The organism is Citrobacter sp. RHBSTW-00671 (genome assembly GCF_014103415.1).
Classification (GTDB): domain Bacteria; phylum Pseudomonadota; class Gammaproteobacteria; order Enterobacterales; family Enterobacteriaceae; genus Citrobacter.
Map to the genome: position 1 here is coordinate 3,451,427 of NZ_JABXPR010000001.1, position 57,671 is coordinate 3,509,097.

58 protein-coding genes, 2 tRNA genes, 1 pseudogene and 1 riboswitch (2 of these 62 running past the window's edge) are annotated in these 57,671 nt (G+C 52.5%); of the genes and pseudogenes, 18 read left to right on the top strand and 43 right to left on the bottom strand.

Annotation, left to right across the window (positions count from 1 at the left end; genetic code table 11):
• The 3 genes in view from potB to potD are tightly spaced (at most 24 nt apart) and all read left to right on the top strand, a layout consistent with a single transcriptional unit that may run on beyond the window.
• Nucleotides 1–346, top strand: the 3' end of a protein-coding gene (potB, locus tag HV261_RS16615) for a spermidine/putrescine ABC transporter permease PotB (RefSeq protein ID WP_137382944.1). Its footprint begins 512 nt before the window's first position; only the last 346 of its 858 coding nucleotides appear in the window; its start codon lies beyond the left edge, outside the window; its stop codon occupies nt 344–346.
• Nucleotides 343–1,122: a spermidine/putrescine ABC transporter permease PotC gene (gene potC / locus HV261_RS16620; protein WP_003030794.1), complete on the top strand. Its 780-nt coding sequence runs from the start codon at nt 343–345 to the stop codon at nt 1,120–1,122. Before potB ends, potC begins: the two co-directional genes overlap by 4 nt.
• A 24-nt stretch (nt 1,123–1,146) precedes the next feature.
• Nucleotides 1,147–2,193 carry a spermidine/putrescine ABC transporter substrate-binding protein PotD gene (potD, locus tag HV261_RS16625; protein ID WP_202038887.1) on the top strand — a complete coding sequence of 349 codons (1,047 nt, stop codon included), beginning with the start codon at nt 1,147–1,149 and terminating at the stop codon, nt 2,191–2,193.
• A 99-nt stretch (nt 2,194–2,292) separates the two neighbouring features.
• Here the strand turns inward: potD and cobB are convergent, their stop codons facing one another.
• From cobB to lolC, 5 genes are all read right to left on the bottom strand, one after another.
• The gene (gene cobB, locus HV261_RS16630) at nt 2,293–3,114 is read right to left on the bottom strand and encodes a Sir2 family NAD+-dependent deacetylase (RefSeq protein ID WP_040231971.1); all 822 of its coding nucleotides are present in this window, start codon (nt 3,112–3,114) and stop codon (nt 2,293–2,295) included.
• Nucleotides 3,115–3,129: 15 nt separating this feature from the next.
• Nucleotides 3,130–4,041 (bottom strand): N-acetylglucosamine kinase, encoded by a 912-nt coding sequence (nagK, locus tag HV261_RS16635; RefSeq protein WP_202038888.1) that lies wholly within the window; start codon nt 4,039–4,041, stop codon nt 3,130–3,132.
• 145 nt (nt 4,042–4,186) lie between these two features.
• Nucleotides 4,187–5,431 carry a lipoprotein-releasing ABC transporter permease subunit LolE gene (gene lolE, locus HV261_RS16640; protein WP_202038889.1) on the bottom strand — a complete coding sequence of 415 codons (1,245 nt, stop codon included), beginning with the start codon at nt 5,429–5,431 and terminating at the stop codon, nt 4,187–4,189.
• Nucleotides 5,431–6,132 carry a lipoprotein-releasing ABC transporter ATP-binding protein LolD gene (lolD, locus tag HV261_RS16645; protein WP_003832278.1) on the bottom strand — a complete coding sequence of 234 codons (702 nt, stop codon included), beginning with the start codon at nt 6,130–6,132 and terminating at the stop codon, nt 5,431–5,433. The genes lolE and lolD overlap by 1 nt, the downstream gene beginning before the upstream one ends.
• Nucleotides 6,125–7,324 (bottom strand): lipoprotein-releasing ABC transporter permease subunit LolC, encoded by a 1,200-nt coding sequence (gene lolC / locus HV261_RS16650; RefSeq protein WP_202038890.1) that lies wholly within the window; start codon nt 7,322–7,324, stop codon nt 6,125–6,127. The genes lolD and lolC overlap by 8 nt, the downstream gene beginning before the upstream one ends.
• Before the next feature lie 260 nt (nt 7,325–7,584).
• Between lolC and HV261_RS16655 the strand changes: the two genes are divergently transcribed.
• The 3 genes from HV261_RS16655 to ldtC all read left to right on the top strand — a co-directional run bounded on the left by HV261_RS16655 (nt 7,585) and on the right by ldtC (nt 13,328).
• Complete coding sequence (locus HV261_RS16655) at nt 7,585–8,649, top strand: acyltransferase family protein (RefSeq protein WP_202039714.1); 1,065 nt, start codon at nt 7,585–7,587, stop codon at nt 8,647–8,649.
• Nucleotides 8,650–8,767: 118 nt separating this feature from the next.
• Entirely contained in the window at nt 8,768–12,214 is a 3,447-nt protein-coding gene (gene mfd / locus HV261_RS16660; protein WP_202038891.1) for a transcription-repair coupling factor, read from the top strand.
• A gap of 148 nt (nt 12,215–12,362) precedes the next feature.
• Complete coding sequence (gene ldtC, locus HV261_RS16665) at nt 12,363–13,328, top strand: L,D-transpeptidase LdtC (RefSeq protein ID WP_202038892.1); 966 nt, start codon at nt 12,363–12,365, stop codon at nt 13,326–13,328.
• A gap of 85 nt (nt 13,329–13,413) precedes the next feature.
• On the opposite strand, the gene bhsA is transcribed toward ldtC, so the two are convergent.
• A complete protein-coding gene (bhsA, locus tag HV261_RS16670; RefSeq protein ID WP_029139491.1) occupies nt 13,414–13,671 on the bottom strand; it encodes a multiple stress resistance protein BhsA in 258 nt (85 codons plus the stop codon).
• A gap of 243 nt (nt 13,672–13,914) precedes the next feature.
• Between bhsA and comR the strand changes: the two genes are divergently transcribed.
• Both comR and HV261_RS16680 read left to right on the top strand, forming a co-directional pair.
• Entirely contained in the window at nt 13,915–14,550 is a 636-nt protein-coding gene (gene comR, locus HV261_RS16675; protein ID WP_202038893.1) for a TetR family copper-responsive transcriptional repressor ComR, read from the top strand.
• A gap of 253 nt (nt 14,551–14,803) precedes the next feature.
• Nucleotides 14,804–16,984 (top strand): TonB-dependent siderophore receptor, encoded by a 2,181-nt coding sequence (locus HV261_RS16680; protein WP_202038894.1) that lies wholly within the window; start codon nt 14,804–14,806, stop codon nt 16,982–16,984.
• Between the two features lie 56 nt (nt 16,985–17,040).
• Here the strand turns inward: HV261_RS16680 and HV261_RS16685 are convergent, their stop codons facing one another.
• From HV261_RS16685 to hinT, 8 genes are all read right to left on the bottom strand, one after another.
• Complete coding sequence (locus HV261_RS16685) at nt 17,041–17,580, bottom strand: glycine zipper 2TM domain-containing protein (protein WP_048211960.1); 540 nt, start codon at nt 17,578–17,580, stop codon at nt 17,041–17,043.
• A gap of 168 nt (nt 17,581–17,748) precedes the next feature.
• A complete protein-coding gene (gene ndh / locus HV261_RS16690; RefSeq protein ID WP_048211961.1) occupies nt 17,749–19,053 on the bottom strand; it encodes an NADH-quinone dehydrogenase in 1,305 nt (434 codons plus the stop codon).
• A 969-nt stretch (nt 19,054–20,022) separates the two neighbouring features.
• Entirely contained in the window at nt 20,023–20,565 is a 543-nt protein-coding gene (gene ycfP, locus HV261_RS16695; RefSeq protein ID WP_003030817.1) for an alpha/beta hydrolase YcfP, read from the bottom strand.
• Nucleotides 20,566–20,586: 21 nt separating this feature from the next.
• Nucleotides 20,587–21,612 carry a beta-N-acetylhexosaminidase gene (gene nagZ, locus HV261_RS16700; protein ID WP_202038895.1) on the bottom strand — a complete coding sequence of 342 codons (1,026 nt, stop codon included), beginning with the start codon at nt 21,610–21,612 and terminating at the stop codon, nt 20,587–20,589.
• 10 nt (nt 21,613–21,622) lie between these two features.
• Nucleotides 21,623–22,447, bottom strand: coding sequence for a thiamine kinase (gene thiK, locus HV261_RS16705; RefSeq protein ID WP_202038896.1), 825 nt, complete (start codon nt 22,445–22,447; stop codon nt 21,623–21,625).
• A complete protein-coding gene (gene lpoB / locus HV261_RS16710; protein ID WP_202039715.1) occupies nt 22,428–23,060 on the bottom strand; it encodes a penicillin-binding protein activator LpoB in 633 nt (210 codons plus the stop codon). Before lpoB ends, thiK begins: the two co-directional genes overlap by 20 nt.
• A gap of 22 nt (nt 23,061–23,082) precedes the next feature.
• Nucleotides 23,083–23,457, bottom strand: a complete 375-nt coding sequence (locus tag HV261_RS16715; protein ID WP_202038897.1) for a YcfL family putative periplasmic lipoprotein — start codon at nt 23,455–23,457, stop codon at nt 23,083–23,085.
• A 2-nt stretch (nt 23,458–23,459) separates the two neighbouring features.
• A complete protein-coding gene (gene hinT, locus HV261_RS16720; RefSeq protein WP_005121105.1) occupies nt 23,460–23,819 on the bottom strand; it encodes a purine nucleoside phosphoramidase in 360 nt (119 codons plus the stop codon).
• 348 nt (nt 23,820–24,167) lie between these two features.
• Here hinT and fhuE point away from each other — a divergent pair, with 348 nt between their 5' ends.
• Entirely contained in the window at nt 24,168–26,354 is a 2,187-nt protein-coding gene (gene fhuE / locus HV261_RS16725) for a ferric-rhodotorulic acid/ferric-coprogen receptor FhuE (RefSeq protein ID WP_202038898.1), read from the top strand.
• A 111-nt stretch (nt 26,355–26,465) separates the two neighbouring features.
• Here fhuE and HV261_RS16730 read toward each other — a convergent pair.
• Nucleotides 26,466–26,541, bottom strand: a tRNA-Asn gene (locus HV261_RS16730).
• Between the two features lie 160 nt (nt 26,542–26,701).
• Here HV261_RS16730 and HV261_RS16735 point away from each other — a divergent pair.
• Together HV261_RS16735 and HV261_RS16740 are read left to right on the top strand one after the other, a co-directional pair.
• A complete protein-coding gene (locus tag HV261_RS16735; protein ID WP_202038899.1) occupies nt 26,702–28,189 on the top strand; it encodes an EmmdR/YeeO family multidrug/toxin efflux MATE transporter in 1,488 nt (495 codons plus the stop codon).
• Nucleotides 28,190–28,288: 99 nt separating this feature from the next.
• Nucleotides 28,289–28,364 (top strand) — tRNA-Asn (locus tag HV261_RS16740).
• 74 nt (nt 28,365–28,438) lie between these two features.
• Here HV261_RS16740 and HV261_RS16745 read toward each other — a convergent pair.
• The 5 genes and pseudogenes from HV261_RS16745 to HV261_RS16765 form a co-directional block, all read right to left on the bottom strand.
• A complete protein-coding gene (locus HV261_RS16745; protein WP_202038900.1) occupies nt 28,439–28,771 on the bottom strand; it encodes a type II toxin-antitoxin system PemK/MazF family toxin in 333 nt (110 codons plus the stop codon).
• Entirely contained in the window at nt 28,772–29,008 is a 237-nt protein-coding gene (locus tag HV261_RS16750) for an AbrB/MazE/SpoVT family DNA-binding domain-containing protein (RefSeq protein WP_202038901.1), read from the bottom strand.
• Nucleotides 29,008–29,070, bottom strand: a pseudogene (locus HV261_RS28005) (helix-turn-helix domain-containing protein); the annotation flags it as partial. The pseudogene HV261_RS28005 and the gene HV261_RS16750, both read right to left, overlap by 1 nt.
• 68 nt (nt 29,071–29,138) lie before the next feature.
• The gene (locus tag HV261_RS16760; RefSeq protein ID WP_137382341.1) at nt 29,139–29,348 is read right to left on the bottom strand and encodes a 2-hydroxymuconate tautomerase family protein; all 210 of its coding nucleotides are present in this window, start codon (nt 29,346–29,348) and stop codon (nt 29,139–29,141) included.
• A gap of 151 nt (nt 29,349–29,499) precedes the next feature.
• Complete coding sequence (locus HV261_RS16765; RefSeq protein ID WP_202038902.1) at nt 29,500–30,687, bottom strand: MFS transporter; 1,188 nt, start codon at nt 30,685–30,687, stop codon at nt 29,500–29,502.
• Between the two features lie 107 nt (nt 30,688–30,794).
• Here HV261_RS16765 and HV261_RS16770 point away from each other — a divergent pair, with 107 nt between their 5' ends.
• The 4 genes from HV261_RS16770 to HV261_RS16785 all read left to right on the top strand — a co-directional run bounded on the left by HV261_RS16770 (nt 30,795) and on the right by HV261_RS16785 (nt 35,312).
• Nucleotides 30,795–31,667 carry a LysR family transcriptional regulator gene (locus HV261_RS16770; RefSeq protein WP_202038903.1) on the top strand — a complete coding sequence of 291 codons (873 nt, stop codon included), beginning with the start codon at nt 30,795–30,797 and terminating at the stop codon, nt 31,665–31,667.
• Nucleotides 31,668–31,902: 235 nt separating this feature from the next.
• Complete coding sequence (locus HV261_RS16775; RefSeq protein WP_202038904.1) at nt 31,903–32,940, top strand: extracellular solute-binding protein; 1,038 nt, start codon at nt 31,903–31,905, stop codon at nt 32,938–32,940.
• Nucleotides 32,924–34,612, top strand: coding sequence for an ABC transporter permease (locus tag HV261_RS16780; protein ID WP_202038905.1), 1,689 nt, complete (start codon nt 32,924–32,926; stop codon nt 34,610–34,612). The genes HV261_RS16775 and HV261_RS16780 overlap by 17 nt, the downstream gene beginning before the upstream one ends.
• Before the next feature lie 10 nt (nt 34,613–34,622).
• On the top strand, nt 34,623–35,312 hold the full coding sequence (locus HV261_RS16785; RefSeq protein WP_202038906.1) for an ABC transporter ATP-binding protein: 690 nt from the start codon (nt 34,623–34,625) through the stop codon (nt 35,310–35,312).
• A 23-nt stretch (nt 35,313–35,335) separates the two neighbouring features.
• Here HV261_RS16785 and ldtA read toward each other — a convergent pair whose 3' ends face one another.
• The 23 genes from ldtA to pduF all read right to left on the bottom strand — a co-directional run bounded on the left by ldtA (nt 35,336) and on the right by pduF (nt 55,391).
• A complete protein-coding gene (gene ldtA, locus HV261_RS16790) occupies nt 35,336–36,262 on the bottom strand; it encodes a L,D-transpeptidase LdtA (protein ID WP_202038907.1) in 927 nt (308 codons plus the stop codon).
• 118 nt (nt 36,263–36,380) lie between these two features.
• Nucleotides 36,381–37,445 carry a nicotinate-nucleotide--dimethylbenzimidazole phosphoribosyltransferase gene (gene cobT, locus HV261_RS16795; RefSeq protein ID WP_202038908.1) on the bottom strand — a complete coding sequence of 355 codons (1,065 nt, stop codon included), beginning with the start codon at nt 37,443–37,445 and terminating at the stop codon, nt 36,381–36,383.
• Between the two features lie 24 nt (nt 37,446–37,469).
• Nucleotides 37,470–38,213, bottom strand: coding sequence for an adenosylcobinamide-GDP ribazoletransferase (cobS, locus tag HV261_RS16800; protein WP_202038909.1), 744 nt, complete (start codon nt 38,211–38,213; stop codon nt 37,470–37,472).
• Complete coding sequence (gene cobU, locus HV261_RS16805; RefSeq protein ID WP_202038910.1) at nt 38,210–38,755, bottom strand: bifunctional adenosylcobinamide kinase/adenosylcobinamide-phosphate guanylyltransferase; 546 nt, start codon at nt 38,753–38,755, stop codon at nt 38,210–38,212. Before cobU ends, cobS begins: the two co-directional genes overlap by 4 nt.
• Nucleotides 38,752–40,272 carry a cobyric acid synthase gene (locus tag HV261_RS16810; RefSeq protein ID WP_202038911.1) on the bottom strand — a complete coding sequence of 507 codons (1,521 nt, stop codon included), beginning with the start codon at nt 40,270–40,272 and terminating at the stop codon, nt 38,752–38,754. Before HV261_RS16810 ends, cobU begins: the two co-directional genes overlap by 4 nt.
• Nucleotides 40,269–41,084: an energy-coupling factor ABC transporter ATP-binding protein gene (locus HV261_RS16815; RefSeq protein ID WP_202038912.1), complete on the bottom strand. Its 816-nt coding sequence runs from the start codon at nt 41,082–41,084 to the stop codon at nt 40,269–40,271. The genes HV261_RS16810 and HV261_RS16815 overlap by 4 nt, the downstream gene beginning before the upstream one ends.
• Before the next feature lie 8 nt (nt 41,085–41,092).
• On the bottom strand, nt 41,093–41,770 hold the full coding sequence (locus HV261_RS16820; RefSeq protein ID WP_202038913.1) for an energy-coupling factor ABC transporter transmembrane protein: 678 nt from the start codon (nt 41,768–41,770) through the stop codon (nt 41,093–41,095).
• Nucleotides 41,757–42,038 (bottom strand): energy-coupling factor ABC transporter substrate-binding protein, encoded by a 282-nt coding sequence (locus HV261_RS16825; RefSeq protein WP_202038914.1) that lies wholly within the window; start codon nt 42,036–42,038, stop codon nt 41,757–41,759. The genes HV261_RS16820 and HV261_RS16825 overlap by 14 nt, the downstream gene beginning before the upstream one ends.
• 2 nt (nt 42,039–42,040) lie before the next feature.
• Nucleotides 42,041–42,778, bottom strand: coding sequence for a cobalt ECF transporter S component CbiM (cbiM, locus tag HV261_RS16830; protein ID WP_202038915.1), 738 nt, complete (start codon nt 42,776–42,778; stop codon nt 42,041–42,043).
• A complete protein-coding gene (locus HV261_RS16835) occupies nt 42,775–43,488 on the bottom strand; it encodes a cobalt-factor II C(20)-methyltransferase (protein WP_202038916.1) in 714 nt (237 codons plus the stop codon). Before HV261_RS16835 ends, cbiM begins: the two co-directional genes overlap by 4 nt.
• Nucleotides 43,485–44,279, bottom strand: coding sequence for a sirohydrochlorin cobaltochelatase (gene cbiK, locus HV261_RS16840; RefSeq protein ID WP_202038917.1), 795 nt, complete (start codon nt 44,277–44,279; stop codon nt 43,485–43,487). The genes HV261_RS16835 and cbiK overlap by 4 nt, the downstream gene beginning before the upstream one ends.
• A gap of 10 nt (nt 44,280–44,289) precedes the next feature.
• Nucleotides 44,290–45,075: a cobalt-precorrin-6A reductase gene (locus HV261_RS16845; protein WP_202038918.1), complete on the bottom strand. Its 786-nt coding sequence runs from the start codon at nt 45,073–45,075 to the stop codon at nt 44,290–44,292.
• Nucleotides 45,072–45,797, bottom strand: coding sequence for a precorrin-3B C(17)-methyltransferase (locus HV261_RS16850; protein WP_048211983.1), 726 nt, complete (start codon nt 45,795–45,797; stop codon nt 45,072–45,074). The genes HV261_RS16845 and HV261_RS16850 overlap by 4 nt, the downstream gene beginning before the upstream one ends.
• Nucleotides 45,797–46,852: a cobalt-precorrin 5A hydrolase gene (gene cbiG, locus HV261_RS16855; protein ID WP_202038919.1), complete on the bottom strand. Its 1,056-nt coding sequence runs from the start codon at nt 46,850–46,852 to the stop codon at nt 45,797–45,799. Before cbiG ends, HV261_RS16850 begins: the two co-directional genes overlap by 1 nt.
• Nucleotides 46,833–47,606, bottom strand: coding sequence for a cobalt-precorrin-4 methyltransferase (locus HV261_RS16860; protein ID WP_202038920.1), 774 nt, complete (start codon nt 47,604–47,606; stop codon nt 46,833–46,835). The genes cbiG and HV261_RS16860 overlap by 20 nt, the downstream gene beginning before the upstream one ends.
• The gene (locus HV261_RS16865; protein WP_137382360.1) at nt 47,599–48,168 is read right to left on the bottom strand and encodes a decarboxylating cobalt-precorrin-6B (C(15))-methyltransferase; all 570 of its coding nucleotides are present in this window, start codon (nt 48,166–48,168) and stop codon (nt 47,599–47,601) included. The genes HV261_RS16860 and HV261_RS16865 overlap by 8 nt, the downstream gene beginning before the upstream one ends.
• Entirely contained in the window at nt 48,158–48,763 is a 606-nt protein-coding gene (locus tag HV261_RS16870) for a cobalt-precorrin-7 (C(5))-methyltransferase (protein ID WP_202038921.1), read from the bottom strand. The genes HV261_RS16865 and HV261_RS16870 overlap by 11 nt, the downstream gene beginning before the upstream one ends.
• Complete coding sequence (gene cbiD, locus HV261_RS16875; protein WP_137382362.1) at nt 48,757–49,896, bottom strand: cobalt-precorrin-5B (C(1))-methyltransferase CbiD; 1,140 nt, start codon at nt 49,894–49,896, stop codon at nt 48,757–48,759. Before cbiD ends, HV261_RS16870 begins: the two co-directional genes overlap by 7 nt.
• A complete protein-coding gene (locus HV261_RS16880; RefSeq protein ID WP_040231934.1) occupies nt 49,893–50,525 on the bottom strand; it encodes a cobalt-precorrin-8 methylmutase in 633 nt (210 codons plus the stop codon). Before HV261_RS16880 ends, cbiD begins: the two co-directional genes overlap by 4 nt.
• A gap of 10 nt (nt 50,526–50,535) precedes the next feature.
• Nucleotides 50,536–51,495, bottom strand: coding sequence for an adenosylcobinamide-phosphate synthase CbiB (gene cbiB, locus HV261_RS16885; protein ID WP_202038922.1), 960 nt, complete (start codon nt 51,493–51,495; stop codon nt 50,536–50,538).
• Nucleotides 51,492–52,871, bottom strand: coding sequence for a cobyrinic acid a,c-diamide synthase CobB (locus tag HV261_RS16890; protein ID WP_202038923.1), 1,380 nt, complete (start codon nt 52,869–52,871; stop codon nt 51,492–51,494). Before HV261_RS16890 ends, cbiB begins: the two co-directional genes overlap by 4 nt.
• Nucleotides 52,872–52,959: 88 nt before the next feature.
• Nucleotides 52,960–53,134, bottom strand: a riboswitch (cobalamin riboswitch).
• A gap of 333 nt (nt 53,135–53,467) precedes the next feature.
• Nucleotides 53,468–54,379: a transcriptional regulator PocR gene (pocR, locus tag HV261_RS16895; protein WP_202038924.1), complete on the bottom strand. Its 912-nt coding sequence runs from the start codon at nt 54,377–54,379 to the stop codon at nt 53,468–53,470.
• A gap of 202 nt (nt 54,380–54,581) precedes the next feature.
• Nucleotides 54,582–55,391: a propanediol diffusion facilitator PduF gene (gene pduF / locus HV261_RS16900; protein ID WP_048211992.1), complete on the bottom strand. Its 810-nt coding sequence runs from the start codon at nt 55,389–55,391 to the stop codon at nt 54,582–54,584.
• A 525-nt stretch (nt 55,392–55,916) separates the two neighbouring features.
• Between pduF and pduA the strand changes: the two genes are divergently transcribed.
• The 3 genes in view from pduA to pduC are tightly spaced (at most 18 nt apart) and all read left to right on the top strand, a layout consistent with a single transcriptional unit that may run on beyond the window.
• A complete protein-coding gene (gene pduA, locus HV261_RS16905) occupies nt 55,917–56,198 on the top strand; it encodes a propanediol utilization microcompartment protein PduA (protein WP_003030255.1) in 282 nt (93 codons plus the stop codon).
• Nucleotides 56,198–57,010 (top strand): propanediol utilization microcompartment protein PduB, encoded by an 813-nt coding sequence (gene pduB / locus HV261_RS16910; RefSeq protein ID WP_115643530.1) that lies wholly within the window; start codon nt 56,198–56,200, stop codon nt 57,008–57,010. The genes pduA and pduB overlap by 1 nt, the downstream gene beginning before the upstream one ends.
• 18 nt (nt 57,011–57,028) lie before the next feature.
• A protein-coding gene (gene pduC, locus HV261_RS16915; protein WP_005128020.1) for a propanediol dehydratase large subunit PduC crosses the window boundary here: on the top strand, nt 57,029–57,671 show its start. 1,022 nt of this gene lie beyond the right edge of the window; the window shows 643 of its 1,665 coding nt (coding positions 1–643); its start codon is at nt 57,029–57,031; the stop codon falls past the right edge of the window.

A 57,671-nucleotide genomic window follows, 5' to 3' on the forward strand; every position in this document is an offset into this window, starting at 1 on the left:
CAGCATTGAGAAACTGGATAAACCGTTACTCGAAGCTGCGCGCGATCTGGGTGCCAGCAAACTTCAGACCTTTACCCGCATTATTATCCCGCTGACAATGCCGGGAATTATCGCCGGATGTTTGCTGGTTATGCTGCCAGCCATGGGGCTGTTTTACGTATCCGACCTGATGGGCGGCGCGAAAAACCTGCTGATTGGTAATGTGATTAAAGTGCAGTTCCTGAACATCCGCGACTGGCCGTTTGGCGCCGCCACCAGTATTACCCTGACCATCGTGATGGGGCTGATGCTGCTGATCTACTGGCGCGCTTCCCGCTTGCTGAACAAGAAGGTGGAACTCGAATGATCGGTCGACTGCTTCGCGGCGGTTTTATGACCGCTATCTACGCGTACCTGTACATTCCAATCATCATTTTGATTGTGAACTCCTTTAACAGCTCGCGCTTCGGCATTAACTGGCAAGGCTTTACCACCAAATGGTACGGCCTGCTGATGAACAACGACAGTTTGCTGCAGGCGGCACAGCACTCACTGACGATGGCCGTGCTCTCCGCGACCTTTGCCACACTGATCGGTTCACTGACTGCGGTCGCTCTGTATCGTTACCGTTTTCGTGGCAAGCCGTTTGTCAGCGGCATGTTGTTTGTGGTGATGATGTCGCCGGATATCGTGATGGCGATTTCGCTGCTGGTGCTGTTCATGCTGATTGGTATTCAGCTGGGCTTCTGGTCGCTGCTGTTTTCGCATATTACCTTCTGCCTGCCTTTTGTGGTAGTGACGGTCTACTCACGTTTGAAAGGCTTTGACGTACGTATGCTTGAGGCAGCAAAAGACCTGGGTGCCAGTGAAGTGACTATTCTGCGCAAAATCATTCTGCCACTGGCCATGCCCGCGGTAGCTGCGGGTTGGTTGCTGAGCTTTACGCTGTCGATGGATGATGTCGTGGTTTCGTCCTTCGTCACCGGACCCGGCTATGAAATTCTGCCCTTAAAAATCTACTCAATGGTTAAAGTCGGCGTATCACCAGAAGTGAACGCACTGGCCACCATTTTGTTGGTTCTGTCGCTGGTTATGGTGATCGCCAGCCAGCTTATTGCTCGTGATAAAACCAAGGGCCGTTGAGGCCCTTCATTCAGGGGACGTTAAATGAAAAAATGGTCACGCCACCTGCTCGCGGCGGGTGCTCTGGCACTGGGCATGAGCGCCGCTCACGCTGATGATAACAACACGCTGTATTTCTATAACTGGACCGAGTACGTTCCGCCAGGGCTACTGGAACAGTTCACTAAAGAGACCGGGATCAAGGTTATCTATTCGACCTACGAGTCGAATGAGACCATGTACGCCAAGCTCAAAACCTACAAAGACGGTGCGTACGATCTGGTGGTGCCTTCCACCTATTACGTCGACAAAATGCGCAAAGAAGGCATGATCCAAAAGATCGATAAGTCGACGTTAACCAACTTCCACAACCTCGATCCGGAAATGCTCAATAAGCCGTTTGACCCGAACAACGACTACTCAATCCCGTATATCTGGGGGGCGACGGCCATTGGTATTAACAGTGATGCCATTGATCCCAAAACCGTGACCAGCTGGGCTGACCTGTGGAAACCGGAATACAAAGGCAGCCTGCTGTTAACGGATGATGCCCGCGAAGTATTCCAGATGGCGCTGCGCAAGCTGGGATACTCCGGGAATACCACCGACCCGAAAGAGATTGAAGCCGCGTATAACGAGCTCAAGAAGCTAATGCCTAACGTTGCGGCATTCAACTCCGATAACCCGGCTAACCCGTATATGGAAGGCGAAGTTAATCTGGGGATGGTGTGGAACGGTTCTGCGTTCGTGGCCCGTCAGGCGGGTACACCGCTGGAAGTCGTCTGGCCGAAAGAAGGGGGTATTTTCTGGATGGATAGCCTGTCTATTCCGGCAAATGCTAAAAACAAAGAAGGTGCGCTGAAGCTGATTAACTTCCTGTTGCGCCCGGATGTCGCGAAAGAAGTCGCGGAAACCATTGGTTACCCGACGCCAAACCTGGCGGCACGTAAGCTGTTAAGCCCGGAAGTGGCTAACGATAAAACGCTCTACCCGGATGCAGAAATCATCAATAAAGGGGAGTGGCAGAACGATGTTGGTTCCGCCAGCGCCATCTATGAAGAGTATTATCAAAAGCTGAAAGCAGGACGCTAATTGCCCTCCTCCTAGGCCGGATAAGACGCGCCCGCGTCGCATCCGGCGTATCATCACTGCCCGATGGCGCTGCGCTTATCGGGCCTACGCCATCCGTGCTTACAGCCCTTTCAATAACTTCTCAACAAACTCAGGCACCACCTGGCTTGCCGGGCCGTAATACTTCTCTTCGAACTCGCTACCTACCTGGCTTGGCTCAAGATTTAACTCCACCGTATGCGCTCCATGCAGACGCGCTTCGTGGACAAAACCCGCAGCAGGGTAAACATGCCCTGACGTGCCAATGGCAATGAAAACATCTGCCATCGCCAGTGCCATATAAATTTCATCCATCCCCAGAGGCATTTCACCAAACCAGACAACGTGCGGTCGCAGGGGCGCAGGGAACTGGCAGCAATGGCATTTGTCTTCCGGCGTGACGTCCCCTGTCCAGTCTAAAATCTGCCCGCTTTGCGAACAGCGAACCTTAAGGAGCTCACCGTGCATATGGATAACGTTCTGACTTCCCGCACGTTCGTGCAGATTATCGATATTTTGCGTTACCAGTAGAAAGCGATCACCCAGCTCGGCTTCGAGTTTTGCCAACGCAATATGCGCCGCGTTTGGTTGAATTTCGGGCTGCTGCAACTGGTGACGACGGGCGTTATAAAATGACTGAACCAATCCAGGATTGCGGCTAAATCCTTCCGGCGTTGCCACATCCTCAACCCGATGTTCTTCCCAAAGACCATCCGCAGCACGGAAGGTACGAATCCCTGATTCAGCGGAAATCCCCGCGCCAGTCAGGACTAACACCCTTGGTTTTTCCACCAGCTCAGGCACCACTCTGTCTCTGAAAAAGATCCGTTGACGCAGGCGATCGCGCAAATGGCGTTTATTTTTACGAAAACGGCTTAATCGATGACCCCGACGCGACAGCATAACAACCTCTTTGTATTAATCGGTAAGATGTAGGAAAGCGGCTCCGCGCATCCCACCCGCATCACCGTGTCGTGCCTGCTCAATACGCGGCACACGGGCAACGGGCAGCAAATGACGTGGCAGTCGATCCGCCAGTTGCGTCGTAATAGCGGTAAAGTTCGACAAGCCACCGCCAATCACCACTAAATCTGGATCGACGATAGTCAGGATATTCCCCAGGCAAACAGCCAGCAAATCCAGATAACGCTCTACATGCGCACGCGCATGCTCATCGCCTTGCTCCCAGAGGGTGATTATTTCACGGGCATCCAGAGGTTGATGGTAGTAATGCTGGTACAACCATGCAAATCCGCCACCGGAAAGATAGCTTTCGATGCAACCCAGTTGGCCACATCCGCAGCGACGCAGTGGGAAATCAAATCCCATCAGCGTCAACGCATCAACAGGCAAACGGATATGACCGAACTCACCGGTAATATAGCTACGTCCGGTGATAGACTTTCCGTTAAGCACCAGACCGCCGCCGACACCGGTGCCGAGGATTAAGCCCATCACTAACGGATACTGGGTGAACTCATCGTCCCAGGCTTCGGAGAGTGCAAAACAGTTGGCATCATTATCCAGACGCACATCGCGATCCAATCGTACGCTGAGATCGGCCCGCAGCGGTTTGCCACTGGCGGCAGGAACGTTAGCCGCATACAGCGTGCCGTCTTCGGTCTCGGGCATGCCCGGAATACCAATCCCTACTGAACCCTTAACGCCAAAGCGCTGGTCCGCCTCCGTCACCAGAGCGCACACCGCATCAAGGAAAGCGTCATAGCTGTCGCGTGGCGTAGGGACACGTTTCTCCCACTGCAAACGACGGTGATTATCGAAGACGCCTAACGCAATTTTTGTTCCGCCAATGTCAAACCCGTAATACATCACCGCTCCTTGATACACGTCTTCCTTCAGGCTGCCTCTGCGTTGGCTGCACCCTCACACCCCGTCACATCGTTGTTTATGCGTCTGGTGATTTTCGGGCTTGCCGCCTTGAGACAGCATGAATGCCTTAGTGTATATCTTGTTGTTATTGGCCGCTAAGTACTCTCGCAGGGTCAATATTGCTGGCGCGACGCGCCGGATACCAACTTGCCAAAAGACTCAGCAACAATGCTGTCACCAACACATAAATCACATCCAGCCAGTGCAATTCAGATGGCAGGAAGTCAATAAAATAAATATCGCCCGAAAGGAATTGATGGCCGATAAGCGCCTCAATACCATTGATGATCGGTGTGAGTTGCAGAGAAACAACAACACCAATAAGCACACCTATCAGGCTACCGAACAGACCCGCCAGCAGTCCATACCAGACGAAGATAGCGCGGATCAAACCATCTTTTGCCCCCAGTGTTCTTAATACCGCAATATCACCGCTCTTGTCTTTTACCGCCATCACTAACGTTGAAACGATATTGAAACAGGCAACGCCAATCACCAGCACCATGGCCAGATACATAATGGCGCGAATCATCTGGATATCGCGATACATATAGCCGTAAGTACCGATCCAGCTCTTAATATAGACATAGTTGTTGGTCACTTCACCGGCGTCTCTGACCAACTTATTGGCGTTAAAGACATCGTTGACCTTCAGGGCAATCCCGGAAACGCTGGGGCCCATATCCAGGTACTGCTGCGCGTCTTCCATTGGGATCATGGCGAAGCTGTGATCGAGCTGACCGCTCAGTTGCAAAATACCGGTAACGTGCAAACGCACACGTTTAGGCTGCTGTAGCTTGTGATCGGCGCTGGCATTGGGGATCATAATCGACACCCAGTCCCCCTGCTTCACCTTCAGCGCGTCAGCAATCCCTTTGCCAATGATTATCTGCTGCTCACCGGCTTTGAAATTATCCCAGGCATGGTTTTGCACAAATGACGGTAGCGCACTTAAACGTTGTTCCTGCAGCGGATCTACGCCTTTTACCTGTACGGCGCGCAAGTTCGCCCCACTCTCCACCAGCCCGGTGAAATTGATATACGGTGCAGCCGCGACAATACCCGGTACCTTTTGCACGTTGGCCAGCGCGTCCTGCCAGTTATTCCACGGCTGGTTCACCGCTTCTATCTCACCGTGCGGCACGACCGCCAGAATGCGGTTGTTCAGCTCGCGCTCAAAACCGTTCATGGCGCTCAAACCGACGATCAGTACCGCCACACCTAATGCAATACCGATGGTGGAGATGACGGAAATCAGCGAAACCATCCCGCCGCGCCGCCGACCACGGCTAAAACGTAACCCAATCAATAACGATAAAGGCGAAGCCATTACTCTGCTCCCATCAGGCTCAGTTCGGCCGTCAGGCGACCATCGCGCATTTCAAGCTGGCGGCTCATGCGCTTCGCCAGTTGCAGATCGTGTGTCACAACCAGAAATGCTGTGCCCTGAGAACGGTTCAGCTCACCCAGAAGCTCAAAAATACTGTCCGCGTTGCGCGCATCAAGGTTACCTGTTGGCTCATCTGCCAACACCAGACGCGGGTTATTCACCAGCGCACGGGCAATCGCTACACGTTGACGTTCACCGCCTGAAAGTTCGGACGGACGGTGGCTGGCACGGTGATCCAGCCCAACCGCTTTCAGCATGTCACGTGCGCGCTCGGTAATTTCAGCCGGCTTCTTCTTGCCAATCAGTAGCGGCATCGCCACGTTTTCCAGCGCAGTAAAGTCTGGCAACAAATGGTGGAACTGGTAAATAAACCCGAGCTTCTGATTACGCAGTTCCGCTTTTGCCGCTGATGAGAGTTTGCTCATCGGCTGACCGCTAAAAATGACGTCGCCGGAAGTCGGTGTATCCAGCCCGCCGAGCAGATGAAGCAATGTACTTTTGCCGGAGCCTGAGCTGCCGACAATCGCCATCATCTCACCCTCGCCGACGCAAAAACTGACATCGTGCAGCACATCAGTCTGCACCGTGCCTTCCTGATAGCGTTTGCACAGGTTGTCGCATTGCAACAGGATCTTATTCATAACGTAAAGCCTCAGCGGGTTGAGTGGCGGCAGCGCGCCAGGAAGGATAAAGCGTAGACAGCAGCGCGATGACCATCGCCACCAGCGCAATGACGATCACCTGCAACGGCTCAATAGCGACAGGCAACGCGGCGCCGTCCAGCAGCACGCCGATAATCGGCATCAGATTGTTCAGTTGGCTGGCAAGCAACGCGCCCAGCACGGCCCCCAGCAGCGCGCCGATAATCCCGGCACTGGCCCCCTGAACCATAAACACCATCATTATTTGCCGCGGCGTGAGCCCCTGCGTTTGTAAAATCGCCACTTCCCCTTGCTTCTCCATTACCATCAGACCCAGCGAGGTAATAATATTAAACGCCGCTACCGCCACGATCAGGCTCAGCAACAGCCCCATCATGTTTTTTTCCATTCGCACCGCCTGGAACAGCTCGCCTTTACGCTCGCGCCAGTCCTGCCATTTGGTGCCTTGCGGCAACGTTTGTTGACTCAGCGTATCAACCTTGAGCGGTTCATTCAGCCACAGACGCCAGCCGGTGATATTGCCTGCCGGATAACGCATCAGACGTGACGCATCCTGGATGTTGGTCAACATCTGATAACCATCGACTTCACTATTGGCGGCAAAGGTGCCAATCACCGTAAACAGACGCTGGCTCGGCAAGCGGCCCATTGGCGTAAACTGACTGGCAGAAGGCACCATCACGCGAATTTGATCGCCGCGATTCACACCTAACTGTCCGGCAAGCTGCTCACCGAGGATGACATTATACTTACCCGGTTCGAGGTCTGTTTGCTTCACATTGACCAGATACGGCGTTAACGGATCTTTTTGCGCCGGGTCGATGCCCAGCATCACCCCGACCGCCACGCTACGCGCACTCTGCAGGACCACATCGCCCGTTGTGAGCGGCGCAACGCGGTTGACGCCGTTCAATACCACGGCTTTTTCTGGCAACTGCTGCGGGTTAAGAGAGCCTTGCTCAGCCGAGAGAATAGCCTGAGGCATCAGACCAAGGATGTTATTTTGCAGCTCGCGTTCGAAACCGTTCATCACCGACAATACCGTGACCAGCGCCATTACCCCAAGAGTAATGCCAATGGTAGAGAGCCAGGAAACGAAACGACCGAAGCGATCTGCTGCACGCCCACGCATATAACGCAGGCCAATGAATAGAGCGACAGGTTGGTACATGAAATCCGTCTGGTTGCTGTTAGCAAAGTCACGAGTATATAAGCGAAAGCGGGATGGGTAAATGACTGAACCGTAAGTGTTCGTCAGCATTGTTCTGAAAAGTATAACCAAATCAATTCGCTAAAGTTTCCACTTTCCCCTCATCCTTTGTTCCTGATCTTTATCCTAAAAAAATAAAAAGCAGACGGTTACGCATTACAGCAGAGGCAGGGTTTTGCAGGATGGCAGGCTATCTCACACAATATGGATACGCCACCGCAATGAATAAAAAAGAGTTATGGATTAATCAAATCAAAGGGTTATGTATCTGTCTGGTGGTCATTTACCACTCGGTCATTACCTTTTATCCCCATCTCACCGCCTTTCAGCATCCACTCTCACAGGTGCTAACCAAATGCTGGATCTACCTCAATCTGTATCTGGCACCGTTTCGCATGCCTGTCTTTTTCTTTATTTCGGGCTATCTGATCCGCCGCTACATTGCAAACGTCCCGTGGACAACCTGTGTAGACAAACGCATCTGGAGTATTGCCTGGGTACTGGTGCTGTGGGGAATCGTGCAATGGCTGACGTTAACCGCGCTCAATAGCTGGCTGGCCCCGCAACGCGACCTGAGCCATGCGGCCAATGCAGCCTATGCCGGTTCGCTGGGAGACTTTACCCAGGGAATGCTCACAGCCAGTACCAGTCTGTGGTATCTGTATGCGCTGATTGTCTATTTTGTCCTGTGTAAGATCTTCAGCCGCTGGGCATTGCCACTACTGGTGCTGTTTGCATTGCTGAGTGTGGCAATCAACTTTTTCCCGACCCCATGGTGGGGGCTGAACAGCGTAGTACGTAATTTGCCCTGGTACAGTCTCGGTGCCTGGTTTGGCGCAACGCTGATGATGTGGATCAAAGATGTTCCCCTGCGCCGTCACGCGGTCATCGTGACGGTGAGTGCACTGGTAGCTGTCATCGCCTGGCGGGCAAATATTTCGCTATTACTCTCACTTGTTTCCATCGTACTCATCATGAAGTTGTTTTATCAATTTGAACAACGTTTTGGTATGAGCGCATCCAGTCCATTAAGCGTGATAGGTTCCAATACTATCGCCATCTACACTACCCACCGAATTCTGGTGGAACTGATAAGTTTAACGCTGCTTCCTAAACTCAATCATACCGTCTGGTCCGCAAACGTAGAGCTGGCCCTGCTCCTGGTGTACCCGTTCGCCTGCTTACTGTTGTGTACGCTGGTCGGACTAATGGTACGAAGAATTTCACAAAAAACCGTTGCCGACCTGCTCTTCTCCCCGCCGTCTCTCTCCACCGTTTCCCGCTAAACCTTACGCGCTTTTGCCCCTATCCGGGGGCGAATCAATTTGCTTATGAGAAACGATCACGGATAATAAAGAAACATTGCTTATCAGACGTATATCCAAACGAGATCCTGACAACCGAATGCCTGAACAACATCGTTACACGCTTCCAGCCGGCGCTTCCGATCAGCGCCAGTTGGGTGAACTTACCGGTGCCGCCTGCGCGACGCTGGTCGCAGAAATCGCCGAACACCATCCGGGCCCCGTGGTGCTTATCGCGCCAGACATGCAAAATGCCTTGCGTCTGCATGATGAAATTCGTCAGTTTACCGACCAGATGGTGATGAATCTGGCTGACTGGGAAACACTGCCCTATGACAGTTTTTCCCCGCATCAGGAAATTATCTCCTCGCGACTCTCCACGTTGTATCAACTGCCTGCGATGCAACGCGGTGTGCTGATCGTACCGGTCAACACGTTGATGCAGCGCGTCTGCCCGCACAGCTATCTACACGGTCATGCGCTGGTGATGAAAAAGGGTCAGCGCCTGTCGCGTGATGCCCTGCGTGAGCAACTGGACAGCGCTGGTTATCGCCATGTTGATCAGGTTATGGAGCACGGTGAATACGCCACACGCGGTGCGTTGTTGGACTTGTTCCCAATGGGCAGTGAACTGCCTTATCGCCTTGATTTCTTTGATGACGAAATCGACAGTCTGCGTCTGTTTGATACCGACACCCAGCGCACGCTGGAAGAAGTCGACGCCATTAATTTGCTGCCTGCCCACGAATTTCCAACTGATAAGACAGCCATCGAGCTGTTCCGCAGTCAGTGGCGCGACACCTTTGAAGTTAAACGTGACGCCGAACATATTTATCAGCAGGTCAGTAAAGGCACGTTACCTGCCGGGATTGAATACTGGCAACCGCTGTTTTTCAGTGAGCCCCTGCCACCGCTGTTCAGCTACTTCCCTGCCAATACGCTGCTGGTGAATACCGGCGATTTAGAGACCAGCGCCGAGCGCTTTCAGGCTGATACGCAGTCACGCTTTGAGAATCGCGGTGTTGATCCAATGCGCCCACTGCTGCCGCCTGAATCGCTGTGGCTGCGGGTTGATGAACTGTTTTCCGAGCTTAAGCGCTGGCCTCGCGTCCAGCTCAAAACCGAAAGTCTGGCAAACAAAGCGGCAAATACTAATCTGGGATTCCAGAAGCTGCCGGACATCGCCGTACAAGCGCAACAGAAATCACCGCTGGATGCGCTGCGTAAATTCCTGGAAACCTTCAACGGCCCGGTCATTTTCTCGGTAGAGAGTGAAGGTCGCCGTGAAGCACTCGGCGAACTTCTGGCTCGCATCAAAGTCGCGCCAAAACGTATTTTACGCCTTGATGAAGCCGCCGACAGCGGTCGTTATCTGATGATTGGTGCGGCAGAACATGGTTTCATTGATACCAAACGCAACCTGGCCCTGATTTGCGAAAGCGATCTCCTTGGTGAGCGTGTGGCACGTCGCCGCCAGGATTCCCGCCGCACGATTAAGCCGGATACATTGATCCGAAACCTCGCTGAGCTGCATCCGGGGCAGCCCGTCGTGCACCTTGAGCACGGTGTGGGTCGCTATGCCGGTATGACCACGCTGGAAGCAGGCGGCATTACTGGCGAATACCTGATGCTTACCTACGCCAACGACGCCAAATTGTATGTCCCCGTGTCATCGTTGCATTTGATAAGCCGCTACGCCGGAGGCGCGGAAGAGAATGCCCCGCTGCATAAACTTGGCGGAGATGCCTGGTCCCGCGCCCGGCAGAAAGCCGCCGAGAAGGTGCGTGACGTCGCGGCGGAGTTGCTGGATATTTACGCCCAGCGAGCGGCAAAAGAAGGTTTTGCCTTTAAGCACGACCGCGAGCAGTATCAGCTGTTTTGTGACAGCTTCCCGTTTGAAACCACACCCGATCAGGCCCAGGCCATTAACGCGGTACTCAGCGATATGTGCCAGCCGCTGGCAATGGACCGTCTGGTGTGTGGTGACGTTGGTTTCGGCAAAACCGAAGTGGCGATGCGCGCCGCATTTCTCGCCGTCGAGAACCACAAACAGGTGGCCGTGCTGGTGCCAACCACCCTGCTCGCACAGCAGCACTTCGACAACTTCCGCGATCGTTTTGCCAACTGGCCGGTACGCATTGAGATGTTGTCCCGTTTCCGTAGTGCCAAAGAGCAAGCGCAGATTCTGGAGCAGGTTGCCGAGGGTAAAATTGACATTCTCATCGGCACGCACAAACTGCTGCAAAGCGATGTAAAACTCAAAGATTTGGGTCTGCTGATTGTTGATGAAGAGCACCGCTTCGGTGTCCGTCACAAAGAGCGTATTAAAGCGATGCGCGCCAATGTTGATATTCTGACCCTGACCGCAACCCCGATCCCGCGTACGCTCAATATGGCGATGAGCGGCATGCGCGATCTGTCCATTATCGCCACACCGCCAGCGCGTCGTCTGGCGGTCAAAACCTTTGTGCGCGAGTATGACAATCTGGTGGTACGCGAGGCTATCCTGCGTGAAGTGCTGCGCGGCGGTCAGGTCTACTATCTGTTCAACGATGTGGAAAACATCCAGAAAACCGCTGACAGACTGGCAGAGCTGGTACCGGAAGCGCGTATCGGGATTGGACACGGGCAAATGCGCGAACGCGAGCTGGAACGCGTGATGAACGATTTCCACCATCAGCGCTTCAACGTGCTGGTGTGTACCACCATCATCGAAACCGGGATCGACATTCCAACCGCTAACACCATTATTATCGAGCGCGCTGACCATTTCGGGTTGGCACAATTGCACCAGCTACGCGGCCGCGTGGGACGCTCACACCATCAGGCCTATGCCTGGCTGTTGACGCCGCATCCGAAAGCGATGACCACCGATGCACAAAAACGCCTTGAGGCAATTGCCTCACTGGAAGATTTGGGTGCAGGTTTTGCGCTGGCCACTCACGACCTCGAGATTCGCGGCGCGGGGGAACTGCTGGGTGAAGATCAGAGCGGTTCGATGGAAACCATCGGCTTCTCACTGTACATGGAACTGCTGGAGAACGCGGTTGATGCGCTAAAAGAGGGGCGCGAACCGTCGCTCGAAGATCTCACCAACCAGCAAACTGAAGTCGAGCTGCGCATGCCTTCGCTACTGCCAGATGATTACATCCCCGATGTGAATACGCGACTGTCATTCTACAAGCGGATTGCCAGTGCGAAAGGCGAAAACGAGCTGGAAGAGATTAAAGTTGAACTGATTGACCGTTTTGGTTTATTGCCTGACCCGGCTCGTACGCTGCTGGATATTGCCCGTTTGCGCCAGCAAGCGCAAAAACTGGGTATCAGAAAGCTGGAAGGCAATGAAAAAGGCGGGACGATTGAGTTTGCCGAGAAGAACCACGTCAACCCGGTGTGGCTGATTGGCTTACTGCAAAAGCAACCCCAACACTTCCGTCTGGATGGCCCTACCCGGCTGAAGTTCATGCAAGATTTGAGCGAGCGTAAAACCCGTATCGACTGGGTACGTCAGTTTATGCGTCAACTTGAAGAAAACGCCATAGCGTAGCGTTCCGGCCGGGTGAGCATGGTGCTTGCCCGGCCGATGAATTTACAAACTCTTTGCACTTCCCTGCACTTCCCGACACAGCAAACCGCCATAATTCCTGTTTACTTTTACATTATAAAAACCACGTAAAAACAATGGATTTATGGTGATGTTAAACAATAAACAACTCTCTCGCTGGCTAACGCTTTTTACGCTCGCGGCGACCGTCGCGTTAGCGCTGCCGGCTCAAGCGAATACCTGGCCGCTCCCGCCGCCAGGCAGCAAACTGGTGGGTGAAAATGCCACTCACGTTGTCGAAAACAACGGCGGATCGCTGGAAGCCATTGCGAAAAAATACAACGTCGGCTTTTTAGCGCTGCTGCAGGCTAACCCTGGCGTCGATCCATACGTACCTCGCCCGGGCAGTGTTTTAACCATCCCATTGCAAACTCTGCTGCCGGATGCCCCACGCGAAGGGATTGTCATTAACCTCGCCGAACTGCGTCTTTACTATTACCCGCCAGGGACAAAATCGGTGACCGTGTATCCTATTGGCATTGGCCAGTTAGGCGGCGACACCCTGACGCCAACAATGGTCACCACCATCTCTGATAAGCGTGCCAACCCGACCTGGACACCAACGGCGAATATCCGCGCACGATATAAAGCCAATGGTATCGACCTCCCTGCCGTAGTACCTGCCGGGCCAGATAACCCGATGGGGCATCATGCTATCCGCTTAGCGGCTTACGGCGGTGTGTATTTGCTGCATGGAACCAACGCGGATTTTGGCATCGGTATGCGTGTCAGTTCTGGGTGTATTCGCCTGCGTGACGGTGATATTGAAACCTTATTCCGTCAGGTTACGCCGGGAACCAAAGTGAACATCATCAACACGCCGATTAAAGCCTCCGTTGAACCTAACGGTATGCGCCTGGTTGAAGTACACCAACCGCTGTCAGAAAAGATTAATGACGATCCGCAGTTACTGCCAATCGTGTTGAATTCATCAATGCAGAGCTTTAAAAATGCGGCACAGACAGACGCCGCTGTGATGGAGCATGCAATGGAGCTACGTTCAGGCATGCCGGTCGACGTGACGCGCCATCACGATGTTCCTGCACAAACGCTGTAAATTCAGGTCATAAAAAAACCCCCGCCGGTTTGTTCCCGCGGGGGTTTTTTATTGAATTCGCAGTGGCATTGCGAGGGTTTACAACTTATTTGTAGATAACTGCAGTCCCGTGAAGGGTGTTAGGACCGGTAACAGAAGTAATACGGAATGACTTCGCCCCCATTTCATCGGCTTTCTGTGCCAGTTGATCTTCCAGAGAGCCTAAGTTAGTCCCGGCGTTGGCAGAGATAGTACCGACTTTCTGTTGGCCTGCAGGTGTAGCCTGAACCTCAACAGCGGCAAAGCTTGCAAATGAGAGTGAGCTCAGGACAGCAGCGACAAAAAGAGTTTTTACGTTTTTCATGATAGTTACCTTTAGCAGATGAATGTGTGCCGTAAGCGATTAACTTAACGATCGATAGTTAAATCATAGATGTGATCCAGGTCACACGTCAATATTTTTTTATAACGATTGTTATATAAAACATAAAGGTCTTATTTTTCATATCAATAGCATTAAATTATTTTTATCGTGAATGCACTGGAGTGTCTGCGCGATTATTTTTATAATGGTTATTCAATAAACCCAACCAGGTACAACGGCACCATGACAACTGAAACGACAAGTTGTGCAAAAAAAAGCCGTGGCCGACCAAAAGTGTTCGACAGGGAAGCCGCGCTTGATAAGGCCATGACACTCTTCTGGCAGCACGGATATGAAGCGACATCGCTCGCCGATCTCGTAGAAGCAACCGGGGCAAAAGCGCCGACGCTGTATGCAGAATTTACCAATAAGGAAGGACTGTTTCGTGCCGTGCTGGACCGCTATATCAGTCGCTTCGCGGCAAAACACGAAGCCCAACTGTTTTGTGAAGAAAAAAACCTCGAATCCGCACTCGAGGACTATTTCACTGCCATAGCGACCTGCTTCACCAGTAAAGACACGCCTGCGGGATGCTTTATGATTAACACATCCGCCACGCTGGCAGCCTCTTCCCGCGATATTGCGCACACGGTGAAATCCCGCCATGCCATGCAGGAGCAGACTCTGGCTCAGTTTCTGCATCAACGACAAGAAAAGGGCGAAATACCGACACACTGCGATGTACAAAAGTTAGCTGAATATCTGAACTGTATTTTGCAGGGTATGTCGATCAGCGCCCGCGAAGGAGCCACATTCGAAAAACTGATGCAAATCGCGCACACCACGTTACGATTGTGGCCTGAACTGATTAAAGATTAACCCTTTCAACACGACCCACGTCCTAATGTCAGCACCGGGAGCTTACCCTGCTCCCGGTAGAAACGGCACTTCTTAATCCCTACATTCTTTATTGTTTTCATTAGGTTAATGCATTTCTTTTGTAAAATGCATTGATAATATCAATCATTATCAGCAATATTCGCATTCGCCTTAATACCTGTTTCATAATGTAACGATCGGTTTCCATGCCGTAAAAATAAAAACAGACCAACAAATTTTATAAGGAATACAAATGAATAAGCATCTCTGGGTGCTCAATCCTCTGTTACTGTCTTTAACCCTACCGGCAATGGCGGCAGAAGAAGACGATCTCATCGTCAGCGCCAACCGTAGCCAACGTACCGTGTCTCAAATGGCACAAACTACATGGGTTATCGAAGGCAGAGAGATTGAACAGCAGGTTCAGGGGGGGAAAGAGTTCAAGGATGTTCTTGCTCAGTTGATCCCCGGAATCGACGTCAGCAGCCAGGGACGGACCAACTACGGGATGAACATGCGTGGTCGCGCCATCGTTGTGCTTATTGACGGTGTTCGTCTCAACTCTTCACGCACCGACAGCCGTCAGCTCGACGCCATTGATCCGTTTAATATTGCACACATTGAAGTTATCTCCGGAACAACATCGCTGTATGGCGGCGGAAGTACCGGCGGTTTGATCAACATCGTCACCAAAAAAGGTCAGCCTGAGCGTGAAGTTGAACTCGAGCTGGGCAGCAAAAGCGGATTCAACAACAGTAACGATCATGACGAACGGGTTGCCGCCGCAGTTAGCGGAGGAACCGACCGCGCATCCGGACGCATGTCTGTCGCTTATCAACGGTTTGGGGGGTGGTATGATGCCAACCACGACGCCTTAATGCTCGATAATACCCAAACCGGTCTGCAGCATTCCGATCGCCTGGACCTGATGGGTACCGGGACGATTGAGCTTGATGACAACCGCCAGTTGCAGCTGGTTACGCAGTACTACAAAAGCCAGGGCGATGACGACTACGGACTGGATCTCGGCGAGAACATGTCCGCCGTGACGGGAACCGGTAACGCTACTACCAGCAGCGGTCTCAATTCCGACCGAATCCCCGGCACGGAACGGCATCTGATCAGTCTGCAATATTCCGATGCCAATTTCTTCGGCCAGAATCTGGTCAGCCAGATCTATTACCGTGACGAATCACTTAAATTCTATCCCTTCCCTACGCTGAGCAAAGGTAAGGTCACCAGTTTCTCCGCATCACAACAGGATACTGACCAGTTTGGTGCCAAAATCACCCTCAACAGCCAGCTGATGGAAAACTGGGAGCTGACATGGGGTATCGACGCCGATCACGAAACATTCGATTCCAATCAAGAATTCTTCGATCTGGCTTATTCCCTCCCCTCTGGCGGTATGGATAACCGAACGGCCTACACCACCGGGCGCTATCCCGGTTACAGCATCACCAACTTTGCACCTTTCCTGCAAAACAGCTACGACATTAATGACATCTTTACGCTCAGCGGCGGTATCCGCTACCAGTGGACTGAAAACCGCGTTGATGATTTTGTCGGCTATACGCAGCAACAAGGCATCGCAACGGGCCTGGCGAACTCTGCTGATAGTATCCCAGGTGGCAAAGCAGACTATGATAACTTCCTGTTTAACGCGGGCATCCTCGCACACCTGACCGATCGCCAGCAGACCTGGTTCAACTTCTCGCAAGGTGTGGAACTTCCCGACCCTGGAAAATACTACGGCAACGGTACCTACTCGCTGGTTGGCGATCATTATCAGCTCCAGCGCAGCGTTAACGTAGCGGATTCACGCCTGGAAGGCATTAAAGTTAACTCTTATGAACTGGGGTGGCGCTACACCGGCGATAATCTGCGTACACAGCTCGCCGCTTACTATTCCACGTCTGATAAATCGATCGTCGTTAACCGCGACGATATGACCATTAACGTAAAGCCCGACGATCGCCGGATTTATGGCCTTGAAGGCGCGGTGGATTATTTCATTGCTGATACGGACTGGAGTCTGGGAAGTAACTTCAACATCATTAAATCGGAAGTGAAGCAAAACGGTAAATGGCAAAAATGGGATGTCACTCTGGCTTCGCCATCTAAAGCCACCGCATGGGTTGGCTGGGCACCGGAACCGTGGTCACTGCGTGTACAGAGTCAGCAGACATTTGACCTGAGCGACGCCAGCGGCAACAAGCTGGATGGGTACAATACGATGGACTTTATCGGCAGCTATCAGCTCCCGCTGGGTAAACTGACCTTTAGCGTTGAGAACCTGCTGAATGAAGAGTACACCACCCTCTGGGGACAGCGTGCACCGTTACTCTACAGCCCGACTTATGGCAGTCCATCCTTGTATGAATACAAAGGCCGGGGACGCACCTTTGGTTTGAACTATGCCTTAACCTTCTAATAAAAAAAGCCCCCCAGCCTGAGCGATGGGGGGCTAATGTTCAGGATAACGCTATTTTACGCCTTGTTATTCAAAACCAACTGGCCGTTGTTATCCAGCGGAATTTGCGTACCGGGATCTTTATCCATACGGATTTTGCCCTGCTGATCGCCAATTTTATACGTTACGTCGTAGCCCAGCATTTTTTCTGATTTGTCATACACCGTTTTACAACGTTGTTGTGTGGTCGTGTACGTATCGTTTTCCTGCATTGAACCCTGAATCTGGTTACCTGCATAACCGCCACCTAACGCACCGGCAACGGTCGCAATGTCTTTGCCGCGTCCACCACCAAACTGATGACCAATTACGCCCCCGGCAACCGCACCCAGCACGGAACCGGCAATACGGTTTTCATCCTGTACAGGTTTACGGTGAGTAACCGTCACGTTACGACACTCCTGGCGCGGTGTTTTTACCGTTTCTTTAATCGGTGTTGCAGAGACGACTTGTGCAAACTGTGGGCCACGCTCAAAAACGTTTAGACTGGCCACCGCTGCCACACCCAGCGCAGCAGCTACGCCAATCCCTATACCCGCCAACATTGATTTATTCACGGGACTTCCTCCTTTTTTGCTATTAGCAACAACTTTGCAACAGAAGGTAAATAATGCCAATCAGATTACGGATGAAAATCGCAGAGAGAGGAGGTAAAGCAGCATGATTCAGAGAACTCTGAAAGAAAGTGCCGGATGAAGCATTCCATCCGGCATTACAAGCCAGTATTAGTGCAGTTTAAGACGCGGACGAATCACACGGTTAATGCTGCCAACCAACATCATCAGGCCGGTTTTGAAGTAACCATGCAGCGCAATCTGGTGCATACGGTACAGCGAAATGTAGACAAAGCGCGCAATACGCCCTTCCACCATCATTGAGCCACGCGTCAGGTTCCCCATCAGGCTACCCACGGTAGAGAAGTTGGAGAGAGAAACCAGAGAACCGTGATCTTTATACTGATACGCTTTCAGCGGTTTACCGTTCATCTGTGCCAGAATGTTGTTCATCGCGCAGGATGCCATCTGGTGCGCAGCCTGGGCACGCGGTGGCACAAAACCCCCTTCCGGACGCGCACAGGAAGCACAGTCACCAATCGCATAGATGTCCGGATCGCGCGACGTCTGCAGGGTCGGTTCAACCACCAGCTGGTTGATACGGTTGGTTTCCAGACCACCAATCTCTTTCATAAAGTCTGGCGCTTTGATACCTGCTGCCCACACCATCAGATCGGCTTTGATGTACTCGCCATCTTTGGTATGCAACCCACCTTCGTCAGCGCTGGTTACCATCGTCTGAGTCAGGACACGTACGCCCAGTTTGGTTAGCTCGTTATGCGCAGCACTGGAGATCCGTGGCGGCAACGCTGGCAGAATACGTTCACCGGCTTCCACCAGTGTGACGTTCAGCGCTTCGTTGGTCAGCCCTTTATAACCATAGCTGTGCAACTGTTTTACCGCATTGTGCAGCTCAGCGGAGAGTTCTACCCCCGTTGCACCACCACCGACGATGGCAATATTGACTTTGCCGTTCGCGCCCAGGTTTGCGGAATATTTCAGGAACAGATTCAGCATTTCCTGGTGGAAGCGACGCGCCTGGTGCGGGTTATCGAGGAAAATACAGTTTTCTTTGACGCCCGGCGTGTTGAAATCATTGGACGTACTGCCCAGTGCCATCACCAGCGTGTCATACGGCACTTTACGCTCAGGGACCAGCAGATCGCCTTTCTCGTCTCGCAGCTCAGCAATCGTGATGGTCTTCGCTTCACGATCGATATCCATCACCGAACCCAGCTGGAACTGGAACCCGTGGTTACGGGCATGTGCCAGATAGCTCAGCGCATCAACACCTTCATCCAGCGATCCTGTTGCCACTTCGTGCAGCAACGGTTTCCACAGGTGGCTGTGGTTTCTGTCTACCAGCGTGATTTTTGCCTTTTTCTTACGACCCAGTTTTTTACCCAACTGCGTCGCCATTTCCAGTCCGCCAGCACCGCCGCCGACAATCACGATCCTTTTCAATGGTGTAGTCAACGTGACCCCCTCAAATTTATTAACCAATTGTTAATTAAAAGTTATGCGTATAGCCTTTAATTAACAACAAGTTACGATAATGAAAATGTTCATCGAGACTGAGAATAACACGAACGGTGCATTGGTCATACCAAAATTGATATGTATCAAGTTTTGATGCTGAAAAGATAGACAACCCAGACTTTTAGGATAAAAAAACCAGCCCGAAGGCTGTAATGCCAGTCAGTTAGCGCCTCAGTTTCAGAAAGCTTCAACCTGTGCTGGCCGAGGTAAAGAACATGCTATCTCGGAGAAAGAGTTCCGTTCACCTCATGCTCATCATTTCTCTTAAGCACCGATTCCTGTGAACGTGTAAAGGGCGTTCTCCGCCACGCCCTTTACAATCCCGGCTCCCGGCAGGAAAATTGTTGCTGCGCAATACCCTCCGCTTATTCCTCCAGGCTACCGGGCCGGGCGCGAGGAAGCGTCCTTGCAAAGCGCGCCCTGAGCCAGCATCCATGCTGGCTCTCCCGGCCTTACGGAAACACGTCGGCAATTTTCAGCCGGACCAGCCCACACCTGACCATCTGCGTTTTTTGTTTAAACAGCAAAAAAGATTTAACTGGAAGTCAGTGCGTTGAAGCGATGGCCCCGGTCCGGCTGAAAATCGATGAGACGTTGACGGCTGACCGGGTCTGCCCGCAGGGATGCGGGTAGAGGGGACGGCCTGCATGGACGCAGGCTCGACCCCGACCCGACAGGCAGACGGCATAAGACGAATAACTCGCGCAGCGACGATTTTCCCGCCGGGAGCCTGGGTTGCAAGGGAGGCGGCGGTGAGCCTCCCTTGCACGTTCACAGGTATCTGCGCTTCAGAGAAATGACACCACTGAGGTGAACGGAACCCTGAGCCAGAATCACATGTTCACCATACGTTCGTAACTGACGAGCATTAGCCTGGCGGCTGTTTTTTTAAACGCTCAGTAAAGATTAACCTAACGTCTTGAACGCTTTGATGCGCTGCAAATGCGGAGATATATTCTTAAACTTGTGCGTCTGCTCTTCGTCCCAGACTATCTCGTAAAAATGATGCAGCTCTTCCGACGAACGCTGACTGTTAAGCGCTTCATCATGGCGCGACAGAATAACCAGGCAGCGATCGCGATTTTTCTCACGGAAGTTGGTCACACATTTTGTGGCGATATCAGCATACTCTTCCGGCCTGTCGATTTTCCCTTCCATATTCTCATACGGGAACAGGTTAGGGTTAAACACCACCTGACGAATATCACACAGGAAACCAATCCGTTCAGCCCAATACCCCCCCAGCCCAACGCCGCAAATCAACGGTCGATCATCCACATTAAGCTGCAACATTTTGTCCACTTCTTTCAGCAGATGCTGCATATCATGTTTAGGATGCCGCGTACTGTAGCTAATCAGCCTGACATCCGGGTCAATAAATTGCAGTTGCAATACTTTCTCGTGGTTGCCCGGACTGTTAGAGTCAAAACCGTGTAAATAGATAATCATCGCACCCTCGCCAAACTTGCGTTAATGACCTGCTTTCTCTTCCTGCCAACGCTCATGAAGCTGGTTGAGCTGGGCACTTACTGTCTTCCAGCGAGCCGAGTCCATCAGTTCCTGACGTGAAAATGAACCTTTATGATACAAACGTGTAACACGTTCTGCATTGATCGGCGACAGATTATCTAAAACACTGACCGCACCCTTACGATTATTGCAGACCAGGATCATATCGCAACCTGCATCCAGCGATGCCTGCCCGCGCTCTGCGTAGCTCCCCATAATTGCTGCGCCTTCCATCGACAAATCGTCGGAGAAAATCACGCCATCGAAACCGAGCTCCTGGCGCAGCACGGTTTTCAGCCAGTGGGGTGAACCGCTCGCGGGTCGCGGGTCGACATCACTGTAAATGACGTGCGCTGGCATAATTGCATCCAGTTTGTTTTCAGTGATTAACGTCTGGAATACCGACATATCTTTCGCACGGATCTCGGCTTCAGAACGCGGATCGGTTGGCGTTTCTTTATGCGAATCCGCCGTCACTGCACCATGTCCGGGGAAGTGTTTACCGGTCGTTTTCATTCCGGCCGCATGCATGCCATCAATAAAGCGGGTTGCCATCGCCAACGCTTTCGCGGGTTCGGCATGATAAGAACGTTCACCAATCGCAGCACTGATATGCCCCACATCCAGAACGGGGGCGAAGCTAATATCAATATCCATCGCGATCATTTCACTGGCCATCAGCCATCCCGCTTCCTGAGCCAGTTTGCCCCCCTCTTCCAGCCCATGCAGTGCAGCAAAAGATTGCGCCGCAGGCAGACGGGTGAAACCTTCACGAAAGCGCTGGACGCGCCCCCCTTCCTGATCCACTGCCACCACCAGATGATTGCGCGACGCGGCACGAATCTGGCGAACCAGCTCACGTAGCTGCTCCGGGTCATGATAATTTCGGGTAAAGAGGATTAACCCGCCTACCAGTGGATGCGCCAGAATCTCACGCTCTTCAGCGTCCAGCTCATACCCTTCGACATCCAACATTACTGGGCCCACACTGCTCTCCTTATCCTTTTATTGTTAGCTGCCGCCAGGTTTCATCGGCCAGCCTGATAAATTGTCGATCGCCGGTTTGTTGCCAGCGATACTCAAACCATCCCACCTTCAGCATCATCACCCACAACTGCCAACGTCTAACCTGCCGCCACAGGACATCGGGCTCAATATGCGCATGTTTGGCATAGGCATCGACCAGCTGTCGGCGCTGAGAGTCATCCGCGGCCCACACGACCGCGAGTTCCAGAGCAATATCACCGTCTCCGGCGTATTCCCAGTCGATTAACCGCAGTCCCGACGCCGTGCGTACAATATTGTCGCCGTGAACATCCATATGCAATGGTCCCAAACGTAAGGGACGCGGTTCACCTTTAGTTCTTAGCCGCTTTAGCAGTTGCAACCAGCGTGGCGTTCGGCGCGCCGGATCGCTACACTGCCAGTACTGCTCAAGCAGTGGCAACAGGTTGATTCGCCAGCCCAGACGGGGTTGCTGATGCAAATAATACAGTAAGCCTGCGAGTTCGTCGGCTTCCGGTAATCTGGATTCTACCTTACCGTGAAAAAAATCGACTGCCATCCACCCCCGCGTATAAAAACGGGGTCTGGGGGCAAGATTCTCAGGCAGATGTTTTAACGCGTGATACTGGCGTAGAAAATGCGATTCTGGCGCGTTAGGATCGTGATGGCAGCGCAACACTAAACGGTGGGCTTGATGTTCGATGATGCAGCTCCCGCCGCTCAAACCGCTTTGGCTGGTTGCGACGGGATGATACTGCGGGAAATAGCGCGACAGAACTTCATCGCGCGTCAGTCTGTTATTGTTGCTGAACGGCACCTTTACCTGACCAGATTATCTCGCCAGTTTGTACCAGCATTAATTGCATTTGCAGCGCAGGTGAATTGACGTTACCGGAAGCGCTGGAATAGAGCACATACTGAGCGCCAACGTTACGGGCAATACCAATCGCTTTGCTGCGTGTTCCCAGGCTGTCGTTCGGCGACAGACCTAACTGCTGCTTGGCTACTGCCAGCTGCTGCGCAGAAACCAGGGTAAATTTACCATTATTCGCCAGCGCATTTCGCAAAGTCTCGGTAGCTTCACCCGCGTTTAACGAGCCGTTGGTACGGTTATTTACGCTATCAACCAGCAATACGCCCCCAGCTTTCACACCCTCAGCCTGCAGCATTTTGCCGACCATCGGCTGCATTGCCCCGTTCCAGTCATAATGACGCTGACGTGGAGTTGGCTGCGCCGTTTGGTCCTCGTGTTCAATCGGCCCCGGCTGCTGCGGTATGGTTGGCACCGTTGGTACAACCGGAACTGGCTGTTGCGGTTGTACGGGTTGTTCCGGCACCGGCTTCACTTCCTCTACTGGCGCTGGCTCACGTTGAACCACACAACCAGAGAGAAACATCGCCAGCGCGGCAATCAATGCGTAGCGATTCATTTTGATCTTCAAGATTCACCCCTTACAAATAAAGATAAAGCCTAACCTTGTGCGCCCCCAGATAATTGGCGCTGCCGTACAGCGTTACCGACGAACGAGCCGGAATAGTCATGCTGCGTGGCGCTTCCAGAGGGTGCATCTCCAGCCCTCTGGCGTCATACCAGTAAAACCGATAATGAACGGTGACAGGTTCTTGTCTTTCGTTATAGAGTCGTGAGGATGCAGAGGCCTGAATATCAGACGTTGTTAACTCAGGCGGCTCTGCGGTGATACCCGCCGCCAGTATTGTTGATTCCATCACCAGAGACTGTTCATCACTGACCGGAATTTCCGGGTGTGAACGGCAGCCAGCCAGCAACAGCAGACCCAACGTAAGCGCAATGCATCCTCTGGTCATTATTAAAGACCTTTATGCGCGAGCATTGGACCAAGCGCACGTCCACCCAGCAGATGCATATGAATGTGATACACCTCCTGACCGCCGTGACGATTGGTATTCATAATCAAACGGTATCCATCTTCGGCAATGCCTTCCTGCTCAGCGATTTTCGCCGCCACGGTGATCATTCGTCCCAGCGCCTGCTCATGCTCTGCCGTCACATCGTTGACGGTTGGGATTAAAACGTTCGGGATGATCAGAATATGCGTTGGTGCCTGAGGTGAAATATCACGAAACGCAGTGACCAGCTCATCCTGGTATACGATGTCCGAGGGAATTTCACGACGAATAATTTTGCTGAATATAGTTTCTTCTGCCACGACGTTTTCCTTTTTCATTAAGAGCCCATGCGTTGTGCCATGCTACGCCGGGTGACTCTGCGAGTATAGAGTATGAGCGAGTTACTCACGCTCTTTCAACTTTAACCCTCGATTTTTTAAGCAAAAAGCCTTGCCAGCGCTGTTCTTATAACCATTTCCCGGCGCTATCGCTCAGACATAGTACTGAAACAATATTTCATTTATGCGTAGCATTTGTTTACACATTGAATATGAATGCGTATATTTCGCATTTGCATTCTCATGCAAGACAAATAATTAACAGCCAAAGGGTTCATTACGCACTCACGTAATTCGAACTTAATATTAATAATTATCAAGGACTTTCCGATGTCTTTCACAACACACTACAGGGACGAACAGCATCGTTCTGCCATTGTCCCATCCCTGCTGGCAGTCTGTATTACTGCTGCGTTATTGCCTTGTACCAGCCTCGCCGCCTCGGCAGAAGAGACGGTAATCGTTGATGGTTCAGCCTCCGCCATACCCAGTGATGAACAGGATTACAGCGTTAAATCGACATCCGCAGGCACAAAAATGCAGATGACACAGCGAGATATCCCGCAATCTGTCAGCATCGTCAGCCAACAGCGTATGGAAGATCAGCAGCTACAAACGCTGGGCGATGTGATGGACAACACGTTGGGGATAAGCAAAAGCCAGGCGGATTCCGATCGCAGCAGCTATTACTCGCGCGGATTTCAGATTGATAACTATATGGTTGATGGGATCCCAACCTATTTTGAATCCCGCTGGAACCTCGGCGATGCCCTTTCTGACACGGCCTTATTTGAACGTGTAGAAGTGGTTCGTGGTGCAAACGGGTTAATGACCGGCACGGGGAATCCTTCGGCATCTATTAACATGATCCGTAAACATGCAACCAGCCGCGAGTTCACGGGGAATGTCTCCGCGGAATACGGCAGTTGGAATAAACAACGCTATGTGACTGATTTACAAAGCCCATTGACGGCAGACGGCAACGTACGCGCTCGCATCGTGGCGGGTTATCAAAATAACGATTCCTGGCTTGACCGCTACAACAATGAAAAAATGTTTTTCTCGGGGATTGTCGATGCCGATCTGGGCGACACCACCAGCCTGTCGGCAGGTTACGAATACCAGCGTATTGATATCAACAGTCCAACCTGGGGCGGCTTACCGCGCTGGAATACCGATGGTAGCAAAAACAGCTACGACCGCTCGCGCAGTACCGCGCCGGACTGGACCTACAATGACAAAGACATCAACAAAGTCTTCGTGACACTCAAACAGCGTTTCGCGGATACCTGGCAAACAACCCTGAATGCCACACACTCCGAGGTCAAGTTCGACAGCAAGATGATGTACGTCGACGCTTACGTTAATAAAGCTGACGGCACACTGATTGGTCCCTATGGCAACTATGGACCGGGCTATGATTACGTTGGTGGAACAGGCTGGAACAGCGGCAAGCGAAAAGTCGATGCCGTCGATCTCTTTGCCGATGGTGGCTACGACCTGTTTGGTCGTCAGCATAACCTGATGCTGGGCGGCAGTTACAGCAAGCAAAATAACCGTTATGAAAGCTCGTGGGCAAATGTATTCCCTAACGAAATAGGTAGCTTCTATACCTACGACGGTAACTTCCCGGAAACCAACTGGAATCCGCAATCGCTGGCCCAGGACGATACCACGCACATGAAATCGCTGTACGCCGCGACACGCATTTCGCTGGCCGACCCATTGCATTTGATCGTCGGCGCGCGTTATACCAACTGGCGTATCGATACCCTGACCTACAGCATGGAACAAAACCACACTACGCCGTATGCGGGTCTGGTATATGACATTGATGATAACTGGTCCACTTACGCCAGCTATACCTCTATCTTCCAGCCGCAGAACAAACGCGACAGTTCCGGTAAATATCTCGCCCCGATTACCGGCAACAACTACGAGGTTGGTCTGAAATCAGACTGGATGAACAGCCGTTTAACCACCACCCTCGCTGTATTCCGCATTGAGCAGGATAACGTGGCGCAATCAACCGGCGTACCAATCGCCGGTAGCAATGGCGACACCGCCTATAAAGCGATGGATGGAACGGTCAGCAAAGGCGTTGAATTCGAAGTAAACGGTGCGATCACGGATAACTGGCAGATGACTTTCGGCGCAACGCGGTACGTTGCGGATGATAACGAAGGCAATGCCGTCAATCCGAACCTGCCGCGTACTACGGTAAAATTGTTCACCCGTTATAACCTGCCAGCCCTGCCGGCACTGACCGTGGGGGGCGGAGTTAACTGGCAGAATCGCGTATATAGCGATACCGTGACGCCATACGGCACGTTCCGTGCAGAACAGGGAAGCTACGCGCTGGTGGATTTATTCACTCGCTACCAGGTAACGAAAAACTTCGCCATCCAGGGCAATATCAACAACCTGTTCGATAAAACCTACGATACCAATGTTGAGGGCTCTATCGTCTATGGTGAGCCGCGTAACGTCAGCCTCACCGCCAGCTACCAGTTCTGATAATACCCAGTCTGTAAAGTATCCACCTGCATGTCAGGTGGATTTACCAAAAAGCTAAAAAGCAAAAAGCAAAAAGCCCGCTCAAGTTTCCTTAAGCAGGCTTCTTAAATATGGCTCCTCTGACTGGACTCGAACCAGTGACATACGGATTAACAGTCCGCCGTTCTACCGACTGAACTACAGAGGAATCGTTGTGGAGGCTTATCTTAGCGGCGAAAAAACTTTTGTCAAACCCCAATTCCTACATTGAGGAGCAATTGATGCTTCTCTCGACAGTTTGTTGCATTTACAGACATTTTAAATAGAAAAAACTTTGCAGCTTTTTTGATTCTCCCTCATCATTTGAAATGAGGTTTCAACTTTCTTCATTAAGGTCCACTTTGAACGTCTCCGCAGCCTTACGCCAGGTCGCATCCCGCACGCCCTGGTATGCCAAACGCAAGCGTTATAAAGTTCTCTTTTGGCGCGAAATTACCCCGCTTGCTGTCCCCATTTTTCTGGAAAACACCTGTGTACTCTTGATGGGAGTACTGAGCACCTTCCTTGTGAGCTGGTTGGGTAAAGAAGCGATGGCAGGTGTCGGGCTCGCCGACAGCTTCAACATGGTCATCATGGCATTTTTCGCCGCCATCGACCTTGGCACGACGGTGGTGGTTGCTTTTAGTCTCGGAAAGCGCGATCGCCGACGCGCCAGAGCCGCAGCCAGACAATCACTGGTGATCATGACGATATTTGCTGTTGTACTGGCGGCGGTGATTCACTATTTCGGTGAGCAGATTATTGATGTCGTGGCAGGAGAAGCCACCCCTGATGTAAAAGCGCTGGCGCTAACCTATCTGGAATTAACCGTGCTCAGCTACCCTGCGGCGGCAATTGCGTTAATTGGCAGCGGCGCACTGCGCGGTGCCGGAAATACCAAAATACCGTTATTGATTAACGGTGGTATGAATATCCTGAACATTATCATCAGTAGCATCCTGATCTACGGCATTTTTTCCTGGCAAGGGCTGGGATTCGTCGGCGCAGGTCTGGGGTTGACGATTTCACGTTACATTGGTGCCATCGCCATTATAGGGGTGCTGATGATTGGATTTAACCCCGCGCTGCGCATTCCCCTGAAGAGCTATTTTAAACCGCTGAATCTTGCCATCATCTGGGAAGTCATGGGGATTGGTATTCCTGCCAGTATAGAGTCAGTCCTGTTTAACGGTGGCAAGTTACTTACGCAGATGTTTGTTTCGGGTATGGGTACCAGCGTCATTGCCGGTAACTTCATTGCCTTTTCGATAGCGGCACTGATCAACCTGCCGGGAAACGCTTTAGGTTCCGCGTCTACCATCATTACCGGCAGACGTCTGGGAAATGGACAGATTGCTCAGGCGGAAATCCAGTTGCGACATGTATTCTGGCTCTCCACAATCGGATTAACCGCCATCGCCTGGCTAACCGCCCCGTTTGCTGGGGTAATGGCTTCGTTTTATACCCACGATCAGGATGTAAAAGAGGTCATTGTCATCCTGATTTGGCTGAACGCGGCATTTATGCCGATATGGGCAGCATCATGGGTTCTTCCTGCCGGATTTAAAGGTGCACGTGACGCCCGTTTCGCTATGTGGGTCTCCATGTTGGGGATGTGGGGCTGTCGTGTTGTCGCCGGCTACACCCTCGGGATCGTATTAGGCTGGGGTGTCGTTGGCGTCTGGATGGGGATGTTCTTCGACTGGGCAGTACGGGCCGCGTTATTTTACTGGCGTATGGTCACAGGTCGTTGGCTGTGGAAATACCCACGTCCTGAACGTGAAAAGTGTATAAAACAACCGTCTGCGTCTGAATAAGCGACGAAATGAAGAATATTTCAGCAAACGATCGCAAATATCCATTCAGGCTTTGACAACGCAGACAGGCATCGCTAATATTCGCCCCGTTCACACGATTCCTCTGTAGTTCAGTCGGTAGAACGGCGGACTGTTAATCCGTATGTCACTGGTTCAAGTCCAGTCAGAGGAGCCATATTTAAGAAGCCTGCTTAAGGAAACTTGAGCGGGCTTTTTGCTTTTCTACGTTTGTTAATCACACTGAAAGCCTCAGCTTAGAATGGCTTCCAATCGGGCCAGTACTTCATTTACGACAGCGTCGGGTATACGTTCCAGACACTTACCGTTCCGGGCCCCCATATCAATCGTTCTGGGTTGGTCGCAGCGAATAACGCCCGTTGTTTTTGTTCCCGTCCCGTCCAGGGAGACGGTAAAACCGGCTACGCGGGCGAAGTTTCCGCCGCTGGTGACGGGAACGACAACGGGTTGCCGGGTGAACTTATTAAATGATGCCTTCGATACGATAAGCACCGGACGTTTTCCGCTTTGCTCGTGGCCGGCCATCGGATCCAGTGAAACAAGCCAGATTTCCCCTCTGTCCATTTACAAGAGCTCCTTGTCCACCGCAGGCGCATCAATCCATTCCCGATCCTCTTCACTCATTTCGGCGTGCGGATCGCACTGCGCCAGCAGTTCCTCAAGCGAATAACGAGGTCGTTTCTGGGGTTCAATAATCAGGCAGCCATTCTCAATGGTCATACCTACTTCGCTGTCCGTCGACAGCTCCAGCGTTTTCAGCACGGCGGGAGCTTCCGTATCCGGGCTGCGCCGCGGGAACATCAGCGGTAGCGCGAAGGCCAGATTTTTTCAGGCGCAACATCTAACGCTTCAGCAATCAATCTTTCATCGACACCCTCTTAAGGCCGATTGTTCTATCACAAGCTGACATCAGCGCCTCCCGCCATCAGATTCACTCTTTACTGGCTTTTTTACGCAATTCGGTCACCGGTACACCTCCAATCCCCCAGTTATCCGTTTCGACTTCGTCAATAACCACAATAGTGGTGTTAGGATTTTTGTTAAGCACATCCACCAGTAGCTGAGTAACCCCCTCCATCAGCTGTTTCTTTTGTTTATCGGTAGCACCTTCTTTGGTGATCTTAATATTTACGTAGGGCATAAAAACTCCTGTAAAGCAGATAATTATGGGAAATGCGCACAGATAGAAGAGCGCAAACCCGTTAAACGGCAGAACAGAGCCATACTGCTTTTGAAAACGAATTCTGCCGGAAGAGTTATTAAGGTTATTAGCTGAAATATAACTAATATCATTATTTTCCAGAACAACCAGAATATTTAATTTTGTTGTATTGCAAATAACTCATCGCTGCGGCGATAAATAACGAGACGGCGCCCAGCAATATGGAGTAAGTCATGCCATTTTTATTACTCTGAAAGACACTGACGACTAATGGGCCAAGGATCTGCCCCACCCCATATGTCAGCGTAACAAGACCGAGGAGATTAATCTTTTGGGGCGCGCTTATTTTTCTAGCCAGCGGCATGACTAATGAGCTTGTACCCATGAATGTGCCACCAAATCCAATGCAGCTAATGGTTAACAGCAGTGGCGAGTTAATAAATATGGCCATGACTACGCAACTCGCTTGCACAATTAAGTTAATGCTCAGGCAGAATAATATATTCCATTTGCGAGCCGCCCATAGCCAGCCATAGCAGCCAGGAATAACGGCAAGACCGACAATAGACCAGATATGGTCGGCTAAAAAAGTGTTGCCAACACCCCGGGCCATTAACGGCAAATACGTGGCGACAATAATATAACCGAACCCCGCCAGGCCATACAGTAAGGCTAAATTCCACCACTGGATATCCGACTCCGCGCCTGCGGCAGCTTTTACCGGGGGGATCATATGTTTATCTTTCGGCAATAGCATCGTCAGTATGACGAAAAGTATCGCTGAAATGATGGCTGCGCCAATCCACAACACATGTGAATTTAAAGCGTAGGATACGCCAGCAATGACATATTCATTACCGATAAAAATGCCCATTCCTACGCCCGAAAACAAAGAGGCGATAACAAAAGGATTATGGGTATGCTGAAGGACCAGCATTGAACCAAATATCATCATTCCCGCGCTTGCCACACCGGCGAGGAACCTGATTAACAAAATAATTTCTGCCTGGGTCACTTTCGCCATCAAAAAAATCAGCATGACGGTAAGTAGTGCTGAGACCAGTAACGACACTCTTAGCTTATTGACCGCGCTAAAAATACCAAAAGAAAAAAGGAGACTGCCAACAAGGTAACCTGCGTAGTTGGCGCTGGCAATTATAGATAATTGTGAAAAGGTAAACACTCCTTCATGCAGCATAACCGGAAGCATAGGCGTATATAAAAAGCGCCCAATGCCCATTCCTAAGGTCAAGACGATCATACCAAATACAGCAGTCCTCAACTGACGGAGGCCAACAGCACTGTGATCGAGATCCATATTTTGGCCTCAAAAGACGAATTAAGTTTGATTGTTATCTTACACAAGGAAATGATAATAAAAAGTTAATAAAAATGACGAAAACATTCACTTTGAGTGATGCTTCTATGAACAGTACCTCTCTGAACTTGTTTAAAACGGTGGCGGAAACGGGCTCCATATCCGCTGCTGCACGTAGTCTGCACTGCGTGTCTTCGAATGTCACAACCCGCCTTAAACAGCTGGAAGCCAGCCTTGATGTCTCTCTGTTTGTGCGCGAGAAAAATCGACTTTACATTACCCCTGAGGGCGAGCTGCTTCTGCGCTACGCCAACAAAATTCTGGCGTTGCTAGAGGAAGCGGAATTGTCGATGCTGGGAACAAAAGTGGCAGGGCCATTGCGTATTGGGGCAATGGAAACGACCGCAGCGGTACGTCTCCCTTCGATCCTGGCGAATTTCCACCGCGAAATGCCTTCCATTGAGTTAAACCTGAAAACCTCCCCTACTGAGGCGCTGGTGCAACACATTCTGAACAATGAACTGGAAATCGCATTCGTTGCCGATCATCAGGGGCTGCATATGGAAAATTCGCCCCTGCAATCACATGTGTTATGTCAGGAAACGCTGGTACTGGTAACGGCGGCAGAGCACCAGAATGTCATCACTGGTGCTGACCTCCAGGTGACAAGACCGCTGGTCTTTGTTAAAGGGTGTAACTATCGCTCCCGCCTGGGAGAATGGCTGCGCCTACAGGGGGTCGATTACGCCGATCCTCTGGAATTTGGCTCTTTTCAGGCGATCCTTGGTTGTGTGAGTGCCGGAATGGGGATTGCGCTGTTGCCGGAGAGTGTTGTCAGACAGTATGAGAATAACTTCCCTATCCGCAGTCATACGATTACGCCACAGATAGGTAACGTGAACACCATGATGATATGGCTAAAAAGCCGCGAAGTCAGCCGGGTACTTAATCACTTTGTCTCGTTTGTTACACGGGCTTGAGTGATTGCGTCGGGTAACGCCAGGCAGCCGGCAACCCAGTGTATTCATGGATGCTAAATATTTTATCCATAACAGGGACAGGCACTTCACACCGTTGATTAAAGTTATGTAAATGTAAATTATTTACACTTTGCAATGATTGTAATTGCTAGTGATTATCATTTATTGTACGCAGGCAAAAAAATGAGCCCCTGCTCGGGTCACTGTACGTTCCAATTACGCTGGGATATAAACGATGAATGCTCTGCCTCGCACTGGACTGCGCCGTATCACGCTTGCTTCTGCTCTGGTCCTCTCTGTCAGCCTGCCGGCTTTCGCCCAGGATGCGTTAACGCTGTATACCACCCGTGAACCGGGCCTGATTCAGCCCCTGCTTGATAGCTGGACGAAAACCAGCGGTATAAAAGTCAGCACGGTCTATATCAAGGATGGCATGCTTGAGCGTGTTAAAGCGGAAGGTAAAAACTCCCCTGCCGATCTGCTGATGACTGTTGACGCCGGGAACCTTATCGATTTAGTCGAAGCGGGTGTGACACAACCCGTAGAATCAGAAGCACTGAAAGCGGCTATTTCGGCCAATCTCCGCGGTGCAGATAATCAGTGGTTTGCGCTGTCAATGCGTGCGCGCGTGTTGTACGCCGAGAAGTCAATGCCAATCGATAACTGGCATTACGAGCAACTCGACAACCCTGAGTACAAAGGTAAAGTCTGTATCCGTTCCGGACAACACCCGTATAACACTGCATTGATTGCCGCCATGATCGCGCATCACGGCGAAGCAAAAACCGAAGAATGGCTGCGGGGCGTGAAAGCGAATCTGGCACGTAAAGCGACTGGCGGCGACCGTGACGTTGCCCGCGATATCCTCGGGGGTATTTGCGATATTGGCCTGGCGAACTCCTATTACGTCGGCCATATGAAAAACGCTAAAGAAGGCAGCGATGCGCGTCAGTGGGGCGATGCAATTAAAGTCGTTAAGCCAACCTTTGAAAATGGCGGCACGCACGTCAATATCAGCGGCGCTGCAGTAGCACGCTATGCCCCCAATAAAGCCGATGCCGTTAAGCTGATGGAATATTTGGTTTCCGCACCTGCCCAGCAGCAGTACGCGAAAGCGAACTTCGAATACCCGGTACTGAAAGGTGTCACTCTCGACCCAGTGATCAACGCCACAATTGGTGAGATCGACGTCGATAAAATTCCGCTAACCGAAATTGTGAAATACCGTAAACAAGCAAGTCTGCTGGTAGATAAAGTTGGATTCGATCAATAAACCTCTGCAGTTTCCGACGTTACGCGGCCTGGTTTCCGGGCCGCAGTCATTATTAACGCCGTTGCACCTTGGGGCGCTTTGCATTGCGCTTGGCGTCCTGACTCCCATTATTGCGCTTATCTGGCAAGCTACCCAGTCGGATTTATCGCACTGGGACAATCTCATTACGTTTGTGCTACCTGCAGCATTAAAAAATACCGTGCTGCTGTTAGCCGGTGTTGCCGTGTTGGTTGGCGTGATTGGCGTAGGCAGCGCCTGGGCCGTCACAGCATGGGACTTTCCTGGACGTAAGATCCTCAGTTGGGCGTTACTGCTACCGCTGGCGATGCCAACCTACATCGTCGCCTTTGCCTGGCTCGATCTGCTGCATCCGATCGGCCCTCTGCAAACCTTTATCCGCTTCCTGCTGGGCTTTGACAGTCCACGGCAGTTCCGACTACCGGATTTGCGTTCGCTTTCCGGCGCGATTATTTTGCTCGGTTTAGTGCTCTATCCTTACGTCTATCTGACGACCCGTGCCACCTTTATCAGTCAGCCGGCCCATTTACTGGAGGCTGCCCGCACGCTGGGATGCAGCGCTGCCGGGACGTTCTTCCGGGTCGCCCTGCCAATGGCACGCCCGGCACTGGCTGTCGGCATCAGCCTGGCACTTCTGGAAACGCTCAACGATATTGGTGCATCGGAGTTCCTCGGCGTACAAACGTTAACCGTTACCGTCTACACCACGTGGATCTCTCGCTCTGATTTATCCGCCGCCGCTCAAATCGCCTGCATGATGCTGATGTTTATCTTCTTCATTCTGACGCTGGAATTTTACGGACGCAGAAAGCAAGGATTCAGCAGCCGCAGTCTGCGGGAAATCCAACCTACTCGCGTGCACGGCTGGCGTGGCTGGCTACTCGGTGGCGTTATTTCACTGCCGGTTGTGCTGGGTTTTCTGGCTCCGGTACTGTTTTTAATGTGGGAAAGCGCCAAACGCATAGGCGATGAGAACCCCCTTTCCTCCTCGTTGCTGTCAGCATTGCAAAATACGCTATCTCTGGCGGCGGGAACTACGCTAGTGGTGGTTTGCGTCAGTATGCTGGTGGCCTGGAGCGCACGCCATAGTGCGGCAGATAACGCGATGCCAGGCTTTCGTCGTGGCGTGATGCGTCTGGCCTCCCTCGGTTATGCGGTGCCCGGAACGATTCTGGCGATTGGTTTTTTGCCCCCAGCGATGGCTGTCGATCGTTGGCTGGCCGACTTACTGGATATTCGCGGATTGCCGCTGATGTCTGCCGGTATTTTATTGGTCATTTGCTGTGCGATGCGCTTCCAGGCAATTGCCATCGGCGCGCTGGACTCCGGTCTGGGCCGCATCCCGCCGTCTCTCGAACAGGCTTCACGCTTGCTCGGCGAAAACGGTGCCGGAACATTTGCCCGCGTTCATTTTCCGTTACTGCGTCCGGCATTAGTGAGCAGCGCATTGCTGGTTTTTGCCGATGCGATGAAAGAACTGCCAACCACGCTGCTGTTGCGCCCGGTAAATTTCGAAACGCTGGCCACTCTGCTGTATGCAGAAGCTGCCCGCGGAACCTATGAAGAAGGCGCGATCGCCGCGCTGCTGATTGTTTTAGCAGGTACACTGCCCGTTATATTGTTGGTGCGTCACCAGATGACTCGCCGTGGTTAAGAGAGCAACAATGTCAGAAATCGCATTACGACTCCAGGACGTGCACGTTGCCTACGGCAACAGCCAGCAACCGGTCCTGAGCGGATTCTCAATGTCGGTACACAAAGGGGAAATTGCCTGTCTGCTTGGCGCTTCAGGCTGTGGGAAAACAACGGTGTTGCGTGCAGTTGCCGGTTTTGAAAGATTGCAGTGTGGAGAGATCTATGTCTCAGAGCGGCGTATCGCTGGTCCCGGCGTTCATTTGCCACCGGAAAAACGTCATGTCGGCATGGTCTTTCAGGAATACGCCTTATTTCCCCATCTGACCGCACAACAAAACGTAGCCTTCGGTTTACGGCGTATGCCACGCGAAGCGCAACAGGCCAGAGTGACAGAGCTGTTGAAAATGGTGGAATTGCACAGTCATGCTAACCATTACCCCCATGAGCTTTCTGGCGGGCAGCAGCAGCGCATCGCGTTAGCCCGCGCGCTGGCGCCACACCCGGAAATTTTACTGCTGGATGAGCCCTTCTCCAGCCTGGATAAGCGCACACGCGAGCGCCTTGGTAATGAGGTTCGGGATATTTTACGGGCTGCCGGCCAGACCGCGCTGCTGGTTACCCACAGCGAGCACGAAGCTCAGTTGATGGCGGACCATATCGGTTTTGTAAAAATGGGGCAGTATCAGCTTAAAAAAGCGGCCCACCATAGCCAGAGCTAAGAAAGAGCCGCGTAGTAACATTGCTAATGTGCCTGCACCAGACTGATATTCACCGGCATCCCGGAACGGCGTTCCAGTGCCTGATTCCCACGATTCACATCCACGTCATTCCCGCTGATAAACGTACGCAAAACGGGGGTGACGGGCAGCGGAACCTTTCTGTCAGATTCATATTCGGAGCGATTGCGGGACAGCGGTTCATGAACCTCAACCCAATGGCTACCGTCTGGCTCGGTGCTGAATTTTACCGGTCGGTCAATAATCTGAACACGCGTGCCAACCGGCACAGTATCAAACAGGTATTTGATGTCGTCATTACGCAGACGGATACAGCCCTGGCTCACGCGTAGCCCAATACCGAAGTTGGCATTAGTACCATGAATGGCGTACAACCTGCCGATATAGATAGCGTACAGTCCCATCGGATTGTCTGGCCCGGCAGGCACAAACGCCGGTAAGCTTTCCCCACGAGCAGCATACTCCCGCCGGGTATTTGCCGTGGGCGTCCAGCTTGGTGCTTCCTGTTTACGTTCGACCGCCGTGACCCAGTTGCGCGGCGTTTCCCTCCCGGCCTGCCCAATACCAATAGGTAACACCTCTACCGTATTGGCGCCCTCAGGGTAATAGTACAGCCGCATTTCCGCGACGTTGATAACGATGCCTTCACGTACGGTATCAGGCAATATCAATTGTTGTGGCACCACCAGTGTGGAACCCGACTTTGGCAGAAACACATCCACACCAGGATTGGCTTCGAGCATGTTGCTCAATCCCTGTCCATACTGTGCGGCAAAAGCCTCCAGGGGCTGAGTGTTACCAGCGGGAATCGTTATCGTCAAAGGGCTTCCCACCAGGCGGCTGCCCTCAGGAGGCAATGGGTAGCTCACCGCCTGCGATCCCTGACTCGCGAGCAGCATAACAAGAGCACACAGCAGTTTTACACGACGCATCTTTTTCCTTTCCTTCGTCGCAGCAGACATCCGTTAAGTATAGCTTTTTTATCTGTTTTAGGGGGTTACGACGAGAATGCACAGAAAAAACCCCGCCTTAAAGCGGGGTCATGGGCGGCTACGCTTCTTTGCCATCCGGTAATACAATATTACTGGCAGCTAACTGCCCCATATTGCTATACATCGCGCAGGCAGCTTCAACAATGGGCATCGCCAGCGCAGCACCACTGCCTTCGCCTAAACGCATTCCCATGTTGATATACGGCTCCAGTTCCAGGTGCGCCAGTGCAGTACGAGCGCCCTTCTCGGCGGAGAAATGCGACGGGATCAGATAAGGTTTAATCTCCGGCGCTATCTGACAAGCAGCCAGTGCCGCTGAATAAGACAGGAAACCATCCAGGATGACCGGCAGACCACAAGACGCCGCACCCAACATCACCCCCGCCATACCGACAAGATCAAAACCACCCACTTTAGCCAGCACATCAATACCATCACGACTGTCCGGCTGGTTGATGGCAATGGCCCGGCGAACAACATCGACCTTATTTCCTACCCTTGAGAGCGGAAGGTTAGCACCAATACCCACCACATCCTCTGCATCGCTACCGGTTAACACACTGACAATCGCCGCCGCGGGCGTGGTGTTTGCCATGCCAAGCTCACCGACGCCAAACAATGTTACGCCATCATCCGCCAGTTCTCGGGTATACCGAATCACTTCCAGCAGCAGCTCTTCGGCTTGTGAGCGACGCATTGCCGGCCCTTGTGCAATATTGCCGCAACCGCGTGCTACGCGCATGTTCACTACGCCAGGAATGAGTTCGGCGTCAATTCCCACATCAATCACATGCACTTTTGCGCCAGCCTGAGCGGCCAGCACGCAGACGCCGGTCGTTCCGCGCGTCATATTGGCCGCCTGAATCGCCGTCACGATCTTAGGCGAAACAGCAACACCTTCATCCCACACGCCGTGGTCGGCGCACATCACCAGCATCGCTTTCCCCCCGACATGCGGCACGCCTTTCAGGCCTGGCATACCGGCCAGTTGCACAGCGAGAGATTCGAGTCGCCCAAGGCTTCCCGGCGGCTTAAGCAGGCCATCAATATGTTGCTGCGCGCGCAGCATTGCAGCGCTATCGGGTGAAGGGATCGCGTGAAGTAAAGAGGATAAAGTCTGCATAAGGGTTCCAGTATGTTGACTGACTCAAAGCAGAGCCAGCAGGAAAACCAACTCGCCAAGTTCAATGGCCGCACCCAGCGTATCGCCGGTTTGCCCACCTAACGTGCGTTTTAATAACTGCCCAAGAATGAAGATCGCCACCAACGTAACGACCAGTGCTGCCACACCGCGCATGCCAGGAAACAGGACGGCCGCAAGGATCGCCGTGAACCCCAACGTGACACAGGTTTGTCGCCCACTCACTTTGCCAATAAAGACATTTCCCAGCCCCTCTTCGCGGGCATAACGGTGTCGATACATCAGCAAAACAGCGCTACCCCGCCCAGCGACGCAGGCTGCAGCCAGTGCCGCCAGCATCGGCGTCCCGCGCAGCGCCAGTTCGCTCACCACCAGCACTTTGGCCAGTAGCACGAAGATCAGCGCCAGTCCGCCATGAGTCCCGAGTCGACTGTCGCGCATGATTTCCAGCATCCGTTCGCGTCGACGTGCAGAAAAAATGCCGTCACAGGTATCCGCCAGTCCATCCAGGTGAAAACCACCGGTCAGCAGCGCCAGCGTCAGCACGGCAAACAGAGCGGCCAGAGGAATACCACACCAGGGTTGCAGCACCATAAAGACCAGCCCCGTCAGTCCCCCCAGCACAACACCTATAAGGGGGAACATGACGATACCGCGTGAATAATGCTCAAAATCCAGCCCTTGCGACCAGCGCGTTGGAACGGGCAACCGACTGATAAAAGAGAGCATTGCCCAGAACAACTTACTCATTTAATTTTGACTCCAATTCCTGATACCACCAGCCAGACCTCATCCGCTGCCGCCGCCAGGCGTTGGTTAACACGTCCGGCAATATCGCGAAAATGCCGTGCCAGACGGTTCTCCGGAACGATCCCCATTCCCACTTCGTTAGTGACCAGCACCACCTTTGCGGGGCAGCGCTGACAGGCTGCGATCAACGAACGGATTTCATCTTCGATGGACTGCTCCATCGCCGCATAATCCCAACTGTCAGGATCGCTGTCACCGCCCAGCGCAAACAACTGGTTGGTCACCATCGTGGTGATACATTCCAGCAGAATGGCTTCCTGCGGATCGTTCACCGCCGTGATCAGCTCATCAAGATGTTGCCAACGCTCAGCAGTACGCCAGTGCGCGGGACGCCCATCGCGATGGTGTTGAATACGTGCTGCCATCTCCTCATCAAAAATTTGCGATGTGGCGATATACAGCACCTGGGGGGAATCGGCAATTAACGCTTCCGCATGTCGACTTTTTCCGCTGCGGGCACCGCCAGTCACCAGAATCATCATACTGGCTCCCGGTGCTGTTGCATGATGGTATAAATTTTCTCAATATCGATGTGTTGCCGCATCGCATCCGCCAGCAGATCAAACTGCTGCGATTTATATTGCGCGTATTGGAAGGTGGAATCCAGCGCGGTTAGCCCTTTGCGTTCACGCAGACCGTTGACCAGCGCACGGGTGAATTCATCACTGTCAAACAGACCGTGCAGATAGGTTCCCAATACCAGTCCGTCTGAGCTCACCGCACCATCAGCCATAGCGCCACCGTTTTTATGCAGCGTCATGACGGGCTGGCAGTCTTCTGTTAATTGCGTTTCACCCATATGAATTTCATAACCGCGTACGGATAGCTCCGCAACACCCGCCAGCCAGTCCGGCAGCGTGGAAGACATCACCCCTGCCACCTGGGTCGTCGTTTTATGCTGGGCAAAATGGGTCACGATATTCAGCAACCCGAGCCCCGGCAGCGTACCGAGTCCTGACTCCACATCATCAATGATGGTGTCTCCGAGCATCTGGTAGCCACCGCAAATTCCGATCACTGGTACGCGCTGACGGTGTAATTGCAACACGCTGTGGGCTATACCGCTTTCACGTAACCAGACCAGATCGCCCAACGTATTTTTACTGCCCGGCAGGATCACCAGATCGGCTCCCGCCAGCTCCTCCGGGTGGCGCACATAGCGCACACGAACATCCGGTTGAGCGGCAAGCGCGTTGAAGTCAGTAAAGTTAGAAATATGTGGCAGTTGGACTACGGCTATCTCAATATCTCGCTTATCCGTGCGTACGTACTTCCCTTTTTGCAGTGCGACGCCATCTTCATCTTCGAGATCCACATCCAGCCATGGCATCACGCCCAACACCGGAACGCCGGTCAGCGCCTCAATTTGTTCAATGCCGGAGTACAACAACGCCACATCACCGCGAAACTTGTTGATGATGACGCCTTTGACTCTGGCGCGTTCATGGTCATGCAGCAGCGCCAGTGTGCCGTAAATGGAAGCGAATACCCCACCACGATCGATATCCGCCACCAAAACGACCGGGCAGCGCGCCATCTCCGCCATCCCCATATTGACGATATCGCGATCGCGCAGGTTGATTTCTGCCGGGCTGCCCGCCCCTTCCAGCACGACAACGTCAAACTCCTGCGCCAGACTGTTAAAAACTGAAATAATCTGTTCACGCAGCCGCGGTTTGTACTCGTGGTAACTGACCGCATCCATATCGGTTGCCACTTTGCCCATCAACACGACCTGTGCTTTACGATCGCTGGTCGGTTTAAGTAGCACAGGGTTCATACGCACATCCGGCGTTATCCCTGCCGCCTCCGCCTGAAATATTTGCGCGCGCCCCATCTCCTTTCCTTCCGGCGTAATGCCAGAGTTCAACGCCATGTTCTGCGATTTGAACGGCGCGGTACGCAATCCATCCTGATAAAAAATACGACACAGCCCGGCGACGAGTACGCTTTTGCCAACATCAGATGCCGTTCCCTGCAACATTATTGCCTGCGTCATGACGCCTCCTTCAGTGCGTTCTTTCGCATACAGCTAAAAAATTCAGCCTCTGTTTTACACAGCGGGAAACCCAGCTCGGTGTGCAATTTCACCAGCCATGGCGGAGTTAACCCGGCTTGTTCAATAAGATCGGTACGGGCGAACACGTCACCCGGCGTACCGTGCGTCAGCACTTCTCCGCGACGTAAAACATACACCGCATCGCTGACTTCATAGATGAGATCGATATCATGGCTGGAAATAACCACATGATTTCCTTGCGCCACAATGCGTTTGATTATCTCAATCATCTGCGTGCGCCCTGATGGGTCGAGACCGGCGGTGGGTTCATCCAGTAACAGATACTGCGCTTGCAGCACCAGCGCCCCCGCAATCGCCACGCGTTTTTTTTGTCCGTGGCTGAGACACTGAATGGGCTGATGACGAAAATGTTGCGCATCGACCAGCGTCAAGGCATCGTCCACCCGACGGGCAATTTCAGCCTCGTCCACGCCCAGATTACGCAGGCTAAACGCGATGTCACTGTCGATATCGGTATAAAAGATTTGCTGATCGGGGTCCTGAAATACCGTTGCTACCTGCTGACGTAGCGCCAGCAGGCCGCGCTTGCTGTAATCCAGTGGTTTTCCTTGCCACATCACCGCCCCCTGTTGTGGGCGCAGTAAACCGCTCAGGTTCATAAACAACGTGGACTTCCCGCAGCCATTGGCCCCCACCAGTCCGGTGACGGCATGTTGAGAAAAGTCCAGCGTTAGCCCTTTGAGAATCGGGTCATCCTGGTAGCGAAACCAAAGCGCTGAGGTGGCAAGCATACTTTTCCTTACAGGTGAAAATCACCCTGATACAGTTTGATATCCAGTGTGGTGGTCATTTGCTGATAACGGATCAACACGCGGGTAAACAATAATCCCACCAGCATCGCCAAAGAGCGATAGCCCAACGGCAAGCTACGATAACCAAAACGCAGCGTTTGTGCGCGATGAATGGCGAGTGCCTCGTCTAACAGGATAAAAATAAATCGCCAGGTCAGCAGAATAAGCTCGGTCATCAGCCGTGGGACATGTGCACGTTTGAGCAGGATAATTAACTGCGGAAACGGTAAATTCAGCACCAGCCAGAACGTTGCAGCCAGCGCCGCAAGGCTTCGCCAGAACGTCTCATTGGCCGTGTGTATGCCCGATGCGGTGATCCCCAGCCAGAAACTGCCCACGGGCATGCTGGCCAGTAAGGTATGCGGGTCGCGGCTGACGCTAAACAAAATCGTCACGACGCCCACCAGCAAAAAGCCAAACGGTAACGCCATCCAACGACACCAGCGCCAGAAAGAAACCCGCAGCAGCCAGCAACTGAGCGCCGCTATCAGCAACATCTCGATACCCTGCCCCAATGGGGGCAGAGTAAAGGCCAGAATCATCATCACCAGCCAGAGCAAGAATTTTCGCTGCGGTGAAACATGAAACCAGCGGCTCTGGTAGCTGAGTCTGTCAAGCCCGGTCATCACGGCGCTGCCTGCCCTTGGTATAACCCAGGATATAGAAAATCACGGCAGCCCCCAGCGAACCCTGTAGCGTAAACAGCAGGCTTTCAATTTCGCCGCTTGCAGGTTCATACAATGGCTGGAACCACGGCTCATAATGTGGCGCGATAGCCTGAATCTGGCTTTCCGCTTCACCGTCCGAACCGCCGTATTCTCCGCCGTGGTTGATGAAAAATGGCAGGACCACCAGCGCAATGACCATCCCTAATAAAATCAGCGTCTTTTTCATCGTTAATGTCCTTGTGCGGTAATCAACTGGCGTTTGGTTAACTGGTCATAAATCATCACGGTTAGCAGCCCCTCTGCGATCGCAATTGGAACCTGCGTCAGACAGAAAATACCCATGAATTTGATAATTGATCCCATCGCCCCCGCAGAGGGATCCGGGAAGGCGACGCCCAACTGCACAGAGGTGACGAAATAGGTAACGAGGTCTGCCAGCATGGCGCACAGGAAGACGCAAACATCACGACGCAACCCCGCGCGACAGGCCAACTTCCACACCATATACCCAACAACCGGGCCGATTACCGCCATCGACATCCCGTTCGCGCCAAGCGTTGTTAAACCGCCGTGAGCCAGTAACAGCGCCTGGAACAGCAGGACGATTGCCCCAAGAATAGCCACCACACCCGGCCCGAACAGGATAACCGCCAGCCCCACCCCTGTCGGATGTGAGCAGCTCCCGGTAACGGAAGGAATTTTCAGCGCCGACAGGACAAAAATGAAGGCTCCGCACAGGGCTAACAGGACTTTCTGGTGGTTATCTTCCTGCACGATCTGGCGCAGACGTACTAACCCGTACCACAGACAAGGCAGAAACAGCAGCCACCAGGCCAGCGCCCACATCGGTGGCAAAAAGCCTTCCATAATGTGCATCGCAAACGCCTGCTCAGGAACAATCATCAGTAATAGTGCCGCAGCTAACCCGCTGAAAGACAGCTGTTTGAGCTGTTGTTCAAGCTTCATTGTGCATACTCCCACTGTTTATTAACCAGAATGGTTGAGAAATAAGGTAGCGGCTGATCGTCGCTCACTTCATTCAGATGGCGCCAGCATTGTTCACCTGGCAGCGTGGCTTCAGACATCATCAATGCACAGTCCAGCAAGCCTTCTTGTTGCAGCAGCGCTTTGATGCGCGCAAAACGACCGTACACCTTCATCAGCACCAGGCTGTCATGCTGTGTTAAAGCCTGCTGGATTTCACTTTCCGGCGCGGTACAGGAGACCACCGCCAGGGACTGTTGCTCCATAGCAAGCGGCGTTTTTGAACGTGCCGCAATCGCGGCAAACGAGGTGACGCCGGGGACAATTTCTAACCAATCTTGATTACCAATACGCTGGAGTAAAAAGATCCAGGTACTGAATAACATGGCATCGCCGAGGGTAATAAAACCAACCTGTTTACCCGCTTCTACTTCCTGTACCAACGCAGCAGCGACCTCATCCCAGACAGCCTCTTTTTCAGCACTATCAGCACTCATCGGGAAATGGCAGCAGCGAACTTCAGTTTGCTCACCGATATATTCACGTACGATCGACAACGCCAGACTATCGCCACCTTTTCGCCCGGCTGGCGCATAAAGAATATCCAGCATCCCAAGGGTGCGTGCTGCACGCACGGTGACCAGATCGGCAGCACCGGGCCCGGTGCTCAGCGCATACAATTTGCCACTCATGCTGCTTCCTCCAGCGCCACGTTCAGCGCTTGCTGTAAATGGGCGACGAACATGGCACGAACCGCCGGATTCTCACCCAGACCGCTGAGCCATGGCGTAGCCGGAATGCCTGCTGCGTTAAACAACGTTTTCCACGAGTCCTCTTCATCGGAGGCCATATCATTGATAGCGTGATCGCCTGCAACCAGCATTAGCGGCATAAGATGAACCGCCGTCACACCTTCCTGACCTAAGCTTTCGATCAGCACCTCTACTTCCGGGTAGCTTTCCACTGCACCTACGCGAGCCGGGAAGCGCTGCGCTGTCATCATGTGATCGAGACAGGCATAAGCAGCAAACGCGTGATGACTGGCACCGTGGCCCATAAACACGACTTTTTCACGCTCACCTAACGGCGGCATCTGCTGTTGTAGCGCCAGCATCAGTTGTGCGTAATCATCGTGACTGCTCAACAGCGGCACCCCCAGAGTCAGACGTGAAAACAGCGGGCGCATACTTTGGACTTCACGAACAATTTTCTCGTATTCGTCACCATTAATGATGTGCAGCGACTGAATAGCCACATCCTGATACCCCTGCTCCGCCAGCTTTTGCAGCGCCTGCAGCGGCGTATCGATCTCAATACCGTCCCGCTGTTTGAGCTTGCGGATGATCATCCCGGAGGTAAATGCCCTGAACAGATCGCGGTCGGGACAACTGGCCGCAAGATCGCGCTCGCAAGCCACAATATTCTTCTCACAGGTGTCGTGATAGCTGGTGCCAAAGCTGACCACCAGAAGCGCCTTTTTCATCTCTTACTCCTTAAGCAGCGGCCAGCCAGCGCGTTAAACGCGCCCCAAATGCGGCCTGACTTTCCAGTAATTCTTCTCCCGTCACCAACGGTGCCGGGCGTGTAATCACGATGCAGGGAATACCTGCATCCAGACAGGGCTGAACTTTTTCCTGATAACCCCCTTCCGCGCCTGACGCTTTGGTGATCATCACATCCGCCCGACACTGGCGATAAAACGCGGCATTGAACTCGGCGCTAAACGGGCCACACAGCGCGAAGATTTCACCCACGCCAAACCCCAGATCCGCGCACTGTTGAATCACCTCTGGCACAGGCAGTACGCGTGCCAGCAGCGTCTTCTCCGGTAATCCTGCACGCCAGATAGCCAAATCTTTACTGCCGGTCGTCAGCAACACGCGTTCGCCAAAACGACGTGCTGTTTCACATGCTTGCTGGATGCTCTGTACGGTGTGCAGATGCGGGTGAGTTAAATCACTCAACTGTTCAGGTCGCTGATAGCGGCTCAACAACACGCCGGCCGCTTCACAGGCGTTCATGATGTTGCGGCTCACCACCTCGGCATAAGGATGTGAAGCATCGATCACCCAGCGCGTCCGGTTTTCCTGCAACCAGGCAATCATTTGTTCGCGTTCCAGACGCCCGCAGCGAACCTGACCTTTGATGTCACCTGCCAGTTGCTTACCTGTTGGCGTCGCCACCGACAGGGTATAAGCGACATTTGCCGCATCCAGTTGCTGGCACAGCATGCGCGCATCGCTGGTGCCGCCCATAACCAGCACGTCACCGTAATTCACAGCACATAGCCCCGTGGTGTAATCATCAGCCCATCCTGTACATAGGTGGTTTTGTTGCCGACAATCACCAGACTGGTCATATCCACCGGTTCAAAATCCATATCACCGAGCGTAGTCAGCCATTTTTCCTGTTTTTTACGACCGGCCGACTTCACGATACCTACTGGTGTTTGTGCGCTCTTGCTGGCGGAAAGCAGTTCAAATGCACGCGCCAGATGTCCTTCACGACCGCGACTGCGCGGGTTGTAGAAACAGATAACGAAGTCAGCTTCACCGGCAGCAATAATACGTTTTTCAATTACCGGCCACGGCGTTAACAGGTCACTCAGGCTGATATGGCAAAAATCGTGCATCAGCGGTGCGCCAAGCAATGAGGCGGCGGCAATACTTGCCGTCATCCCAGGGATCAGCCGAACCTCAACATCCAGCTTTTGCTTGCTGACCAGCTCAAGCACCAGCCCGGCCATACCGTAAATCCCGGCGTCGCCGCTGCTAATCAGTGCCACGTTGTGGCCAGCCTGCGCCAGTTCGATTGCGGCCTGGCAGCGTTCAATCTCTTTGCACATCCCGGTTTTGATCACCTGCTTATCGCCAGTGAAAGCTTTTACCAGATGGGTGTAGGTTTTATAGCCAACAATGATTTCCGCCGCCTGGAGCGCTTCAACGGCTTCCATGGTCATCATTGCCTGCGAGCCAGGGCCAATTCCAATTACGCTTAACATCAGTGTGAAACTCCCAAAGTGATCGTGACGCCCTGTTCGCGCAGGGTTTCGCCTAACAGTTGTCCGTGGCTCAGCAGCCAGGCTGCAGGACCGGAAACGCTTCCTGTCCCCACCGTTTTGCGAACAAACGATGAGGCCGGAAAACGGTGTTCATGCTCACGCAGCGCGTCAGCGGTAAAGGTTTCGAAAGGCACGCGGCAACAGGAGGCCAGCTGGATAAGCCCCTGTTCGTCTTTTTTCAGCGTGATGCTGCCAATTGCTTTTAACGCCAGCGGGTCGAGGCGCTGGGCTTCGAGTTGGCGTGCCAGCAGCGCAGCTAACAGTGGGAACGGCGTATCCCGCCGACAGCCAATTCCGGCAACCACTCGCTGCGGTACCAGCTTCCAGTGCACAACGGGCAGTTCAGGCAAGTTGTTGCGCAAGGTAATACAAATCAGCGCATCCAGTTCAGGCAGCTGATTGAGATCGGTCACCGTGATAAATCCACGGCGGTCGCAATGGCTGACGTCCTGTGCCAGTTCGTCATCCCACCACAGACCAACCCGTTTGTTGCTGACCAACATCTGGTTAACGATTTTGACCGCCGAGCGGAAATCATTCATACGGGCATTTAACTGGAACGCCAGCGTGTCCAGCGCCGCCATATCATTGACATCCGTCGCGGTGGTAATGACAGGATCGGCCCCCAGCATTCCCGCCAGATAACGCGCCAGTGCATTCGCGCCCCCCGCATGACCGGAGAGCAGACTAATGACATGCTGGGCACGTTCATCAATGACCACCACCGCCGGATCGCAAAATTTGTCGTTGACCAGCGGAGCCAGCACACGCACGGCAATGCCGGTTGCACCGATAAAAATCAGCGCTGAGTAATTCGCAAACGCATCGCGCGCGGAGTTAGCAAAACCGTTGTCGAAAGGAATAAATCCCTCCTCCAGCAGTTTTTCACTGGTGAAACAGGTTACCGGCAGCATCGCCGCCAGACGTTTAGCAAGCACAACGCCGCCGGGGGTCAGGCAAAATAGCGCGAGTGATTCAGGCTTTACGGTATTCATGGCTAAAATCCGCCGCATAGAGTTTGGAGTAGTGATACTCCGAGCCCAGGAAGTTCCCGACCAGAATGAGCGCCGTTTTACGGATACCTGCGTCGCGAACTTTGTCGCCAATATCTGCCAGGGTACCGCGCACGGTCTGACTTTCCGGCCAGGTTGCCTTGTAGATCACCGCCACTGGCGTGGCCGCTGGGTAACCGCCTTCAATCAGACGCTCAGCAACCCGGTGGATGCGTTGGACGGAAAGATAAATCGCCATCGATGTCTGGTGACTGGCAAACGACTCCAGTTGTTCACGTTCCGGTACCGGCGTGCGACCTTCCAGACGGGTAATGATGAGACTCTGCGACACTTCCGGTACGGTATACTCGACACCCAACTCCGCAGCCGCCCCCAGGAATGCGCTAACGCCAGGCACCACCTGCCAGTCGATCCCGCGTTTGGTCAGCTCTTCGCCTTGCTCGCGCACAGAGCCATACAAGGAAACATCACCGGTTTGCAGACGCACGACGGTTTTACCGGCTTTCACACCCGCTTCCATCAGATCAAGGATCTGCTCCAGATGCAGTTCGGCGCTGTCATGGCATTCCGCTTCGGCCGGGCAATATTCCAGTAACTCAGTGTTAATCAGCGATCCGGCATAGATAACCACCTGTGCCTGCTGGAGCAACCGGTAACCTTTGAGGGTAATCAGCTCGCGATCGCCAGGACCTGCGCCAACAAACCACACACTACGGGGATCAAAAATCTCAGACATGGGTTCCTTCCTTCTGACAGGCGATAACAAATACGGGGTTATTCGGTTTGAAATAGTGACCACTACCCAGCGTGGCAAGTGAGGAAACCTGCAGTTGCAGGCAATCCACACCCTGAATGCCAAGGTGGTCCAGATGAGCCAGAGCGGTGTTGAGGTTTTCCTGAAGGATAAACGTCATCACCAGTCGCCCTGCGGGATGTAACTGACGCATTGACCAGTCGATCAGATCGGTCAGATGGCCGCCGCTACCGCCCATGAAAATGGCATCGGCTTTTTCCGCAATCGTCATCGGCGCGATACCGGGAAAAATATCGATGTTTGCACAGGCAAAATGCTGACGGTTTTCGTCCAGCAGCCTGAGTGCATCCGGATTACGCTCGATCGCCGTGATACGCAGCCCTGGATATTGCAACGCCGCCTCAATCGACACGCTGCCGGTTCCCGCGCCGATATCAATCAGATGGCTGGCGCGGTGTAATTCAAGTTTTGAGAGGGCGAGTGCACGTACCGCTTCTTTGGTCATCGGCACTTTCTCTCCACGTAGAAAAAGCTCATCTTTCATCGAGGATCACCACTGCATTCATGTCATAGTCGGCTGTAATTTTGCTTACAGGCAGGCAGTGGATACGTTCATTGTCCATCGCCAGGTTTTCGCCAATCACCATCCAGCGATGTCCTTTGCCTCTGGCCACCAACTGCTGTGCAATTTCACGCGGGCCACACAGCGCGTCGGTCACCATCGCAACCTTGTGATGTCGCGCCAGCTCATCAAAACAGACACTGCGACCATGGCTACTGGTGAGCCACATGTCGTTCATATCAATACCAGCTTGCGCACACAGATACTGAACGGCGCTAATACCGGGAATAATGCGTACATTTTCAATACCAAAATGCGCCACCATCCGCGTGCCAATGCCGTAGAACAGCGGGTCGCCTGAGGCCAGTACCACTACGTTTCGCGCCTGATGTTCGCCGATCCAGTGCAATAGCTCCGGAATATTGGCGCCAAGAGCAAACCGTTCACCGGCAAAATCCGGGAACTGCTGCAGATGTCGCTTGCCACCGACCAGCACGTCGGCCATTGCAACCGCGTCACGCGCCACCGGCGTCATCAAATGCAACCCAGCGGGCCCCATCCCTACAACGGTTAACATTCCATCTCCTCTGCGATCTCCGCGACCGGACGATTGCTGCCGAGAACCTGATTATCAAAAGAGAACATGATGGCGTCGCAGGTCGGGGGATTTTTCGTAAAACGCAGGGTTTGCAGGACGCGCATACAAATACGCTTCGCCAAATGGTTGTAAATGTGTTGAAAACCGTATGCTTCGATATGTTCCATCGCGGCTTCGGTCGTGTCACAGTCGCTGACCAGCGTCAACAGTTCCAACGGCGCGCCAAGTAATGCGAGGTGAGCCACCAGCGTTTCCATGCGGGCATCAGCGATATGACTGTGGGTATGGAAGATCCCTGCCGCGATTTTGATAAGTTTGCCGGGATGGCCCACCAGCACGATCTGGCGGAATCCCAGGCGCACCGCTTCTTCAATCATGTAACCGACAAAGTTGCTCATAGTGACCACAACCTGTGTGTCGATCCCCATCTGTTCACGCACAAAACGTTCGCCGTGATTACCCGGTACCAGTACGACGCGATCCAGCCCTGCCGCGCGTTTGATCTCCAGCTCCAGCGATAGCGAACGTTTCCAGCTCTCTTCCGACATCGGCGTAACAATGCCCGTGGTACCAATGATCGAAATACCGCCCAGAATCCCCAGGCGCGAGTTGTAGGTTTTTTGCGCCCGCTCTTCACCTTCAGGCGCAAAAATCTCGATGTTTGCCCCGCGATTTGGTCCAATCGCTTCACGTACTGCGGACTCAATGGTCTGACGAGGTGTCCGGTTAATCGCCGAACTGCCCACCGGTAAACCAATTCCTTTACGGGTCACCGTACCGACACCTTCACCGCCCTGTAAGACGATCTCTTTACTATCGTCTAACGTCACGCGGGCAAAGATCAGCATCCCATGCGTGGCGTCCACATCATCACCACCATCTTTGCGGATGGCGGCAATCGCCTGCTGCCCTTCAATATGCGGTGACTCCACGTTCAGGCATAACGTCACCCCGGAAGGCGTCACAATGGAAACCTGATGGATCAGATGCTGGCGCAGCACCATCAACGCAGCGACTTTTGCCGCCGCCGTCGCACACGATCCCGTGGTGTACCCTTTACGCAGCGCTTTACCGTTGTGCCACACTGGCGTATCGAAGGACTGGTCGCTCATCGCGCCCCCTGCATGTGATAAAGCATGGCGTTGACGATGGCGGCAGCGACGTTACTGCCACCTTTGCGACCTAATGCGGCAATGGCGGGCAGATGACTTTGTGTCAGTGCGTCCTTCGACTCCGCCGCGCCAACAAATCCTACCGGTACGCCAACCACACCGCTGACAGGTGCATCATGCTCCAGCAGGCGGAACAACGCGGTTGGCGCGTTGCCAAAGACAAACAGTTTTTCGCCCTCTTCCTTCACGGCAATGTCGACTGCAGCCATTGAACGAGTGATCCCCTGTTCTTTTGCAGCCCGCACCACACGTGGGTCGCTGATGTAACAGCGGCATTCGCCACCGAATTTTGCCAACAGGGTTTTGTTTATCCCGGAAAGCGCCATCGTGGTGTCGGTATAAATCACGCTCGGGCGACTCAATGCAGCGCAAAACTGTTCCAGCACATCACTGGAAAACCATAGAATGTCCAGCCAGTCGAAATCCGCGGTGGTGTGGATCACCCGCTTGATGATGGCTTCATGCAACGGACTGGCAAACTGATAATCCGGGCGGGTTTCACTGATAATCTCGCCAATGATGTCGAAACTTTTGGCCTCAATCGCTTGAGGTTGCTGGATATAGTGCATTTTGTTGTCCTCAGGCGACACCGAGCCACAGCCAGCGCAGCGCCATAAAAAGCGCCAGTGCCAGGGTCGATGCTACCCACATCAATCGAATCGTTTGGGAAATGTCGTCTACAGAAATGTCTCGTTGTTGATCGCCAATCCACGGTTTCTCAACGCGCTCGCCGAAGTAGTCATTGGGTCCCCCCAGGCGAATACCTAATGCGCCGGCCACAGCAGCTTCCGACCACGCGCAGTTTGGGCTGCTATGGTTGTAGCGATCGCGCCAGCCAATCTGCAAAGCGCGTGCGCCGTCCTGGCGGCATAAGAACGCCGCCACACCCAGCAACAACCAGCTCAGTCTTGCCGGAATAAAGTTAGCGACATCGTCCAGACGGGCGCTGACCATGCCGATAGCACGGTATTTTTCATGTTTGTACCCCACCATTGAATCGAGGGTATTCACCGCTTTGTAGGCCATCGCCAGCGGCGCACCGCCCAGAAAGAGGAAGAACAGCGGCGCGATGATGCCGTCAACGGTGTTTTCCGCCACGGTTTCTACCACGGCGCGGTTGATCTGTTTTGGTTGCAGCTGTGAGGTATCACGTCCCACAATCCAAGAGAGTTTTTCCCGACTTTCGGCGAGATTATTGGCACGCAATGGACGCTCAACATCCAGCGCAGCATTCGCCAGACAACGCCCCGCCAGCACGGTAAAGATCATCCACACCTCTACGCCCCATCCCAGCCACGGGTGAATGGAATTCGCCAGCGTCAGCACACCCCAGGAAACGCCCCATGTCACACCGACCACCACGATCCACATTACGGCACCGCCGATTCTCAGCGTGCTATCACTATGGCAATAACGCCGAATGACTCGCTGGACTGCGGAGATAAGGTTGCCAATCCAGCGCACCGGGTGAGGCCAGTTCTGCGGATCGCCAATGATAAAATCCAGCAGCCAGGCAACGCACCATGCGAGTATCGTCATAGCGCGTTCCTCGCAGCGGCCAGCCAGTGATTGAGCATTTCGGGACGCTGGGCAAAATGAACGTGCAGATAACTGGCGAAGGTATTTCCGACCTGCCATCCGCCTGACCAGGCCTGCAGCGTTTTGCCATCACGCACCTTGCGGCAATTCATCACTGCCGGGATTTCAGGGGTAAAATCGGAATAGTGGAATTCATGTCCGCGCAGGACTTCACCAGCCGTTGCCAGCAATGTTTGCTGTGTAGCTTGTGCCTCGCAGTAGCCAAACCGGGTCAGCCGCTTACCCATTTTGCTATGCCCAGGAATGATATCCGCCATTAGCCAGCGCTCGCCGTTGCTGTCCTCCAGTGAGCTACCGAGATACATCAACCCTCCGCACTCTGCATAAATAGCGACGCCACGCTGATGCGCCGCTCGCAGTTGCTCCAGCATGGTGACATTACGGGCCAGGGCCGCAGCATGCAGTTCCGGATACCCACCGCCTAACCAAATCATCTGGCAGTCCGGTAAGCAGGTATCGTGCAGCGGGCTAAAACGAACAATGTTGAGGCCTGTACGCGCCAGTAACGTAATGTTATCCGGATAATAAAAGTTGAACGCCTCGTCATCAGCAATGGCCAGCGTTAACCCTGCGCCTGCGTCTGCAGCAGGCAGTGCGGGCCATTCACCGACAGGAAGATTGTTTGACGCGCTTAAGGCCAGCAGCGCGTCGATATTCAACGTCTGTTCCAGCGTCGCGGCAAAATCCTGCCACGGCTGCTGGTTGATAACTGACTCACGAGCGGTAACCAGACCCAGATGACGCTCAGGGAGCGCGACGCCTTCCATGCGGGGAACGTAGCCTAATACAGGTACGGAGCAGTAACGCTCAATCGCAACTTTGAGTAGCTGGTAATGTGTTTCGCTGTTGACCCGGTTAACAATCACGCCTGCAATGTTCAGACTCGGATCAAAATGCTGGAATCCCATCACCGTGGCGGCTATCGAAGTGGAAACCGCCTTACCATCAACCAGCAAGATGACCGGGCAACCCAACTGTTTCGCCATCGCCGCAGTACTGCAGTAATCAGGGTCGGTGCCATAGCCGTCATACAACCCCATAACGCCTTCGATAACGGCAATATCCGCGTGCTGCATCTGCTCGCAAAATAAGGCATTCAGTGTAGAGGTGGGTAGCATGAAGCTATCAAGATTGCGGGAAGCCGTGCCGCACACCGCGGTGTGCCAGCCAGTATCAAGGTAATCAGGACCGACTTTGCATGGCTGGACGCGTAAACCGCGCTTTTTCATCAGGCTCAACAAGCCCAGCGTCACCGTGGTTTTGCCACAGCCGCTACCGGTACCTGCAAGAACAAATGCGTGAAAACTGGCCGCCATACCCTGATCCTGTTCAGGGTGGTAGGGGTGTATAGATACCCAGTCTCTCGACTGTATGCATCTGCGCAACCCACTTCCCACCGAAGTTGTTGGTAGTCACCGACAGGCAGGTCTTCTGGCTTAGCGTCGTCCTCGCCCGTCCTTCCCAATCTTGCGATCAGTGGTCTATACGGGGTCGTCAGCATCACAGCAGCGGGGGCTGCGGGGGATTATCACCCCCTTCCCTACCACAAATGTGGCAAACCTGTCAGTTCAAGAGCCGATTTAATTTGGCTCTGTGTCTTGAGGCAAATTCACGACCTCATGACAATAATTCAATTTAATATCTAGCCGGGTACATTCAACCAATGTTATGGCCTCAACCCGTTTATTCATATGTTCATTTTTTGTAATGAAAGCGTCATTAAAGAATAAAGAAAGTCTTTCACACAGACACTGTATCTCATCACAAAAATAAAAACTGGTGCAGTTTATCCCTCAAATACTATTATTTTGTTGCGCTATGACAATTTATTGACTGCTGTAGTTATTTTTCATTTTATAATGACAGACATAGCGTACGATATCAAAAATCGGCAATAGCAAATTATTGCTATTTAAGCGGTATCTTCAGATGAGATGACATTTATTTGCTGCCGGAAAGCCTGCGGCGTAACCTGGTACGTTTGACGGAAAACTTTGCAAAAATAACTGGTTTGTGAAAAGCCTAAATTTCGCGCAATACTGGCGATGCTCCAGTCACTATGACAAAGCAACTCTTTGGCGCTCGCCATTCGCTGTTGATTTACCCATGCGTTAAACCCTATCCCCTGATATTTTTTGAACAATTTGCTGAAATAGTAAGGACTGAGATAAACGTGAGAGGCAACATCTTCCAGACGCAGCTCGTCTGATAAATGCGCATCAATATAACGCAAGGCTTTCTTCATTTTACTGTCATGAGGGTTCGGGCTACGATTAGCCCGCACCGGCTCTGACTGTTGCGGATTGTCTTTGATTACGACGAAATTCAGTTGTTTTTTAAGACAATTTTCCACAATGAGCTTTAGCAAATCCGCGGAAGCAATAACCCGCGAATAGTCCATTTCCGGTACATTACGAAATTCACTCACCAGTTCGGGATCGGCTTGCCAACGGTCGTCCACGTTCAGAATATCCACCAGCCCCACGTCATTGCTTAGGCGCACCTGACCACATAAGACAAACCCAACCAGATGTCCCGCGATGACCAGCGGAATGGAGAAGTCAGTAAGCCCGGCATGGCAGCGATAAATGCAGGGTTGATCGGATTTTGAGGCTTCCAGTCCCCCACAGCGATCGCTCATACGACATCGCGTACTATGCTGAGGATGCTGGCGCATCAACTGGCAAAAAGGAGTGAAATTAAAAAGCTCAGAAATTTCATCACCGTGAATATTGACAACCACAACAGCCAGACTGGTGGCCTGCGCAAAATCCTGTGCGATTTTATTAATGAGTTCTGAGTTCAGGGCACTCGCAGAAATCATGATAAAACCTCTCAGTTAATTTATTGTTATAGATAAAACATATTATTTACATCTGCTTTTCATCTCGCGATCCAACGCAATGATAAAAGGCGTATTCGAACATAACAAAAGTCTCCCATTCTTGGGAGACTTTTTAAGCGGTTCAGGAAACCCGATCACGAAAACAGTTTTTACATTTCAAAAATAAACATTTTCCGTGAAGCTAGCGCTCATTTTCCTCCAGCTTACAGCTATTACACGGTAAGTTTTTGCCAATAAAGTAACGATAAATTGCTGCTCCCGCACAAGCGCCAATGATAGGTGCCACGATCGGGACAATAAAGTAAGGAATATCACGCCCCCCGGTCATCGCAACATCGCCCCAGCCCGCCATCCATGCGAACAATTTTGGCCCAAAATCACGAGCCGGATTCATGGCGAATCCGGTAAGCGGCCCGGTCGATGCCCCAAGAACAGCCACCAGAATACCGATCAGTAGTGGTGCTAACGGGCCCCGGGGAATCCCATTGCCATCATCGGTGAGCGCCATGATCATCCCCATCAGAATGGAGGTAATCACAACTTCCACCAGTGCAGCCTGCCAGACGCTGAGTGCAGCGGCAGGATAAGTACTAAATATGCTAGCAAGCTGCAAACTTTCGAGGCTGCCCCGCACCATGTGGTGGGCGGTTTCGTACTCGATAAACAAACTGCCATACAACAGATAGGCGAGCAGAGCGCCACCAAAGGCACCAGCTACCTGAGCAATGGAGTACGGCAACACTTTGCGGCCAGGAAAACAGGCAAACAGCCACAGTGCGATGGTGATAGCGGGATTGAGATGCGCACCCGAGATCCCTGCTGTCAGATAAACTGCCAGAGAGATTCCCAGTCCCCATATAATGCAGATCTCCCACAACCCTAAACTGGCACCGGCTACTTTCAGGGCGCTCAGGCATCCAATGCCAAAAAACAAAAATAACCCGGTACCCAAAAACTCGGCAATGCATTGCGCTTTTAGTGAATCGTTCATTGTGACACCTTCTAAGCAGAGTTCGTGTCTTTACCAGCGGTCTCCTTGCTGGCTCGTAGAATACTTCGAGACTTACTATAAAAAGCGGTGTCGGCAAATTGTTGGCAACCTGAGGGCGGTATGTGCGTCAAAATCGTGTTGTGATAGCAAATTCTTGTCATCACTTTTATAAAAACACGCCACCTAATGAGCCAAACCCTTATTAAAAGCATATTTATAAAATAATAAAATATTGCTTATAGCAGATGTTAATTTTCAAACAACCATCACAATTTCATTTTCATCGCATAGCAAATGATATTTACCTTGTCACCTTCAAAAGTGTAAATATGGAATTAACATAACTAATTTGTCACATTGACAACATTTAATAAATCTTTTAAAAACAACACATTACTGTAAATAATAGCAATTTTATATCACCCTATCATCACTATTTTTTCACTCACACTTTCAAGTCAGCCATTCTTTTTCCTCGCTTCTTTTTATAGTCATGAAAATCGGGACAACCCAGGCGAGGTCTTTATGCAACAAGAAGCGTTAGGAATGGTAGAAACCAAAGGCTTAACTGCAGCCATAGAGGCCGCAGACGCAATGGTGAAATCAGCCAATGTGATGCTGGTCGGCTACGAAAAAATTGGTTCAGGGCTGGTAACAGTCATTGTTCGCGGGGATGTCGGCGCGGTTAAAGCAGCAACAGATGCCGGTGCCGCCGCCGCACGCAACGTGGGAGAAGTGAAAGCCGTACATGTGATCCCACGCCCTCACACCGATGTCGAAAAAATCTTACCGAAGGGAATTAGCTAATGAGCAGCAATGAGCTGGTTGAACAGATCATGGCGCAGGTGATTGCTCGTGTGGCAACGCCAGAACGGCAAGCTATCCCTGAAAATACTCACCCAACACGAGAAACGGCTATGGCAGAGAAGAGCTGCAGTTTAACGGAATTTGTCGGTACTGCGATTGGCGACACCGTCGGTCTGGTGATCGCCAACGTAGACAGTGCCTTACTGGACGCGATGAAACTTGAAAAACGCTATCGCTCCATCGGTATCCTCGGCGCACGCACAGGCGCAGGCCCACACATCATGGCCGCCGATGAAGCGGTAAAAGCCACCAATACTGAAGTCGTCAGTATTGAGCTTCCTCGTGATACCAAAGGCGGCGCGGGTCACGGCTCGCTGATTATCTTAGGCGGTAACGACGTTTCTGACGTGAAGCGCGGGATTGAAGTTGCGCTGAAAGAGCTGGATCGCACCTTTGGCGATGTCTACGCCAATGAAGCCGGACACATCGAAATGCAATACACGGCACGCGCCAGCTACGCGCTGGAAAAAGCCTTTGGCGCGCCAATTGGTCGTGCCTGTGGCGTTATCGTCGGTGCTCCGGCCTCCGTTGGTGTATTGATGGCCGATACGGCGCTGAAATCCGCCAATGTTGAAGTGGTGGCCTACAGTTCCCCCGCTCATGGCACCAGTTTTAGCAACGAAGCCATTCTGGTCATTTCCGGTGACTCCGGGGCTGTGCGTCAGGCCGTTATCTCAGCCCGTGAGATCGGTAAAACCGTGCTGGCGACCCTCGGCTCAGAACCCAAAAACGACCGCCCGTCCTACATCTGATATCAGTGAGGCTGATTCATGAGATCGAAAAGATTTGAAGCACTGGCGAAACGCCCTGTGAATCAGGACGGCTTCGTTAAGGAGTGGATCGAAGAAGGCTTCATTGCGATGGAAAGCCCGAACGACCCTAAGCCGTCGATTAAAATCGTCAACGGAATGGTCACTGAGCTGGACGGTAAATCCGCCAGTGAATTTGATCTGATTGACCACTTCATCGCACGCTACGGCATTAACCTGGCTCGCGCTGAAGAGGTGATGGCGATGGACTCGGTTAAACTCGCCAATATGCTTTGCGACCCCAACGTCAAGCGTATGGACATTGTTCCTCTGACCACTGCAATGACGCCAGCGAAAATTGTGGAAGTGGTTTCGCACATGAACGTCGTTGAGATGATGATGGCAATGCAGAAAATGCGTGCCCGCCGTACCCCATCTCAACAAGCACACGTGACTAACGTCAAAGACAACCCGGTACAGATTGCCGCCGATGCGGCAGAAGGCGCCTGGCGTGGATTTGATGAGCAGGAAACAACCGTTGCTGTTGCGCGTTACGCACCGTTTAACGCGATTGCTCTGCTGGTAGGTTCGCAGGTTGGACGCCCTGGCGTGTTAACTCAGTGTTCTCTGGAAGAAGCCACCGAGCTGAAACTCGGCATGTTGG

Coding starts and splice junctions, on each gene's coding strand:
- potC (WP_003030794.1), top strand. CDS start 343: ATGATCGGTCGACTGCTTCGCGGCGGTTTTATGACCGCTATCTACGCG.
- potD (WP_202038887.1), top strand. CDS start 1,147: ATGAAAAAATGGTCACGCCACCTGCTCGCGGCGGGTGCTCTGGCACTG.
- cobB (WP_040231971.1), bottom strand. CDS start 3,114: ATGCTGTCGCGTCGGGGTCATCGATTAAGCCGTTTTCGTAAAAATAAA.
- nagK (WP_202038888.1), bottom strand. CDS start 4,041: ATGTATTACGGGTTTGACATTGGCGGAACAAAAATTGCGTTAGGCGTC.
- lolE (WP_202038889.1), bottom strand. CDS start 5,431: ATGGCTTCGCCTTTATCGTTATTGATTGGGTTACGTTTTAGCCGTGGT.
- lolD (WP_003832278.1), bottom strand. CDS start 6,132: ATGAATAAGATCCTGTTGCAATGCGACAACCTGTGCAAACGCTATCAG.
- lolC (WP_202038890.1), bottom strand. CDS start 7,324: ATGTACCAACCTGTCGCTCTATTCATTGGCCTGCGTTATATGCGTGGG.
- HV261_RS16655 (WP_202039714.1), top strand. CDS start 7,585: ATGAATAAAAAAGAGTTATGGATTAATCAAATCAAAGGGTTATGTATC.
- mfd (WP_202038891.1), top strand. CDS start 8,768: ATGCCTGAACAACATCGTTACACGCTTCCAGCCGGCGCTTCCGATCAG.
- ldtC (WP_202038892.1), top strand. CDS start 12,363: ATGTTAAACAATAAACAACTCTCTCGCTGGCTAACGCTTTTTACGCTC.
- bhsA (WP_029139491.1), bottom strand. CDS start 13,671: ATGAAAAACGTAAAAACTCTTTTTGTCGCTGCTGTCCTGAGCTCACTC.
- comR (WP_202038893.1), top strand. CDS start 13,915: ATGACAACTGAAACGACAAGTTGTGCAAAAAAAAGCCGTGGCCGACCA.
- HV261_RS16680 (WP_202038894.1), top strand. CDS start 14,804: ATGAATAAGCATCTCTGGGTGCTCAATCCTCTGTTACTGTCTTTAACC.
- ycfP (WP_003030817.1), bottom strand. CDS start 20,565: ATGATTATCTATTTACACGGTTTTGACTCTAACAGTCCGGGCAACCAC.
- lpoB (WP_202039715.1), bottom strand. CDS start 23,060: ATGAATCGCTACGCATTGATTGCCGCGCTGGCGATGTTTCTCTCTGGT.
- HV261_RS16715 (WP_202038897.1), bottom strand. CDS start 23,457: ATGACCAGAGGATGCATTGCGCTTACGTTGGGTCTGCTGTTGCTGGCT.
- fhuE (WP_202038898.1), top strand. CDS start 24,168: ATGTCTTTCACAACACACTACAGGGACGAACAGCATCGTTCTGCCATT.
- HV261_RS16735 (WP_202038899.1), top strand. CDS start 26,702: ATGAGGTTTCAACTTTCTTCATTAAGGTCCACTTTGAACGTCTCCGCA.
- HV261_RS16745 (WP_202038900.1), bottom strand. CDS start 28,771: ATGGACAGAGGGGAAATCTGGCTTGTTTCACTGGATCCGATGGCCGGC.
- HV261_RS16750 (WP_202038901.1), bottom strand. CDS start 29,008: ATGTTCCCGCGGCGCAGCCCGGATACGGAAGCTCCCGCCGTGCTGAAA.
- HV261_RS16760 (WP_137382341.1), bottom strand. CDS start 29,348: ATGCCCTACGTAAATATTAAGATCACCAAAGAAGGTGCTACCGATAAA.
- HV261_RS16765 (WP_202038902.1), bottom strand. CDS start 30,687: ATGGATCTCGATCACAGTGCTGTTGGCCTCCGTCAGTTGAGGACTGCT.
- HV261_RS16770 (WP_202038903.1), top strand. CDS start 30,795: ATGAACAGTACCTCTCTGAACTTGTTTAAAACGGTGGCGGAAACGGGC.
- HV261_RS16775 (WP_202038904.1), top strand. CDS start 31,903: ATGAATGCTCTGCCTCGCACTGGACTGCGCCGTATCACGCTTGCTTCT.
- HV261_RS16785 (WP_202038906.1), top strand. CDS start 34,623: ATGTCAGAAATCGCATTACGACTCCAGGACGTGCACGTTGCCTACGGC.
- ldtA (WP_202038907.1), bottom strand. CDS start 36,262: ATGCGTCGTGTAAAACTGCTGTGTGCTCTTGTTATGCTGCTCGCGAGT.
- cobT (WP_202038908.1), bottom strand. CDS start 37,445: ATGCAGACTTTATCCTCTTTACTTCACGCGATCCCTTCACCCGATAGC.
- cobS (WP_202038909.1), bottom strand. CDS start 38,213: ATGAGTAAGTTGTTCTGGGCAATGCTCTCTTTTATCAGTCGGTTGCCC.
- cobU (WP_202038910.1), bottom strand. CDS start 38,755: ATGATGATTCTGGTGACTGGCGGTGCCCGCAGCGGAAAAAGTCGACAT.
- HV261_RS16810 (WP_202038911.1), bottom strand. CDS start 40,272: ATGACGCAGGCAATAATGTTGCAGGGAACGGCATCTGATGTTGGCAAA.
- HV261_RS16815 (WP_202038912.1), bottom strand. CDS start 41,084: ATGCTTGCCACCTCAGCGCTTTGGTTTCGCTACCAGGATGACCCGATT.
- HV261_RS16820 (WP_202038913.1), bottom strand. CDS start 41,770: ATGACCGGGCTTGACAGACTCAGCTACCAGAGCCGCTGGTTTCATGTT.
- HV261_RS16825 (WP_202038914.1), bottom strand. CDS start 42,038: ATGAAAAAGACGCTGATTTTATTAGGGATGGTCATTGCGCTGGTGGTC.
- cbiM (WP_202038915.1), bottom strand. CDS start 42,778: ATGAAGCTTGAACAACAGCTCAAACAGCTGTCTTTCAGCGGGTTAGCT.
- HV261_RS16835 (WP_202038916.1), bottom strand. CDS start 43,488: ATGAGTGGCAAATTGTATGCGCTGAGCACCGGGCCCGGTGCTGCCGAT.
- cbiK (WP_202038917.1), bottom strand. CDS start 44,279: ATGAAAAAGGCGCTTCTGGTGGTCAGCTTTGGCACCAGCTATCACGAC.
- HV261_RS16850 (WP_048211983.1), bottom strand. CDS start 45,797: ATGTTAAGCGTAATTGGAATTGGCCCTGGCTCGCAGGCAATGATGACC.
- cbiG (WP_202038919.1), bottom strand. CDS start 46,852: ATGAATACCGTAAAGCCTGAATCACTCGCGCTATTTTGCCTGACCCCC.
- HV261_RS16860 (WP_202038920.1), bottom strand. CDS start 47,606: ATGTCTGAGATTTTTGATCCCCGTAGTGTGTGGTTTGTTGGCGCAGGT.
- HV261_RS16865 (WP_137382360.1), bottom strand. CDS start 48,168: ATGAAAGATGAGCTTTTTCTACGTGGAGAGAAAGTGCCGATGACCAAA.
- HV261_RS16870 (WP_202038921.1), bottom strand. CDS start 48,763: ATGTTAACCGTTGTAGGGATGGGGCCCGCTGGGTTGCATTTGATGACG.
- cbiD (WP_137382362.1), bottom strand. CDS start 49,896: ATGAGCGACCAGTCCTTCGATACGCCAGTGTGGCACAACGGTAAAGCG.
- HV261_RS16880 (WP_040231934.1), bottom strand. CDS start 50,525: ATGCACTATATCCAGCAACCTCAAGCGATTGAGGCCAAAAGTTTCGAC.
- cbiB (WP_202038922.1), bottom strand. CDS start 51,495: ATGACGATACTCGCATGGTGCGTTGCCTGGCTGCTGGATTTTATCATT.
- HV261_RS16890 (WP_202038923.1), bottom strand. CDS start 52,871: ATGGCGGCCAGTTTTCACGCATTTGTTCTTGCAGGTACCGGTAGCGGC.
- pocR (WP_202038924.1), bottom strand. CDS start 54,379: ATGATTTCTGCGAGTGCCCTGAACTCAGAACTCATTAATAAAATCGCA.
- pduF (WP_048211992.1), bottom strand. CDS start 55,391: ATGAACGATTCACTAAAAGCGCAATGCATTGCCGAGTTTTTGGGTACC.
- pduA (WP_003030255.1), top strand. CDS start 55,917: ATGCAACAAGAAGCGTTAGGAATGGTAGAAACCAAAGGCTTAACTGCA.
- pduB (WP_115643530.1), top strand. CDS start 56,198: ATGAGCAGCAATGAGCTGGTTGAACAGATCATGGCGCAGGTGATTGCT.